Origin of the sequence: Collinsella sp. AF31-11, from assembly GCF_003475605.1 — a bacterium.
Classification (GTDB): Bacteria; Actinomycetota; Coriobacteriia; order Coriobacteriales; family Coriobacteriaceae; genus Collinsella.
The window spans coordinates 229-57,899 of the sequence record NZ_QRQS01000002.1 but is presented as its reverse complement, the minus strand read 5'-3'; the positions used below and the strand labels follow the sequence as shown (position 1 = coordinate 57,899).

42 protein-coding genes (1 of these 42 running past the window's edge) are annotated in these 57,671 nt (G+C 60.6%); 29 read left to right on the top strand and 13 right to left on the bottom strand.

The window, feature by feature from the left end:
- Positions 1 to 1,460: the 3' portion of a magnesium transporter gene (locus DWZ22_RS01360; protein ID WP_117742950.1), read on the top strand. The gene continues 385 nt to the left of window position 1, outside the view; the window shows 1,460 of its 1,845 coding nt (coding positions 386–1,845); its start codon lies beyond the left edge, outside the window; the stop codon is at positions 1,458 to 1,460.
- A 74-nt stretch (positions 1,461 to 1,534) separates the two neighbouring features.
- Positions 1,535 to 2,731 (top strand): Nramp family divalent metal transporter, encoded by a 1,197-nt coding sequence (locus tag DWZ22_RS01355; protein WP_055252163.1) that lies wholly within the window; start codon positions 1,535 to 1,537, stop codon positions 2,729 to 2,731.
- Between the two features lie 509 nt (positions 2,732 to 3,240).
- Here DWZ22_RS01355 and DWZ22_RS01350 read toward each other — a convergent pair.
- Positions 3,241 to 5,457 (bottom strand): acyltransferase family protein, encoded by a 2,217-nt coding sequence (locus tag DWZ22_RS01350; RefSeq protein ID WP_118405255.1) that lies wholly within the window; start codon positions 5,455 to 5,457, stop codon positions 3,241 to 3,243.
- 186 nt (positions 5,458 to 5,643) lie between these two features.
- Here DWZ22_RS01350 and DWZ22_RS01345 point away from each other — a divergent pair, with 186 nt between their 5' ends.
- From DWZ22_RS01345 to DWZ22_RS01315, 7 genes are all read left to right on the top strand, one after another.
- Complete coding sequence (locus tag DWZ22_RS01345) at positions 5,644 to 6,639, top strand: ribokinase (RefSeq protein ID WP_118405254.1); 996 nt, start codon at positions 5,644 to 5,646, stop codon at positions 6,637 to 6,639.
- A gap of 4 nt (positions 6,640 to 6,643) precedes the next feature.
- A complete protein-coding gene (locus DWZ22_RS01340; protein WP_118405253.1) occupies positions 6,644 to 7,618 on the top strand; it encodes a nucleoside hydrolase in 975 nt (324 codons plus the stop codon).
- A gap of 198 nt (positions 7,619 to 7,816) precedes the next feature.
- Entirely contained in the window at positions 7,817 to 8,827 is a 1,011-nt protein-coding gene (locus tag DWZ22_RS01335) for a LacI family DNA-binding transcriptional regulator (RefSeq protein ID WP_118405252.1), read from the top strand.
- A gap of 255 nt (positions 8,828 to 9,082) precedes the next feature.
- Positions 9,083 to 10,483: an L-fucose/L-arabinose isomerase family protein gene (locus tag DWZ22_RS01330; protein ID WP_118405251.1), complete on the top strand. Its 1,401-nt coding sequence runs from the start codon at positions 9,083 to 9,085 to the stop codon at positions 10,481 to 10,483.
- A gap of 2 nt (positions 10,484 to 10,485) precedes the next feature.
- Positions 10,486 to 11,322, top strand: a complete 837-nt coding sequence (locus DWZ22_RS01325; RefSeq protein ID WP_192934422.1) for a transketolase — start codon at positions 10,486 to 10,488, stop codon at positions 11,320 to 11,322.
- Entirely contained in the window at positions 11,315 to 12,256 is a 942-nt protein-coding gene (locus DWZ22_RS01320) for a transketolase family protein (protein WP_118405250.1), read from the top strand. The genes DWZ22_RS01325 and DWZ22_RS01320 overlap by 8 nt, the downstream gene beginning before the upstream one ends.
- A 65-nt stretch (positions 12,257 to 12,321) precedes the next feature.
- Positions 12,322 to 13,812 carry a glycerol kinase GlpK gene (locus tag DWZ22_RS01315; RefSeq protein WP_118405249.1) on the top strand — a complete coding sequence of 497 codons (1,491 nt, stop codon included), beginning with the start codon at positions 12,322 to 12,324 and terminating at the stop codon, positions 13,810 to 13,812.
- A gap of 264 nt (positions 13,813 to 14,076) precedes the next feature.
- Here the strand turns inward: DWZ22_RS01315 and DWZ22_RS01310 are convergent, their stop codons facing one another.
- Complete coding sequence (locus DWZ22_RS01310) at positions 14,077 to 14,868, bottom strand: MurR/RpiR family transcriptional regulator (protein ID WP_158570721.1); 792 nt, start codon at positions 14,866 to 14,868, stop codon at positions 14,077 to 14,079.
- Between the two features lie 252 nt (positions 14,869 to 15,120).
- Here DWZ22_RS01310 and DWZ22_RS01305 point away from each other — a divergent pair, with 252 nt between their 5' ends.
- The 4 genes from DWZ22_RS01305 to DWZ22_RS01290 all read left to right on the top strand — a co-directional run bounded on the left by DWZ22_RS01305 (position 15,121) and on the right by DWZ22_RS01290 (position 20,059).
- A complete protein-coding gene (locus DWZ22_RS01305; protein WP_118405248.1) occupies positions 15,121 to 16,395 on the top strand; it encodes a glycoside hydrolase family 1 protein in 1,275 nt (424 codons plus the stop codon).
- Positions 16,392 to 17,159 (top strand): ChbG/HpnK family deacetylase, encoded by a 768-nt coding sequence (locus DWZ22_RS01300; protein WP_117798869.1) that lies wholly within the window; start codon positions 16,392 to 16,394, stop codon positions 17,157 to 17,159. The genes DWZ22_RS01305 and DWZ22_RS01300 overlap by 4 nt, the downstream gene beginning before the upstream one ends.
- A 17-nt stretch (positions 17,160 to 17,176) precedes the next feature.
- Entirely contained in the window at positions 17,177 to 18,562 is a 1,386-nt protein-coding gene (locus tag DWZ22_RS01295) for a glycoside hydrolase family 1 protein (RefSeq protein WP_118405247.1), read from the top strand.
- A 66-nt stretch (positions 18,563 to 18,628) separates the two neighbouring features.
- Positions 18,629 to 20,059, top strand: a complete 1,431-nt coding sequence (locus DWZ22_RS01290) for a PTS transporter subunit EIIC (protein WP_118405246.1) — start codon at positions 18,629 to 18,631, stop codon at positions 20,057 to 20,059.
- On the opposite strand, the gene DWZ22_RS10640 is transcribed toward DWZ22_RS01290, so the two are convergent.
- Positions 20,041 to 20,403 carry an ATP-binding protein gene (locus DWZ22_RS10640; protein WP_369833787.1) on the bottom strand — a complete coding sequence of 121 codons (363 nt, stop codon included), beginning with the start codon at positions 20,401 to 20,403 and terminating at the stop codon, positions 20,041 to 20,043. The two genes, DWZ22_RS01290 and DWZ22_RS10640, sit on opposite strands and share 19 nt — an antisense overlap.
- 120 nt (positions 20,404 to 20,523) lie before the next feature.
- Here DWZ22_RS10640 and DWZ22_RS01280 point away from each other — a divergent pair, with 120 nt between their 5' ends.
- Both DWZ22_RS01280 and DWZ22_RS01275 read left to right on the top strand, forming a co-directional pair.
- Complete coding sequence (locus tag DWZ22_RS01280) at positions 20,524 to 21,012, top strand: S-ribosylhomocysteine lyase (RefSeq protein ID WP_118405244.1); 489 nt, start codon at positions 20,524 to 20,526, stop codon at positions 21,010 to 21,012.
- Positions 21,013 to 21,156: 144 nt separating this feature from the next.
- The gene (locus tag DWZ22_RS01275) at positions 21,157 to 21,801 is read left to right on the top strand and encodes a DUF4867 family protein (RefSeq protein WP_118405243.1); all 645 of its coding nucleotides are present in this window, start codon (positions 21,157 to 21,159) and stop codon (positions 21,799 to 21,801) included.
- Positions 21,802 to 21,997: 196 nt separating this feature from the next.
- On the opposite strand, the gene DWZ22_RS01270 is transcribed toward DWZ22_RS01275, so the two are convergent.
- Positions 21,998 to 23,104 (bottom strand): AAA family ATPase, encoded by a 1,107-nt coding sequence (locus tag DWZ22_RS01270; RefSeq protein WP_118405242.1) that lies wholly within the window; start codon positions 23,102 to 23,104, stop codon positions 21,998 to 22,000.
- Positions 23,105 to 23,423: 319 nt separating this feature from the next.
- Between DWZ22_RS01270 and DWZ22_RS01265 the strand changes: the two genes are divergently transcribed.
- The 5 genes from DWZ22_RS01265 to DWZ22_RS01245 all read left to right on the top strand — a co-directional run bounded on the left by DWZ22_RS01265 (position 23,424) and on the right by DWZ22_RS01245 (position 30,625).
- Complete coding sequence (locus tag DWZ22_RS01265; protein WP_118405241.1) at positions 23,424 to 24,854, top strand: 6-phospho-beta-glucosidase; 1,431 nt, start codon at positions 23,424 to 23,426, stop codon at positions 24,852 to 24,854.
- Between the two features lie 134 nt (positions 24,855 to 24,988).
- Positions 24,989 to 26,257: an ATP-binding protein gene (locus DWZ22_RS01260; protein ID WP_233546419.1), complete on the top strand. Its 1,269-nt coding sequence runs from the start codon at positions 24,989 to 24,991 to the stop codon at positions 26,255 to 26,257.
- A 368-nt stretch (positions 26,258 to 26,625) separates the two neighbouring features.
- A complete protein-coding gene (locus tag DWZ22_RS01255; protein WP_118405240.1) occupies positions 26,626 to 28,509 on the top strand; it encodes a histidine kinase N-terminal 7TM domain-containing protein in 1,884 nt (627 codons plus the stop codon).
- A 2-nt stretch (positions 28,510 to 28,511) separates the two neighbouring features.
- Positions 28,512 to 30,005 carry a sensor histidine kinase gene (locus DWZ22_RS01250; RefSeq protein ID WP_118405239.1) on the top strand — a complete coding sequence of 498 codons (1,494 nt, stop codon included), beginning with the start codon at positions 28,512 to 28,514 and terminating at the stop codon, positions 30,003 to 30,005.
- Entirely contained in the window at positions 30,002 to 30,625 is a 624-nt protein-coding gene (locus DWZ22_RS01245; protein ID WP_118405238.1) for a response regulator transcription factor, read from the top strand. Before DWZ22_RS01250 ends, DWZ22_RS01245 begins: the two co-directional genes overlap by 4 nt.
- A 193-nt stretch (positions 30,626 to 30,818) precedes the next feature.
- On the opposite strand, the gene DWZ22_RS01240 is transcribed toward DWZ22_RS01245, so the two are convergent.
- The 4 genes from DWZ22_RS01240 to DWZ22_RS01225 all read right to left on the bottom strand — a co-directional run bounded on the left by DWZ22_RS01240 (position 30,819) and on the right by DWZ22_RS01225 (position 35,110).
- Positions 30,819 to 31,658, bottom strand: a complete 840-nt coding sequence (locus tag DWZ22_RS01240) for a hypothetical protein (RefSeq protein ID WP_118405237.1) — start codon at positions 31,656 to 31,658, stop codon at positions 30,819 to 30,821.
- An 80-nt stretch (positions 31,659 to 31,738) separates the two neighbouring features.
- A complete protein-coding gene (locus DWZ22_RS01235; protein WP_118405236.1) occupies positions 31,739 to 32,977 on the bottom strand; it encodes an SPFH domain-containing protein in 1,239 nt (412 codons plus the stop codon).
- A gap of 48 nt (positions 32,978 to 33,025) precedes the next feature.
- The gene (locus DWZ22_RS01230; protein WP_118405235.1) at positions 33,026 to 34,348 is read right to left on the bottom strand and encodes a hypothetical protein; all 1,323 of its coding nucleotides are present in this window, start codon (positions 34,346 to 34,348) and stop codon (positions 33,026 to 33,028) included.
- Between the two features lie 24 nt (positions 34,349 to 34,372).
- Positions 34,373 to 35,110, bottom strand: coding sequence for a DUF4428 domain-containing protein (locus DWZ22_RS01225; RefSeq protein WP_118405234.1), 738 nt, complete (start codon positions 35,108 to 35,110; stop codon positions 34,373 to 34,375).
- 405 nt (positions 35,111 to 35,515) lie between these two features.
- On the opposite strand from DWZ22_RS01225, the gene DWZ22_RS01220 reads away from it, so the two are divergent.
- Both DWZ22_RS01220 and DWZ22_RS01215 read left to right on the top strand, forming a co-directional pair.
- Positions 35,516 to 36,844, top strand: coding sequence for an ATP-binding protein (locus DWZ22_RS01220; RefSeq protein WP_117735655.1), 1,329 nt, complete (start codon positions 35,516 to 35,518; stop codon positions 36,842 to 36,844).
- 657 nt (positions 36,845 to 37,501) lie between these two features.
- Positions 37,502 to 38,629, top strand: a complete 1,128-nt coding sequence (locus DWZ22_RS01215; protein ID WP_158573281.1) for a helix-turn-helix domain-containing protein — start codon at positions 37,502 to 37,504, stop codon at positions 38,627 to 38,629.
- Positions 38,630 to 38,728: 99 nt separating this feature from the next.
- On the opposite strand, the gene mgtA is transcribed toward DWZ22_RS01215, so the two are convergent.
- Positions 38,729 to 41,497 carry a magnesium-translocating P-type ATPase gene (gene mgtA / locus DWZ22_RS01210; RefSeq protein WP_118405232.1) on the bottom strand — a complete coding sequence of 923 codons (2,769 nt, stop codon included), beginning with the start codon at positions 41,495 to 41,497 and terminating at the stop codon, positions 38,729 to 38,731.
- A 438-nt stretch (positions 41,498 to 41,935) separates the two neighbouring features.
- On the opposite strand from mgtA, the gene pyrE reads away from it, so the two are divergent.
- On the top strand, positions 41,936 to 42,616 hold the full coding sequence (gene pyrE, locus DWZ22_RS01205) for an orotate phosphoribosyltransferase (RefSeq protein ID WP_117742933.1): 681 nt from the start codon (positions 41,936 to 41,938) through the stop codon (positions 42,614 to 42,616).
- A gap of 362 nt (positions 42,617 to 42,978) precedes the next feature.
- Here pyrE and DWZ22_RS01200 read toward each other — a convergent pair whose 3' ends face one another.
- Both DWZ22_RS01200 and DWZ22_RS01195 read right to left on the bottom strand, forming a co-directional pair.
- Positions 42,979 to 44,496: a nucleoside hydrolase-like domain-containing protein gene (locus DWZ22_RS01200; RefSeq protein WP_118405231.1), complete on the bottom strand. Its 1,518-nt coding sequence runs from the start codon at positions 44,494 to 44,496 to the stop codon at positions 42,979 to 42,981.
- Positions 44,497 to 44,760: 264 nt separating this feature from the next.
- Entirely contained in the window at positions 44,761 to 46,098 is a 1,338-nt protein-coding gene (locus tag DWZ22_RS01195; RefSeq protein ID WP_117793919.1) for a prolyl oligopeptidase family serine peptidase, read from the bottom strand.
- A gap of 483 nt (positions 46,099 to 46,581) precedes the next feature.
- On the opposite strand from DWZ22_RS01195, the gene DWZ22_RS01190 reads away from it, so the two are divergent.
- Together DWZ22_RS01190 and DWZ22_RS01185 are read left to right on the top strand one after the other, a co-directional pair.
- Entirely contained in the window at positions 46,582 to 48,006 is a 1,425-nt protein-coding gene (locus DWZ22_RS01190; protein WP_118405230.1) for a PTS transporter subunit EIIC, read from the top strand.
- Positions 48,007 to 48,231: 225 nt separating this feature from the next.
- Positions 48,232 to 49,545 (top strand): DUF4038 domain-containing protein, encoded by a 1,314-nt coding sequence (locus tag DWZ22_RS01185; RefSeq protein WP_118405229.1) that lies wholly within the window; start codon positions 48,232 to 48,234, stop codon positions 49,543 to 49,545.
- A gap of 150 nt (positions 49,546 to 49,695) precedes the next feature.
- Here DWZ22_RS01185 and DWZ22_RS01180 read toward each other — a convergent pair whose 3' ends face one another.
- Entirely contained in the window at positions 49,696 to 50,550 is an 855-nt protein-coding gene (locus DWZ22_RS01180) for a MurR/RpiR family transcriptional regulator (RefSeq protein WP_118405228.1), read from the bottom strand.
- Between the two features lie 100 nt (positions 50,551 to 50,650).
- The gene (locus DWZ22_RS01175; protein ID WP_158573279.1) at positions 50,651 to 53,266 is read right to left on the bottom strand and encodes a glycosyl hydrolase; all 2,616 of its coding nucleotides are present in this window, start codon (positions 53,264 to 53,266) and stop codon (positions 50,651 to 50,653) included.
- A gap of 124 nt (positions 53,267 to 53,390) precedes the next feature.
- On the opposite strand from DWZ22_RS01175, the gene DWZ22_RS10110 reads away from it, so the two are divergent.
- From DWZ22_RS10110 to DWZ22_RS01150, 4 genes are all read left to right on the top strand, one after another.
- Positions 53,391 to 54,392 (top strand): AraC family transcriptional regulator, encoded by a 1,002-nt coding sequence (locus tag DWZ22_RS10110; RefSeq protein WP_158573278.1) that lies wholly within the window; start codon positions 53,391 to 53,393, stop codon positions 54,390 to 54,392.
- A 255-nt stretch (positions 54,393 to 54,647) separates the two neighbouring features.
- On the top strand, positions 54,648 to 56,087 hold the full coding sequence (locus tag DWZ22_RS01160) for a glycoside hydrolase family 1 protein (RefSeq protein ID WP_118345049.1): 1,440 nt from the start codon (positions 54,648 to 54,650) through the stop codon (positions 56,085 to 56,087).
- 140 nt (positions 56,088 to 56,227) lie between these two features.
- Complete coding sequence (locus tag DWZ22_RS01155; protein WP_117735368.1) at positions 56,228 to 56,764, top strand: PTS glucose transporter subunit IIA; 537 nt, start codon at positions 56,228 to 56,230, stop codon at positions 56,762 to 56,764.
- 235 nt (positions 56,765 to 56,999) lie between these two features.
- Complete coding sequence (locus DWZ22_RS01150; protein ID WP_117634513.1) at positions 57,000 to 57,557, top strand: hypothetical protein; 558 nt, start codon at positions 57,000 to 57,002, stop codon at positions 57,555 to 57,557.
- The last annotated feature ends 114 nt before the right edge of the window (positions 57,558 to 57,671 follow it).

Genomic DNA, 57,671 nt, shown 5'->3' with positions numbered 1-57,671 from the left:
CCCGCGGTCTGCTGCGTGCAATCGGTCCCGCGCTCGAGCATATCGTCGAGGGCTTTATGAAGCACTTGGGCAAGCCGCTCAGCGAGGACATTATCGCCTGGTCTTACATGGACCTGCTCGACCGCTCGACTAAGAACATCCAGCTCTCGGTGTCGCACAAGACGCTTGGCGAGCTGCATCCTGCCGACATCGCTGACATCATCGAGCAGCTCGACCCGCGCCTGCGCGCGCAGGTGTTCGCGCAGCTCGATACGGCGCAGGCCGCCGAGGCCATCTCGGAGTTCGATGATGACGAGCTCATGACCGAGATGCTCGAGGGCCTGTCCGATACCGACGCATCGTCGATGCTGGCCATGATGGACCCGGACGACGCTGCCGACCTGATCGACGAGCTCGATTATGAGAAGGCCGAGAAGCTCCTGCGCCTGATGGGCGTCAAGGAGGAGAAGGCGATTCGTAATCTGTTGGGCTACGAGGACAACACCGCCGGCCGCATCATGACCTCGGAGTTTGTCTCGCTGCCCGCCACGGCGACGGTCGGCGATGCCATCGAGGCAATTCGCAAACTCGACGAGGATTTTGAGAGTGTCTATTACGTCTATACCGAGGATCCGAGCGGCATGCTGACGGGCGTGCTTTCGCTGCGCACGCTGATCGTGGCCGACCGCGACGCCACGCTGGGCCAGCTGGCCTATCGCGACCTGGTCTATGTGTCGCCCGACGAGGACCAGGAAGACGTGACGGACGAGATGACCAAGTACGACCTGGTTGCCATCCCTGTCTGCGACGAGAACCGTCATATCCTGGGTATCGTGACCTTCGACGACGCTATGGACGTTATCGCCGAGGAGCATCAGGAGGACCTGCAGATCGCCGGTGTCGGTTCGGGCGATAGCGCATCGGACGACTCGACGAACGTGCTTAGCTGGTTTGTGCATCGCCAGTACTGGGTCGTCGTGTGGGGCATTGCCTCGTGCATCATGGCGACGGTGCTGGGGACGGCGCTGGGCTCCGCGTATCTGGTGGTGTTCCCCATGTGCGCCATGCCGCTCGTGTTGCTGGCTGCCTCGCGCATGGTGTCGTTCGTCAAGAACTACTTCCTGGAGTACGACGGCCATGACGATGAGCCCAAGCCGTATCTGGGGTTCTTCTTCCAGAGCACGGGTATGGGCCTGATCCTTTCGCTTGTTACTTACCTGTGCGCGCAGCTGGTGCGCACCGCCGCGTTCCCCGATGCCCCTATGTTTGAGGAGCAGCTCTTTACCGGCTGCTTTAACATTGCTGCCATCATCTGCCTGGTGGGCAACATGAGCGCCGTGATTTATCTGATGGTGCTGTTCTGGCGCGATGAGCACGACCTCAACACGTCGGGTACCGCTATGAACGTCATCGCCGTCATGATCTCGTGTGTGGCGTACTGCATCGCCGCGGTGCTGCTCACCATGTCAGTCATGGGTTAGGTGGTCTCGTGGAAAACACGAAACAAAAGGCGAGCGCCAAGCAAAAGCTGACCATCGCCGCCATCTTTGGCGCTATGGGCCCCGGTCTGCTGGCGGCGCTTTCGGGTAACGACGCCGGCGGTATCGCCACGTATTCCAGTGCGGGCGCCAGCTATGGCTATAAGATGCTCTGGATGCTTCCCGTCATGACCGTGCTGCTTATCGTGACGCAGGAGACCGCGGCGCGCTGCGGCTGCGTCACGGGCAAGGGCCTGGCGTCGCTCATTCGCGAGCGCTTTGGCGTGCGCAAGAGTGTACTTGCTATGGCGGCGCTGTTGATCGCCAACACAGCTGTGACCATTTCGGAGTTTGCGGGTATCGCCAGCGGCCTTGCCCTCTTTGGCGTGCCGGCGAGCATCTCGGTGCCGTTGGTGGCGCTGCTGGTGTGGATGCTTACCATGTCGGGTAGCTTCCAGCGCATCGAGAAGATTCTGCTGCTGGTAAGCTGCGTCTTCGTGACCTATATTGTCGCCGCGTTTATGGCCGGTCCCAACTGGGGTGAGGTCGCGGTCGACTTGGTCGTCCCCAATATTCAGAACGATCCCAGCTACGTGTCGCTCGTGGTCGCAACGATCGGTACCACCATCGCGCCGTGGATGATTTTCTTGGCGCAGAATAACGTGGTCGATAAGAATGCGGGCGAGGACGATATCGTGCTGCAGCGTATTGATACCGTGAGCGGCTCGATCGCTGCTGATATCATTGCGGGCTTCATTATCATCACGACCGGTACGGTGCTGTTCCCGGCGGGTATTCAGATTAGCGATGCCGCCGATGCCGCCCGCGCGCTGGAGCCCATCGCGGGTCAGTGGTCCACGGTGCTGTTTGCCTCGGGCCTGGTCGCAGCGAGCTTTTTGGCTGCCTGCGTGCTGCCGGGCGTTACGTCGAGTGCCATCTGCGAGGCTTTTGGTTGGGAGCGCGGCGCCGATCGCAGCTGGGACGAGGCCCCGGTATATCGCGGCATCATTACGGCCATCATCGGTATCTCTGCCGTACTGGTGCTTATGCCTGGTGTCGATCTGTTCCAGATTATGATGACCTCGCAGGTCATCAACGGCGTGCTGTTGCCCGTGGTTTTGGTGTTTCAGGTGGTTATTGCCGCCGATCGTCACATTATGGGCGCCAACCGCAACGGCCGCGTGTGGAATGTGCTTACGTGGGCGACTATCGGCGTGATCACGGTGCTGACGGTTGTCATGTTTGTCCTGCAGGCGATGGGTTACAGCGCTTAGCGCCTCTTTTGGACTCCAAACAGGCCGCCGCCATGGGTTGCGGCCTGTATTTTGCCTGTTATAGGGGGTTAGTAATATTCGTGTGGACAAAAAATGCCAAATATGAGTACTGTTGCCTGGCCGATAGCATTTACAACTAGGGAAATAATAAACATATCTAAAAATCTGTTCATTAAAAGCGGAGCTCCAAGTCCTAAGCCGGCCATTCGGGTCAACTGGAAGGGTCGCGCGCTACCGCATGGGCGCCATTTTGGGTGGTTTTGCCTGCTACTAAAATTGTAACAGTACTCATATTTGCCTCTTTTTGTCCACGACCTCTTGGAGCCGGCTCGAAAAGAGTGATTTTGGGTTGTTTGCTGCGGGTGTGGGCTTGGAAACAACGCTCGGGGTGGCGAGGCGTCCAGAATTCGGTCGCAAGGAGGGCGTTCCTCGGCTGTGTCAGGAGTGTCCCTAGGTGCCGGACATAAGGAACGTCCCTAACTGCCGGAGGGGGGAGTTTGCGCTGCAGGTTACTTGTCGGTGCCCAGCTTGTGCGGCTTGAGAGCGAGCGCATTGACGAGCGCGTCGGCGGCGGACTTGACGGCTGCCGGCTGCGGATCGTTGACGTGGTCCTCGGGGTGCACGGGCAGGTCTTTCTTGACCGCATCGTGGATCAGGTTGAGGTACTCGGTCACGCCGGTAGTCGACAGGTGCGTGCCGTCGCCATCGAACAGGTCGTTGCGGTTGGCACTGTGCCCGTACCAGTCGATAACGCGTACATTCTTGTAGCGCGTGGCGGCGTTGGCGATGGCCTGGTTCGTGGACCCGACCCACGGCTGCGGGCTACGCGTGTTTACAAACACGACAATACGCTGCTCGCCGGCGTCGGCCATGATCGCATCGACCTGGGCGTCCGTTACCAAACCGTTAGTGCCCAGGGCAAAGACCACGATCTTGCCGGCAAGGTTCTGCTGGATATAGCCCTCAAATGTCGCGCGGCCCGCATCAAACTGGCGGCCCTTTTCGGCATCGATATGGCTGTGCGGGAACACGCCGTCAAAGGAATCAACGGCGCGCAGCGACACGGAGTCACCGATCATCAACAGGTCGTAGGAGCCATCGGGGAAGCCGTCGTTGTCCTTGTCGGTGTCGTCGGCCGCCTGCTGGTCGGTGGGCGCGGTGTTTTTGGCTTCCTTGTTGAGGACTTCGGCGCCCTCACCGCTCAGCGCGGAGGTCTCCGGCACAAAGATCAGGCCGCCCAGCGCGATAACAAGCACGATCCCGCAAGTGGCGCACACAGGAATATGCGCGCGCACCCAGTTGGCGGGTGTGGTGGTGCCGTCGCGGAACTCGGCGACGGTACGGCCGAAGGCGCCCTTCCTAAACGGCGTCTCGATAAAGCGATACGAACATTCGGCCACGGCGATCACCAACAACACCTGCAAGATGTACTGCCACCAGGGCGTGTCGTTGATGTTGGCGACCGGGTTCATGAGCAACAGCAGCGGATAGTGCCACAGGTAGATGCTGTACGAGCGCTTGCCAACCCACACGAGCGGCTCGGTGGACAGCGCGCGGGCAACCATTCCCTGGGGCTGCACGCAGGCCGCGATGACCATGAGCGTGAGGATGGAACATAACAGCGTGCCGCCGCGATACTGGAACGCGGTGTAGCCGTTGGTGAGCGCGACCATGGCGGCAAGGCCAACCAGACCCACGACGCCCAACACATCGATGGATGCGGGCGAGGACCAAAAGCGCACGAGGGCGCTCGGCTGTGCCGGGGCGGTCTCGGCTGCTTCGTCGGCCTTCTCGCCAGACTTGCTCTCGGCGTTCTTGCCGTGCTTGGCGGCGCCAGCCAGGCGATTGAGCCCCAAACGATGAGCGAGACGCACCGGCGCCAGGTCGCGATCGGGGATAAAGGCCATCCAGGCACCCAGCAGCAGCGAGAACACGCGGGTGTCGGTGCCGTAGTATACGCGGCTGGGGTCGGCGGCAGGGTTGTAAAGCGCCATCATGGCGAGGGCAGATACCGCGGCAAGGCCCAGAACCACGCGGCGCGTGTTGGGCTTGCTCACATGCATGGATACCATGGCAAACAGCAGTGGCGGCCAAATCAGGTAGAACTGTTCCTCGATGGCAAGCGACCAAAAGTGCGTGAGCGGCGAGGGGTCGCCCAGAGCATTGAAGTACGAGACGTTTTGGGCAATCTGCCACCAGTTGTTGAAGAACAGCAGCGACGGCAGAATGTCGGGGCGCATCTTGGTGAGCATCACGTGGTTGAAGACGGTGCACAGCGCGCAGGTCACCACCACGACGGTTACCACGGCGGGGACCAGGCGACGGATACGGCGGATCCAGAAGCTCTTGAGGTCGATGCGGCCGGTCTTGGCGACTTCGTTGAGTAGCAGGCGTGTGATCAGATAGCCCGAAAGCACAAAGAAGATCGTGACGCCGAGCAGACCGCCCTGCGCCCACGTGAGGTTGAGGTGATAGAGCACCACCGCGACGACGGCAAGCGTGCGCAGGCCGTCAAGGGCAGGGATGTAGCGGGACTTGAGGCGAGCAGGCGTCTGCTCCGCGGCGGGAGTGTTGGCGCGGCCCTCGTTGTTGGCGGAAGCGCGATGTGGGCTCGCAGTGCGTCGCGACTCGTTGGCACGGCGTTCGCCCTTCACGCGTTCGTGCGGCGCCGGCTCGTTGCCCGTGCGGCGTCGACCGCGCGAGCCCGATTGCGAGAATTGTTCCATAAAACATCATCCAATGACGAGAATAATCAGCACGTATTCATTGTAACTGCCTGCTCCTGTGAATGCTTGCTGCTGGCGCAAGCTCAAGCGCGCGTCCACATCAAAGTGAATTAAAGTTATGGAGGTGCGAGAGCACACAATTGACGGCCGACAGCGGGCGCAGAGCCCACGGACGAGGAGGTTTCCATGGCGGATCACAGCATCGTTGCGGTGTTCGGCAGCATGAACATGGACCTTTCGGTGGCGTGCGAGCGCATGCCGCGCGCGGGCGAGACAGTCGGTGGCAGCGGTTTTATCACCAACGCCGGCGGTAAGGGCGCCAACCAGGCCGTCGCCGCCGCGCGCATGGGTGCGCACACGTGCATGATTGGCGCTGTTGGGCGCGATACCTTTGGCGATGTGCTCGTGGCGGGGCTTCAGGATGCCGGCGTGGGCGTTGAGTTTGCGACACGTCTCGATGGCGTGGAGACCGGTGCCGCGACTATCATTCGCTGCGAGAGCGATAACCGCATCGTGCTGTCGCCGGGCGCCAACCATGCACTTGCGGGCGAGGACGTTGCCCGCGCGCTGAGGCGCCTGGTGGCCGACGAGCTCGACGGCGACGCCAGCGAGATTGCCCCGGCTGCCAGAAGCGTCTTTATCGCCCAGGGCGAATGTGATCTGATGGCAACCGCCGCGGCGCTCTCTTGCGCTCACGAGCTGGGATTCTATACGATCTTTAACCCGGCACCCGCCTGCGATCTGCCGGCAGGAGCGTGGCCTGCGGTCGACCTGGCCTGCCCCAACGAGACCGAGTGCCAGGTGCTGACGGGCATTCTGCCCACGGATGATGCGAGTTGCGTCGCCGCGCTCAATGCGCTGGTCGACAAGGGCGCCGGGGCTGCGGTCATCACGCTAGGCGGCGCCGGCTCAGTTGCGCTTGGCGATGACGGTGAGCTGCTGCGCATGCCGGCGCTTTCGAGCGAGGTGGTCGACACCACGGCTGCGGGCGATACGTTTATCGGCGCGCTTGCAGCGGCTCGCCTGGAGGGCCTGCCGCTCTTTGAGTGCATGGCCGCCGGCGCCCGTGCCTCGGCGGTGACGGTGTCACGTTTGGGCGCGCAGCAGTCGATTCCCACGCGTGCCGAAGTTGAGCGCATGTTTGGTTTAGACGATTTGGTACAAGACGGAGAAGCGGAGTAGAACTATGGCGATTAAGAAGCTGATCCTTGATCTGGATATGGGTGTGGACGATGCGATGGCGCTCGCCTATGCCATCGCGAGCCCCGAGGTGGAGCTCGTGGGCATCACCACATGCTTTGGCAACGTGCGCGTCGAGCAGTCGGCGCACAACTGCCTGGCGGTGCTCGACCTGTTGGGTCGTCCCGAGGTGCCGGTGTACTTGGGTGCCGACCGTCCTCTGCAGGCGACCGAGCCCTATACGCCGCCGGCGTCCACCACGCTTATCCACGGCAAGAACGGCATCGGCGGCGCGAGCGTGCCCGCCTCGCCGTACGAGCCGGTGGGGGCGACGTCGGCCGATGGCAACGCTGCGGTCGATTATCTGATCGATGCCGCGCGTACCTATGGCCCCGACCTGATCTACGTGGCGACCGGCCCGCTCACCAATCTGGCGCTTGCCCTGGAGCGTGATGCAGCGGCGATGATGTCTATCGGTCGCGTGGTCGTGATGGGCGGTGCGCTCACCGTGCCCGGCAACGTGAGCGCGGGCGCCGAGGCCAACATAGCAAGCGACCCCGAGGCCGCCGACGCCGTGCTGCGCTCGGGCCGCAAGCTCACTATGGTGGGTCTGGATGTGACGCATCGCGTGGTGCTCACGCGTCGCGATATTGCCGGCTGGACGGGCTCGGGCACCATGGCGGGCTGCGCATTTGCGAGCATGGTCGAGCACTATATTGGCTCGTACGAGATGAACGCACCCTACCTGGGCGGCTGCGCACTGCACGATCCGCTGGCGGTTGCCGTGGCGATTGACCCCACGCTTGTGGGTGCGCTCGGCTGTAACCTGCGCGTCGACCTGCTGGGCGAGTACCGCGGCCGCACCATCTGCGACGAGCACCGCCTGTCCGATCCGGACAAGAGCGCGCTTGTGGCGCTGACCGTCGACGCCCCGCGCTTCCTCGCGGAGTTTAAGGCGCGTATGGCCCGCGTCCTAGGTTAAATGTTTTTCACGCCCCAAATTGGCTACCGAGTAAATGTGCCCGTTGAGGGAATAGTCGTGCCACTTTGCTTGACAACAGGCTAAACTAGCTCATAAACATTTACTATTCTGTTTAGATTGAATTTGCGGTCGTTTAGTTGTCGAGTCACGGGGCGGTCAGGCCACGATGCTCGACCGCGACCGTTACTAGGGGGAACAATGGCTAAAGCAAGTGTTCGCGAGATCAGCCGCATCACCGGTTTTTCGCCTGCGACTGTGTCCAACGCGCTCAACCGCAAGCGCAGCGTGAGCGAGGAGACCGCCAAGGTCATCCTGGAGTGCGCGCAATCGCTCGGCTACCAGCAATCGACGCAGCTCGAGAGCATTCAGTTTGTGCTCGCGCGCAAGACGGGCGCCATCCTGGACGAGAGCACCTTTCACCCCGCGGTCATCGAGGGCGTGGAGCGCCAGGCGCGTCGCCACGGCATGAGCACGAGCTTTGTCTCGCTCGACTTTAGCGACTTGAACGCCGTGCGCCCGCAGGTCGAGGGCCTTATCGCCGACCCGGCTGCCGCCATCGTGCTGATGGGCACCGAGCTGGGTGAGGAAGATTACGCCTTGTTCGCCAACGCCGCCGCCCACCTGATCGTGCTCGACGGCTGGAGCGACCGCCAGTACTTTGATGCCGTAGTCATTGCCAACACCGATTCGGTGCTGCGTGCCGTGGATTACCTTATCGAGAAGGGTCACAAGCAAATTGGCTACCTAGCAGGCGACCTTCGCATCCGCAACTTTAAAGATCGCGAGCGCGGCTATCGCCAAGCGCTTGAGGACGCGGGCCTTGACGCCAATCCGACATGGCGCGTCACGCTGGGAACCACGCTCGAGGGCGCTTATCGCGACATGGGCGCGTGGCTCGACAGCATCTCGCGCGACGACCTGCCGACGGCTTTCTTTGCCGAGAACGACGTGCTTGCCGTGGGCGCCATGCGCGCGCTGAGCGAACACGGCGTACGCGTGCCCGAGGACGTCTCGATCATCGGCTTTGACGACCTGTCTCTGGGCGCCTTCTCAAACCCGCCGCTCACCACGGTGCACGTTCCCAAGCACGAGGTGGGCGAGATCGCGGTGCGCCGACTGGTGGGCAACATCCGCAATCCCAAGAGCTATACCTGCAAGACGGCCGTATCGACGTATTTTGTCGAGCGCCAGAGCGTGCGCGAAATCTAGGCGAAGGCAGCATCGCTCGCGGCGCGTCAAAGCGCGCGAGGGCAGTAAGTGCAACACCGTTCAAAATGGGGTCCTTTGGGACCCTTTTTGTTCTCCTTGTATGTTCAGTTTGTTTACATACCGTTTAGGCTGATTTCTCTACCGCCTGCGGGTATTTCGCGCTAAACTTCTAAACAGAATAGTAAAACATTTAGTAAACAGAACAAAACGAAACAATCGTCTGTTTACTGAACATGTGACTAGGGGAGGACGTACATGGATAAGATCAAACTCGGCTTTGTGCCCACGCGCCGAAGCATTTTTAGCGCGCCGGACGCGATCAAGTATCGCGGCCTGACGGCTGATCGCCTGCGCGAGATCGGCGTCGACATTGTGGACATCGACGACATCAACGACGAGGGCCTGCTGTTTGACGACAGCCATATCGAGCCTATCGTCAAGAAGTTCCGCGCCGAGGGCGTTGACGGCATCATGCTGTGCCACGCCAACTTTGGCACCGAGTACGTTTGCGCCCGCCTTGCCCGTGAGCTCGGCCTGCCCGTGCTGCTGTGGGGCCCGCGCGACGAGCGCCCCGAGCCCGACGGCACCCGCCTGCGCGACAGCCAGTGTGGCCTGTTCGCGACCGGCAAGGTCCTGCGCCGCTTCCAGGTTCCCTTCACCTACATGACCAACTGCCGCCTGACCGATCCCGAGTTCGAGCGCGGCGTCTGGGACTTTTTGGCCGTGTGCAACGTGGTCAAGACCTTCAAGCACACCCGCATCCTGCAGATGGCGACCCGTCCGTTCGACTTCTGGTCGACCATGTGCAACGAGGGCGAGCTGCTCGAGAAGTTCAATATTCAGCTTTCGCCCATCCCCATGACCGAACTTGTTCAGGCCGTGCGCGACGCCCAGGCCGACGAGCGGGCCATGGCCGCCATGCTTGCCCACATTCGCGACAGCTTTGAGATCTGCATCCCCGAGGACAAGGTCCCCGCGGTCGCAGGGCTTGCTATCGCCATGAAGCGCCTGGTCGATAAGTACGGCTGCAACGCCGGCGCCATCCAGTGCTGGAACGCCCTGCAGGACGAGCTGGGCATTATGCCCTGCGCCGCCAACGCCATCCTCAATGAGATGGGTATCCCCGTCGTGTGCGAGACCGATATCCACGGCGCCATTACCGCGCTGATGGTCGAGGCCGCCGACCTAGGCCGTCACCGCGGCATGTTCGCCGACTGGACCGTGCGCCATCCCGATAACGAGAACGGCGAGCTGCTGCAGCACTGCGGCCCCTGGCCCTGCAGCTGCGCGGCCGTCAAGCCCAAGCTCACCTACCCGCTGGCTTTCGATCACCCTGGTGCGCTGACGGCCGAGGCCAAGCACGGCGACCTCACCCTTGCCCGCTTTGATGGCGACAACGGCGAGTATTCGCTGCTGCTCGGCAACGCCCGCGGCATCGACGGGCCGGCCGGCATGGGCACCTACCTGTGGGTCGAGGTCGACAACCTCAAGCGCCTCGAGGCCAAGATCGTTGAGGGCCCCTACATTCACCACTGCGTCGCCATTCACGCCAACGTGGTACCGGTGCTCTACGAGGCATGCAAGTACATTGGCATCCAGCCCGACCTATATGACCCGATTGAAGAAGACGTCAAAGCCTACCTGCGAGGAGAGTAGAAATGGCAACTATCGAAGAGCTTGAGTCCCTGCGTTGGGATCTTCGCCGCGATTGCGTCGATATCATCATGGCTGGCGCCGGCGGCCACATCGGCGGCGACATGTCGGTGATCGACGCCCTCATGACCCTCTATGCCAACCACCTCAACATTTCGCCCGAGACTGTCGACGACCCCAACCGCGACCGCTTTGTGCTCTCTAAGGGCCACGCCATGGAGGCCTACTACGCGGTGCTGTGCCACGAGGGCTATCTGGACCTCGATGACGTCAAGGCCCGCTTCTCCAAGTTCGGCAGCCCCTATATCGGCCACCCCAACAACAAGCTCAAGGGCATCGAGATGAACTCCGGCTCGTTGGGTCACGGCCTGCCCGTGGCCGTGGGCATGGCGCTTGCCGGCAAGATGGACGGCCGCGACTACCGCGTCTACACCATTATGGGCGACGGCGAGCTTGCCGAGGGCTCGGTCTGGGAAGGCGCCATGAGCGGCGGCAACTACCAGCTCGATAACCTGTGCGCGCTCGTGGACCGCAACCGCCTGCAGATCAGTGGCAGCACCGAGGACGTCATGAAGCAGGATTCGCAGGAGGAGCGCTGGGCCGCCTTCGGCTGGAACGTGCTCTCCATTCCGGGCAACGACGTCCAAGCCATCGATGCCGCGCTGACGTTGGCCACCGAGACCTGCGGAAAGCCCACGGTCATCATTCTCAACACGGTGAAGGGCTATGGCTCGCCCGTTATGGAGGACAAGGCCGCCTGGCATCATCACCTGCCCAACGATGAGGAATATGCCCAGATCATCGCCGATTTCGCTGCTCATAAGGAGGCCATCAATGGCTAACAAGATCGCCAACCGCAAGGTTATCTGCGACACGCTGCTCGAGGCCGCCGAGACCGATAAGGACATCGTCGTCCTGTGCTCCGACTCCCGCGGCTCCGCATCGCTCACGCCGTTCTTCGATCAGTATCCCCAGCAGTCCGTCGAGGTCGGCATCGCCGAGCAGGACCTGGTGAGCATCGCCGCCGGCATGGCTTCGTGCGGCAAGAAGGCCTGGGCCGCCTCGCCGGCGTCCTTTGTGACCACGCGCTCGTATGAGCAGTGCAAGGTCGATGTCTCGTACTCCAACACCAACGTTAAGCTCATCGGTATCTCGGGCGGCGTCTCCTACGGCGCCTTGGGCATGAGCCATCACTCCGCGCAGGATATCGCTGCCATGAGCGCGATTCCCAACATGCGCGTATATCTGCCGAGCGATCGTTTCCAGACTGCCGAGCTCGTGCGCGCCCTGGTTGCCGACAACAAGCCGGCCTATATCCGCGTGGGCCGCAACCCGGTCGAGGACGTGTATACCGAGGACGAGTGCCCGTTCCAGATGGACCGTGCCATCTGGGTACGTCGCGGCACCGATGTGACGATTGTCGCCACCGGCGAGATGGTCCGCCATGCCGTGGACGCCGCCGACCTGCTGGCCGAGCAGGGTATCTCCGCTACCGTGCTCGACATGTACTGCGTCAAGCCGCTCGACGCCGATGCCGTAATTGAGGCCGCCGGTGCCACGCGCGCCGTCGTGACCGTCGAGGAGCACAGCCCCTTTGGCGGCTTGGGCTCCATGGTCGCGCAGGTCGTGGGCGAGCATTGCCCGCGTCCGGTTAAGTGTCTGAGCCTGCCCGACGCGCCGGTCATCACCGGCACGAGTCCCGAGGTCTTTGCGCACTACGGCCTGACGGGTGCCGGAATCGCGCAGACCGTCGCCGAGTTCCTGCCCGCAGAGTAATTGGAATGTGACAAAGGGACAGCCCCTTTGTCACATTCGATTTGACGGAAGGAATGGGAGAGTACATGAGCAAATACATCATCGGAATCGATCAGTCCACGCAGGGCACGAAGGCGCTGCTGGTGGACGAGGGCGGCCACCTGATTCATCGTGCCGATCGCTCGCATCGCCAGATTGTCAACGATACCGGCTGGGTGAGCCATGATCCGACCGAGATTGCCGCCAACGTGCTGGCCGTGGCGCGTGCCGTGGTGGAGGAGACCGGGGTCGATCCGGCCGATATCGCTGGCATTGGCATCTCCAACCAGCGCGAGACCACCGTTGCCTGGAGTCGCACGACAGGCGAGCCGCTGTGCGATGCCGTGGTGTGGCAGTGCGCCCGCGCCCGTGAGCTGTGCGACGGGTTTGCTGCGCGCGAAGGCGTGGCCGAGCTGGTGTGCGACACGACAGGTCTGGTGCTCTCGCCCTACTATCCGGCGGGCAAGATGGCTTGGATCCTCGCGAACGTTCCGGCGGCTGCCGAGGCCGCGGCGGCGGGCGAGCTGTGTCTGGGCACCATCGATGCTTGGGTGGTCTGGACGCTCACGGGCGGCGCGGAGTTCCGCTGCGACTGGTCCAATGCCAGCCGCACGCAGCTCTTCGACCTGCGCCGTGGCTGCTGGAGCGAGCCGGTGTGCGAGGCCTTTGGCATCGATCCGGCCTGCTTGCCGCAGGTGACCGATTCCGATGGCCTGTTCGGCACAACGGACCTGGGCGGCTTTTTGCCGGCCCCCGTGCCGGTGCACGGCGTGCTGGGCGACAGCCATGCGGCCCTGTTTGCGCAAGGCTGCCACAGCCGCGGCATGGCCAAGGCGACCTATGGCACCGGCAGCTCGGTCATGATGAACGTTGGCGACGAGTTTGTCGCCAGCTCGCACGGGCTTTCGAGCTCGCTTGCATGGCGTATGGATGGCGTGACCGAGTATGTGCTCGAGGGCAACGTGAGCTACGCCGGCGCCGTCAAGACCTGGCTGCGCGACGATTTGGAGCTCATCAACAACCCCGAGGAGGTCACCGACCTGTGCTACGCCGCCAATCCGGCGAGCCGCGTCTACTTTGTGCCGGCGTTTACCGGCCTGGGTGCGCCGCACTGGGCAAGTGATGCCGAGGGCTGCGTCTTTGGCATGACGCGCACCACGGGCCGCGCGGAGTTCGTAAAGGCTGCCGATGAGTCGATCGCCTATCAGATCTTCGACGTCATTGATGCGATGGTCGAGGATTCGGGCGCCGCACTGGCCGAGCTTCGTGTTGACGGCGGCCCCACGCGTGACGCGTACCTGATGCAGTTTGAGAGCGACTTGGTCGGCTCGCCCATCCGCATTGCGAGCAATGACGAGATGAGCGGTCTGGGCGCAGCTTGGGCCTGCGGCATTGCGCTGGGCATGTACGCGCGCGATGTCGTTGACGTCTATGGCGCCCGCGGCATCGTGGAGCCCACCATGTCCGTCGACGAGCGCGCCAAAAAGATCGCCGGCTGGCGCCACGCCGTCGATGCTACAATCGCGTACACGGCCTAGACGGCTGCGCGGCGCCCAAGCACCGCATCTTGCCGTTCAAGCCGTCGCTTGCGTACCAAAGTACGCGGCGCTCCTCTTTCACGGCAACCTGTGGCGCTTGGGCGTCGCTCGCCTTCTGCCGGCTATTCCCTGAATCTCATCTGGCTTTCTGGGACGGGGATTATAAAATCACGGTAGGAGTGCGGCAACCGCCTCGATCAATACCTTTCCATGGCGAAAAGCTCGCGGCTCGCGGGAGGGACGCTGCTTCAATTGTGAGCGACTCTAGCGCCCCGGCATGTCGTCGTACGGGCGATTGGGCGCGCTCGGGAAGGCATCGCTTCCATATTGGAGCAGATACTGCTGAACGACGAGGTCAATTGCCGCGAGCGCCCCGTATTTGCCCGTGTCGTTGGCATTCGACTCGCCGCACTGCATGATGAAGGCGGCCTGATTCCAATATGGGTTCGAGGCGTTTTGCGTGATTGCCAGCACGGAGCACTTGCTATCCCTGATGCTGTTGCAGACATCGACATATCGAATGGGATAGCTGCCCCCAACGCTGCAGATGATCGCCAGGTCCTCGGGCTGGAGGGATTGGGCACATGCAAGCTGGGAGGCTTGATCCAGATACAGGTCCATGACCTTTCCCATAGAAAACAGCTTGTTCTGAAGGTAGCGTCCAGTATCCCAAAGAAAATGATGGGAAAAGAACGCGACTCGGCGGCAATTATGAATTGCATAGGCGATTTTTGGAAGTTCGGCCAGGTTTTTCTCGGAAATGGTCGCGGCGATGTTTTGCTGAGCTTCCCTCGCATATTCAAGAAACGTCGCGTGCGGGTTCGCGGTGAGATTGCAAAAGAAGCGCTGGGAGTAGTCGTAGCTGATGGGATAGTCGACCCCGAGCGCGTCATGCATCTCTTTGAAGCTCTCGTAGCCTAAGAATCGGCAAAAACGCGAGACGGAAGCCTTCGAGACGTAGCACATATCGGCGATCTGCGCGATGGACATGTCCTTGAGCGCGTCGTAGTTTTCCAACATCTTGACGGCTATCTGATAGTTGTTGTCGCGCTGCATGCTGGTGTCTATATAGCTGAGGAGCTTTTCCCCAACAGAGCCCATCGGGTTGGCACAATTCAAGAGTCCACTCCCATCAGACGTTTCAAAACCATTAAATACCAGCGGGTTTCATATCGTGAAACTCATGTCTCCATTCTGTAACATCGGTGTCCAGGATGGAACGCAAAACCCTGTGCATTCGTGTTGTACTCAATGGTAACAGGAGCCGGGCGATTAAGCCCGGATGCGGATACATGAAAGGGAGATTGCATGTCACATCAGTCGACTTCGGTATTTCCCGAGACGTTTCTCTGGGGCGTCGCGACCGCTGCGCACCAGGTTGAAGGCAACAACGTGAACAGCGACACGTGGCTGTTCGAGAATGTTGAGGACACGGCGTTCATGGAGCCTTCTGGCGACGCGATGGACCACTACCATCGTTTCCGCGAGGATATCGCCCTTATCGCATCTCTTGGCCTCACCTCCTATCGTCTGAGTGTCGAGTGGTCGCGCATCGAGCCGGCGCGCGGCTTGTTCTCCAAAGCAGAGCTCGCGCACTATCGCGAAGTGCTCCAGTGCTGCCGTGACAACGGTCTCAAGACGATCGTCACACTCCATCATTTCACGTCGCCGATCTGGCTGCTCGCCCAAGGCGGCTGGGAGTCGCCCGAGACTCCCTCCCTTTTCGCGCGGTACTGCGCGCGTGTGGTCGAGGAGATGGGCGATTTGATGGACTACGCATGCACTATGAACGAGCCAAACCTGGCATGGCTCTTGGCTGATGTCGGGGCCACGTCGCGCAACGCCTCCGATCGCGCTGAGGACCCCATGTTCCGCAGCGTCGCCAAGGCGTTGGGAGTCGAGCCGGCATCCCTGGCCCAATTCCAGTTCGCAGCCACCGAGCGGGCGTTCGATGTGAAGCTCGCCGCTCACAAGGCTGCCGTTGACGCCGTGCATGCAATCCGTCCCGATCTCCCGGCAGGTTGGACGCTCGTGGGAAGTCCCTTTAAGGCGGCTCCCGGTGGCGAGGAGCGCGCCGCAGCTGCCCGCGAGGAGATTTGCGATCGCTTTTACCGTGCTTCCGCAGGCGATGATTTCGTGGGTATCCAGACGTACTCGCGCTCGTGGTACGGCGCGGATGGCCCGGTTGACCCGCCTGCCGGCGTGGAGCTCACCCAGCGCGATGAGGAGTTTTATCCCGAGGCCATCGAGGAGAGCCTGCGAGCTGCTTGGGACCAGTCGGGCACGCCTCTGTTCGTCACCGAAAACGGCATAGCTTCCGAGGACGACGAGCAGAGAGAGCGCTTTTTGGATCGAGCTGTCGCCGGTGTGGGGCGTTGCGTCCGCGACGGTATCCCGGTCTTGGGATACACCTGCTGGTCCGCGTTTGACAATTTCGAGTGGGTTTTCGGGTATGGCCCGAAGTACGGGATCATCTCCGTCGACCGCGAGACACAACGCCGCACCGTAAAGCCAAGCGCTACACACCTGGGAAGCATAGCGCGCTGTAACGGTGCCTGCGTCGAGATCGGTGATGCCCGATGAAGCGCCTGCTGATACGCGCCGACGACCTTGGCTACTCTCGGGGCGTCAACTACGGCATCGTCGATTCGGTCCGCGGCGGACTCGTCGGGTCAGTCGGGGTCATGACCAACATGGAATCCGTGGACCACGGCCTCGAATTGCTCGACGGGCTCGACGTGTGCCTTGGCCAGCACACGAACATCTGCGTCGGCAGGCCGCTTACCGACCCTGCGCTCATTCCGAGTCTCTGTGGACCGGATGGCATGTTCAAGCCGAGCGGGGCGTATCGGGACGCCATGAAGCGGGGAATCGACTTCGTGGTGCTCGATGAGGTCGTCTTGGAGATCGAGGCTCAGTATCGAAAGTTCGTATCGCTTGTGGATAGAGAACCCTCCTACTTTGAGGGTCATGCGGTGGCGAGCCCGGCGTTTTATAAGGGGTTGGAGATCGTGGCGGAGCGCCACGGACTGCCGCTGTTCCCGATGGGCGCGCCGGGGGAGGCGGTCACGTTCAAGAGCACGCGTGTCGCTGCGTACATGCCCACAGATTTTCGCGCCTATGAGATGGATCCGTTCTCGGCGGTGCGCGGCGCCGTCGAGAATGCGAACGACGACGCGTGCACCCTCATGGTGTTCCATCCGGGTTATATCGATGCCTATCTCATGGACCACTCGAGCATGATGACGGCGCGGGCGCGTGAGGCGTCGATGCTTTGCGATCCCGCAACCCGTGAATGGCTGGTGAGTCAGGACATCGCGTTGGTGACATACGACGATCTGAGCTAAGGAGAAAGGTGGCAAGTATGGCAAACAGGTTTCCCGATGGATTCCTATGGGGTGCGTCGACGAGCGCATTTCAGGTAGAGGGCGCCTGGGGGGAGGGCGGCCGAGGCAAGTCGACGACCGATCGCGGCTTCGGCATCCCCGGAATCACAGATGGCAGCGTGGCGTCCGACCACTACCATCGCTGGAAAGAGGATGTCGACCTCATGGCCGAACTCGGACTCAAGACGTACCGCATGAGCTTCTCGTGGTGTCGCATTATGCCCGGTGCGACTTGCGAGCCGAATCCCGAAGCCCTGGTGTTCTACGACGGTCTGATCGATTACCTTCTGGAAAAGGGCATCGAGCCCTTTGTGACGCTGTATCACTTCGAGTGCCCCCAAGCACTCGTCGACGAGTTCGGCGGATGGTTAGATCGCAGGATGATCGATGCCTTCGCCCGCTACGCAGAGGTCTGCTTTAGGCACTTTAAGGGCCGTGTAAAGCTGTGGGCGACTATCAACGAGCAGCTTATCGCGACGGCGTCGTCGGTGAACACCGGGGATACCGAGACCGACCCCAAGAGACATCAGGGCAATACCTATCAGATGAGTTACCACATGTCTCTCGCAGAGCACCGTGCTTTCGAGCTTTTGCACTCAATCGATCCCGAGGCGAAGATCGGGCCGGTCTGTGCCATCCAGGTGACCTATCCGCTCAGCAGCTCGCCTGCAGATGTGATGGCGGCGCTCAATGCCGAGGAGATGGAGCAGTTCTACATGCTCGACATGAGCGTGCGTGGATCGTATTCCCCGTATGCGGCGAGCTATCTCAAGCGCGAGGGGTTCTATCCCGCGGTCGAGCCCGAGGACGATGCGGTCCTGCACGGGTCGACGCCCGATTTCATCGGCATTAACTATTACTCCAGCAGCTGCGTCAAGGAGCGCACCGAGCCCATCGTATTCGGTGGCTTCCCGCCTTGGGGCGCGGGCGACTTCGTCCTCTGCGACAACCCAAGGCTCGAGAAGACCGAGTGGATGCCCAACGGCCTCGACCCCATCGGGCTGTCGATCGGCATGCGCAAGGTGCATGACCGCTACGGCCTGCCCATGATCATCACCGAGAACGGCATGGCTTTGAGCGAGGAGCCCGATGAGTCCGGCGCGATTCACGACGAGCAGCGCATCGCCTATCTCTCCGCGCATATCGCCCAGGTCGGCGAGCTTATCGAGCAGGGTTATCCCATCTTTGGGTATTGTCCGTGGAGCTTTGTCGATGTGGTCTCCAGTCATCAGGGCTTCGCCAAGCGCTATGGCCTTGTATACGTGGATCGCACCGATGACGACATCAGGACTTGCGACCGGATTCGCAAGGACAGCTTCTATTGGTATCAGAAGGTCATCGCGGGCAATCAGCTGCCCGAATAAACGCAGGTTTTCCGGTTGGCGCGAAGTCGCCGATGGGGGATAGAAAGAAACGGGAAAGGAAGTACCATGGCAGATAACAAGCGTATCGCCGAGGATATCCTCAAGGCGGTGGGCGGCCCGAAGAACGTGACTTCGGCGACCCACTGCATGACGAGGCTCCGCCTTGTGCTCAAGGACGAGTCCAGCATCGACGATGACGAAGTCAAGGCCGTTGACGGCGTGATGGGCATTGTCCACGGCGGTCAGCAGTATCAGATCATCGTGGGGACGAACGTGCCCAGGGTGTACGCGGAGTTCTGCTCACTTGCCAACGTCAACGAGCTCGAGGCGGTTGAGGACGCCGAGGCTGCCGCCGCCGACGTCGAGCTTGTCGGCAAGAAGAAGCTTACGCCCATGCAGATCCTGAAGAACGTCGTCGGTTACATGGCGGGCTGCATGACCCCGATGATCCCGGTGCTGCTCACGGGCGGTCTCGCAAATGCGATCAATGCCCTGTGCGGTCCGCAGCTCCTGGGCCTGTACCCCGCGGAGAGCGACATCTACGTGCTCTTCGACTTCATCTACGATGCCGCCCTGTACTTCATGCCTATCCTCGCGGGCGTCAACGCGGCGAAGCAACTTGGCATCAACGGTATGCTCGGCGGATTTATCGGCTGCATCCTCATGTCGTCGGATTTCGCCGCAATCATCGCCGAGGGTAAGGCGTTTACCGTCTTCGGCATCCCCTGCAACACGTCTGCCGCCTATGCCCAGACTGTCCTGCCCATCATGATGTCCGTTCCGCTGTTCGCTGTTGTTTATAAGTTTGTCGGTAAGCACATGCCCGACATGCTCTCAACCGTGTTCACGCCCATTTTGAGCCTCCTTGTCACCTCGCCGTTCATCCTGTGCCTGCTCGCCCCCTTCGGTACGATTGTGGGCAACGCCATCAGCGGCGGCCTTGCCTGGTTCGGTATGAATACCGGATTCTTCGGTGTCGGCGTGATCGCCGCCCTTTGGGAGTTCCTCGTCATGAGCGGTATGCATCTGGCCCTTATGATGCCCATGATGGCCTCGTTCTTCGAGACTGGCGAGATGACCGGTGTCATGCTCGCGGGTAGCTTCGCCACGTGGGCATGCTTCGGCGTCGCCCTCGGTGCGGCTCTTCGACTCAAAGGTAAGGCGGAGCGCGGCAACGCCTTCGGCGCCTTCGTATCCGGTATCTTGGGCGGCGTTACCGAGCCTGTGCTCTATGGCATCTGCCTGTCTCACGTGCGCTGTTTCGGCGCCTTGATGGTCGGTAGCTTTGTCGGCGGTGCGTATGCTGGTATCGCCAATCTCACCCAGTACGTCATCACCTCTGCGAACTTCCTGTCCGTCCTGAGCTATGTGGGCGGCACCAACGCCAATTTCATCCAGGGTATTATCGCGAGCCTCATTTCCCTGGTCGTCGCAGCTGTGTGCACGTATCTCTTCGGCTATAGCAAGAAGGAACTCGATCAGGCAAACGCCAAGTAGCATTGAGCCCTTGCTCCTTTAGAGGGAAACTCCATGATTGATGCAGCCTGAAATAGTCCGCGCCTCGCTCTCTCGAGTGGGGCGCGCGTCTTGCCTTCTATCACGCATGCGTGGCCGACGGCTATCGCGAGGTGGGTTTCCCTTCGGCCCGTCTGCCCATGGAACGTGAGGCCCTGCGCTGCCTCGACGAACGACAGCGTTTTCGGGTGGTTCGCGCCATAGCTGTCGGGAAAGGCTGCCTGCGTGAAGTCGTGCCCTTCGAACGACTTCACGCAGGGGAATTTCGCCTTCCTGAACAGCCTTGCGCGCTTGGATTCCTTCCGGACTGCCGTCTCATGCTCGATGAGCTCGCTCGTCCCGGGCAGCTTATTTGGGACGGGGCTTTTTTGACTGGTATGATTGGTGCGACCATTCGAACCAGCTAAAAGAGGCCCGTCCCAAATTGACTATCGAGAGGAACTGCCATGGAGCGCATCGCAAGTTTTTCCGTTGACCATCTGCTGCTTGAGCCCGGCGTATATGTGAGCCGCATCGACCGCGATCCGGCGACCGGCGCTGCCGTCACTACCTTTGACCTGCGCTTGACCACGCCCAACAAAGAGCCGGTCATGAACACGGCCGAGTGCCATACCATCGAGCACCTGGGCGCGACGTTTCTTCGTAACCATGCCGAGTGGTCGAGCCGCATTGTCTACTTTGGCCCCATGGGCTGCCGCACGGGCTTTTACCTCGTCGTATTTGGCGAAGTGACGAGCGAGGAGATCCTGCCGCTCGTGCGTGAGCTGTTCGAGTTTGTTGCTGGCTTTGGGGGCGATATCCCCGGCGCTGCTCCCGAGGAGTGCGGCAACTACCTGGACCAGAACCTCCCCATGGCCAGCTGGCTTGCGCGCCGTTATCTCGACCGCGACCTGGCCGATATCGACGAGAAGCACCTGCACTATCAGCAGGCGTAAGGGCTTTATCGCCCAAAACGCGCGCATTGGGCGCCTTCGCTTATGCGGGGGCGCCTTTTTGTTGAGTGGTCGGGACGAGCGTTCAAAATCGCTCATGTTTGTTCTAGAATGTTCGTATAGTCACATTTACGAACAGGAGTGAACATGCATATCTACTCTGTCAACGATCCCGAGTTCAAATCCTATGGCAACGTTTGGGATGACGTTCCGTCCGTGCTCACGTCGCCCGTGCTCGAGGCGCTCTCTGCCACGCCCATCCCCGAGGGCAGCAAGTACGTAGCAAGCGCGCCGGAGCTCGAGGGCGTCAAGGATGCCGATAAGCTGGGCTTTCTCATGTTTGGCGGCCGACCCTTCCAGCTGGGCTGGTGCAATGGCCACAACACGCAGCTCAACTGCCTGGAGTATCACCGCGCCAGCGAGTTTAACCTGGGCGCCCGCGACTTTATCCTGCTCGTGGCGCATCGCTGGGAGATTGAGGGCGGCAAGCTCGACACCGCGTGCGTCAAGGCGTTCCGCGTGCCGGCGGGTACGGTCGTCGAAGTCTTCAACACCACGCTCCACTACACGCCGTGCATGGTCGACGACGGCGGCTTCCAGGTAATGGTTGCGTTGCCCGCCGGCACCAATGGTCCGCGCCCCGAGGCCGCAGCCGACATGCCCGCGGTCGGCGACAGCTACTGCTACTGGAAGGCCGACAAGTGGGTCCTCTGCCACGCCGACAGCCCCAAGGCAGCCGAAGGCGGCTACGTGGGCCTCATCGGCAAAAACCTCGACATCAACGTGGACTAGAATCTTCCGTCTCGATCTGTAACATCTAGCGGGCTAAATCGTTACTACCTGTTACAGATTGAGACATACCGTAGAAGGCCGCCCGAAAATCTCGATTTGTAACACCAAACCCGATTTTGACGGTCTACCTGTTACAGATTGAGATAAAACGGGCCCAAACCACCACAAAGGTGCCTGTCCCCTTTGTGGTGGCTGTTTAGAGCTGGCTGCGTAGGTAGTCAGCCATGTATGGAACGGCGAAGCGCACGTAGCCGCGGCGAGCCTGTTCGATCACGCCGGCGTCAATAAGGCGCCGGCGATACTTTTGCGCATAGTCGGGTGTGACCGACATTCGCTCGGCAATATCGGAGATGCGCGACGCGCCGTCTTTGTCGTCGGTCATCGCAGCGAGAAACGCGACGTCTTGATCAGATAGCGCGGCAAGCGTCGTTTCACAAACATCATTTTCGAAATCGACCTTGGACGCTTCGATGGCTCCGTCGATTTGCTCTTGTGCTACGCGCTCTCCGACCTTGCAGCGAGTGGCGATGTTATAGCCAATAAGTTGCAGCATATAGGGCGAACCTTGGGTCGCGTGAGCGGCGCGGAGGCGAAGGTCGCTTGGAATATCAAGGCCGAGCTCCTCAAAAGCCCGCTGATAATAGGCGTCGACATCTCCGACTGAAAGCGGATCGAGCGTGACCTTGCGAGCGCGGTTGAGAAATGTCAGCACGCGGTCATTGAGTGTTGCGCAGACGGCTCCCGGAAGGCCCGCCATGACGAGCGCGACGTTGAGTCGTTCGCCGACCAGCTCTTGATAGGCGGTGACGAGCTGCCTAATCTCGGGTGAATTTGCCTGGAGCTCATCGATAAGGATGAGGATGCCATGGCCCTGCTCGGTCAGTTTGCGCGCAAGCTGCGTGAGTTTAAACTGAAAGCTCTTGGTCTCCTGCACGTCTCGTGTGAACTCAAGACCGGCTGAGAAGCCGAAGACGCTCAGGCTGCCGCTCGTGAGTTTAGGAAGATGGCGTTTGTTGGCATAGGGCTCGCCTGCCTCTTGGATTTTTTCAACAATGCGCTCGAGCATATCCTCGGAGGCCACGGTAGGCGTGGCGACAACGAAGCCGAGCTTGCGTGCGCGATCGGCAAGTTCCCACAGAAGAACTGTCTTGCCACTGCCTCGCTGACCAAGCACGAGCATGGCTCGGTCGCGATTGCCCGGCTCCTGCTCAAGGCCGGATATGAATGTCGAAATTACCGTTTCGCGCCCGACTAGATAAGAGGGGCGATTTCCAAATGAGGGGGAGAAGATGGGTTCAGTCATAAGTCTCCTTTCCTTTTTTTCCTATTTTTTCCTTTCTTTCCTATTCAGTCAAATGGTCTGTCACCCGAAGGCGGCTACGTGGGCCTCGTCGGCAAGAACCTCGACATCACCTGCGACTAGGGGCTTTCCCCAACCACCACAAAGGTGCCTGTCCCCTTTGTGGTGGTTGGGGCTGGCGGGTATCAAGAAGTGTCAGGCGGGGCGGCTGCCGGGCCGCCGTGTGCGAAAAGAAGTGTCGGCCTGCGCCGCTGCCGTTGAGTAGCGCGCTGCTTGCGGGGATACTGAAGCCACGACAAACAGCGTGTGAAAGGATCGATGTATGGCTTTCCGTAAAGACTTCCTGTGGGGCGGCGCGACGGCTGCCAACCAGTGCGAGGGTGCCTACGACGTGGACGGGCGCGGCCTGGCCAACGTGGACGTGGCCCCGCACGGCCCCGAGCGCTATGCGGTGGTCTCCGGCCAGCGCAAAATGCTCGACTTCGAGGACGGCTATTACTACCCCGCGCAGACCGGCATCGATTTCTACCACCACTACAAGGAGGACATTGCCCTCTTTGCCGAGATGGGCTTTAAGACCTTCCGCATGAGCCTGGCCTGGACCCGTATCTTCCCCAACGGTGACGAGGCCGAGCCCAACGAGGCCGGCCTGGCCTTCTACGAGGACGTGTTCCGCGAGTGCCAAGCGCACGGCATCGAGCCGCTCGTGACCATCACGCACTTCGATTGCCCCGTCCACCTCATCAAGGAGTACGGCGGCTGGCGCAACCGCAAGCTCATCGACTTCTACAAGAACCTCGCGACCACGATCTTCACCCGCTACAAGGGCCTGGTGAAGTACTGGCTCACCTTCAACGAGATCAACATGATCTTGCACCTGCCGTTTATGGGTGCCGGCCTGGTCTTTGAGGAGGGCGAGAACAAGGAAGCCGTCGAGTACCTGGCCGCCCACAACGAGCTCGTCGCCAGCGCTTGGGCAACCAAGATTGCCCACGAGATCGACCCCGAGGTCAAGATCGGCTGCATGCTCGCCGCGGGCACCTACTATCCCTACAGCTGCCGTCCGGGCGACGTGCGTCAGGCGCAGCTCGACAACCAGAACAACTACTTCTTTGTCGACGTCCAGAGCCGCGGCTACTACCCGGCCTATGCGCTCAAGAAGCTCGAGCGCTTGGGCATCGACGTCGGAATGACTGATGAGGATCGCGAGATCCTGGCCGCCAACACCGTCGACTTCATCAGCTTTAGCTACTACAGCACCCGCTGCTCTGCCGGTGCCGACAACCCCGATGTCGAGAAGACCCAGGGCAACGCCTTCGCCGGCGCCAAGAACCCCTATCTGCAGGAGAGCCAGTGGGGCTGGGCTATCGATCCGCTGGGCTTCCGCATCACCCTCAACGACCTGTACGACCGCTATCAGAAGCCGCTGTTTGTGGTTGAGAACGGTCTGGGCGCCAAGGATGTTGTCGAGGAGGATGGCTCCATCAACGACGACTACCGTATCGACTACCTGCGCCAGCATATCGCCGCCATGCGCGATGCCGTGACCGAGGACGGCGTGGACCTTTTGGGCTACACCACCTGGGGCCCGATCGACCTCGTCTCTGCCGGCACCGGCGAGATGTCCAAGCGCTACGGCTTTATCTACGTCGACCGCGACGACGCGGGCAACGGCACCCTCAAGCGCTCCAAGAAGAAGAGCTTTGATTGGTATAAGAAGGTTATCGCCACCAACGGCGAAGACCTGGCCTAAGGGCACTGAGGCACTCAACCTTGGGGCTCCAACCCTCCTCGCGTACCTAAGTACGCTTCGTCGGGCTTGTCGCCCCCAATCTTGAGCACCTCAGGCCCTTAGGAGGTGGACCTGACCGCCGCATTTCGAAAGGCATGCTTTATAGCTTCCTAACCAAGGCGCCCGGCGAGCAGCTTATGCCCGCCGGGCGCTTTGTTAAAAGAAGTGAAAGAAAGCAAAAGAAGTTAAAGCTTGCAAAAGAAGTTAAAACTTGCAAAATTAGTGAAAGCAGGATAGAGCTGACGGGGGAGTGTTCCATGGATGTGCCCATTAATCCGTTTACGCCGACATTTGGCATCGTCCCGCCAATTATGGCCGGCCGCACGTATCTTATTAATGATGTTGTGCGAGCGCTCGACCGCGGCCCCGGCGATCCCAACTTGGCAACAATCTATGTTGGCGCACGAGGAACAGGTAAAACGGCCCTGCTCTCATACCTTAGCTCCGAGGCGCAAAGGCATGGTTGGATTTCGGTTGGCGTGGCTGCTGCTCCTGGAATGCTGGAAGACATTTACGAGCAAACGCGTGAAGTTGCGGCTGAATATATCGATAGCGGCTTAAATCCTAGGCTCAGAGGTTTGAGTGTGGGCCAGCTATTTAGCGTGGAATGGGAGCCGGAGCAGGCACCTTCGGCAAACTGGCGCACGCGGATGACTCGCCTTATAAAAGCTTTGGACAAATATGACATCGGTTTGCTGTTCACGATCGATGAGGTGTCGGCTTCGTTCGATGAAATGATTAGTTTTGCCTCTACGTACCAGATGTTTGTGCGCGAAGGCCGACGTGTGGGAGTGCTGATGGCGGGGCTGCCGCATCAGGTGTCAATGCTGCTGCGCAACCAGTCCGTTTCATTTTTGCGTCGATCAGTTCAGCACCACTTGGGGAATATTAGCGACAAGGAAATTGCCGTTGCATTGAAGGAGACCATCGAGGGCGGTGGCAGGCGCGTGAGTGCTGACGGCCTTCAGAAGATGGTAGATGCCATCGGCGGTTTTCCGTTTCTTATGCAGCTCGTCGGTTTCCGCTCTTGGGATATACGGCCTCAGGCAGAAGAGATAACCGCCCAAGATGCTGCAAGGGGCATTGCGCTTGCGCGTTCTGACATGGAGCAGCGCGTGTTGGCGCCGACGTATTACGAACTGTCCGAAGGCGATAAAGCGTTCTTGGAGGCAATGCTTGCAGACGGGGGCGAGAGCAAGATTGCGGACGTTGCAGAGCGAATGGGCGTAAAGAGCAATTATGCGTCGCAATACCGCGCTCGCCTGATTGAGCAAGGGATTATTGGTGAGCGCGGCCGAGGAAGGGTTGGCTTTGACCTTCCGTATTTTAAGGAATACCTAGAGGAGACCCTCGCTGTCGATTAGTCATTGGGGGACGTTCTTGTTTGACTGGTCGTTTAAGAACGTCCCCAATGACTACTTGCCTAATTATCACCATTGTTTACCAGCGCGTTTAACCGAATTTACAGTTACCAATTAACCAAATATCAATTCTTTGGTTAACCATATTTACGCATTTCAATTAACGAAACAGATTAAACATGTACTGTTTGAGTTGGCACTTGGGGACGTTCCTTTTCTGTCGGCACCTGGGGACACTCCTGAGAGGTAGTCATTGGGGACGTTCTTAAACGACCAGTCGTCAGGGACACTCCTTGCGCGCCTTGCCGTCTGCGGATTTTGGGACATGCGGCCCGATTTTTGGGCCCATCTGTCGGTACACTAAAGGCACTATGGGTACCCGCGAGCGACATATCGGTCACGCGGCCGCCCGATCCGCACCCGCGGCGGATCCCAGGGGCGGCAAGCTCTTTGCCATGCCGCGATTCCTTGTTGGCATATCGCATCGTGTATACCGCCGTCGCGTCTTTGCTATCGCCGGCGCCATCACCGCGTTGTTCCTTATGCTTTTAGTGGTCTTGCCGGCGCTGTTCGCCTCGGACCCCAAGCTTTCCAACACCGTGCCCGTCTATGGTGAGGTGTCCAAAGAGGTCGCGGACGAGCTCGCCCATACGAGCTCCTTTCCGCTACTTGTCGCCGCAGTCACGTTTTCAATCTGGGGCGTTCTCGCTTACCTGCGCTGCCTGGACTATATGTTGCGCCGCCGCCTTGTTGCTATCGCTGCCATCTGCCCCCTGTGGATGATCGAGGTCATCTTTAAGTACAACTCATTCACGCCAACTTACGCCACGCTGCTTTGGTACCTGTACTACGTGCCCATGACGCTCATCCCGCTGCTCTTTCAGCTATGCGGCATGCGCCTCGTGGGCGTGGAGCAACATCGCGCGGGCCGCCGCTACCGCACGGCCTTGTGGATTGCGGCAGCCCTGCTTATCGCGTTTGTGCTAACCAACGATGCGCACCGGCAGATATTCCACTTTGACCGCGCAAGCGAAACCTGGAGCAACGACTACACGTATGGCTGGGGTTACTTTGTCTTTCTGGCGTGGACGGCTTTCAACGTCGTTGCCTTTTTTGTCCTGGTGGGACGGTCCTCGTCTTATAGAATCCAGCGCTTTTCAGGCACGGCAGCACTCGTGTTGCTGGGCGGCGCGTTCTTTGCCGCTTCGTATGCCCTGCGTGTGCCCTGGGCGTGGAAACTCAACTTTTCGCTGGTCTATTGCGTGCTGTGCGTGGTAACACTCGAGATTTGCCTCGATTGTGGCGTTATCCCGTCGTATCACGATATCGCCGGCATCTTCGATACCCTGCCGCTCGATCTCAAGGTTCTGACGCGCGACTTGCAGGTGGCATATGCCACGCCGATGTCGGGACCAATCACGCCAGATGTGCGCGAAGAGCTTCGTGCGCAGGAGTACGGGCGTGCCCACGCCTTTACCGTGGCGTCTGCCCCCGATGTGATGTATCGAGCTTTTCCGCTGCTGGGCGGGTCGGCTCTCCTTGCCCAGGAGGTCTCGGAACTCAACGAGCTCAATCGCGAGCTGGCGTATCGGCGTATGGAGCTGCAACGTCAAAACGAACTGCTCGCGGCCGACTATGACCTTAAGGCGCATTTGGCAGACCAGGAGGCCGAGGCGCTGCTGGTTCAAGATGTGGACCGGGCGCTTGCCCGCGCGCTCGATGAGATGTACAGCCTGCTGAGCTCGCTGCCTCCGCTTACCGACGAGGCATCCTCGCATGAGCGTTACCGCATGCTGCAGTGCGCCAAAATGCTCGTTGCCTATTGCAAGCGCAAAGGGTCGCTCACGTTGGCGCAACACGAGGAGAGCGGCTTTGACCGCGACCGTATTCAGCTGATTGCCAACGAGCTCGCAAGCGATCTGCGCACCATCGATGTCGACTGCGCCTCGATTGTCGCCATACGCCGCCCACTGCACGCCAGTACGGTAAGCGCCCTGTACGACTGCGTGTATGACTTTGCGTTTTTTGCCTACACCACCGACCATCCGGCGCTTATGTATCACTTGGGCGACCATGACCGGTGCAGTGTCGAGCTGCGCGCCACGCTTTTTTCCAACGATGATGAAGATCTTTCGCAGACGCCCGCTGCACAAGAGCTCGAAAGCGCTCTGCAAGGGCGCAACGTGGCATACCGCCTTGAGGGCGAGCCCGGCCAGCTGCGCATGATCGTCTTGATGCCGCGGACGGGTGAGTGACCATGCAGATTCCGCTTATCCTTCCTCAGATTGTTGCGCTCGACGTTGTCTTTGCCCTGGCTGCGTGTCTGCAGACGATCCACGTCCCGCTCATCGCGTCGCGCCGCTCGTCCTATAACCGTAAGGTGATTTGCGCCTACGAGGCGAGCCTTGTGCTTCACCTGATGATTTCGGCGCTCATCTTATTCGCGTCGTCTGGCTCGTATCTGGTGGCGCCGCTTGATGTTTGCGCCAGGGCAATGGGCGGAGTGCTGTGGCTCAATGCCGCGATCTTTGCCTATGGCGTGGTCCTTATGGTGCACTATCGTCGCCCTGTCATGCTGGCCGAGCTGCTGCTTGTTGTCGCCGTTACACCGCCGGTGGTTTTTGCCATGGGCTCGGCGTGGGCCGTTGTCCTTATCGCAGAGGGAGCGTTCTTCCTGTTCCGCTCCATCGCAGCGCTTTTGATGGACGTCCGTAACCGCCAGGAGGACATCACCGCGTTCTCGACGATTGAAACCATCAACGTGATTCCCGTGGGCATTCTGTATTTAGACCCGAGGGGCCATCCGCTGCTCATGAACCGCTGCATGCGCAAAAACCTGGTGGAGCTTCATATGCCCACCGACCTAGGCGATATGAGCGGTACATGGAACGACCTGCGCAAACTCAGTATGCAAATGCCCGAAAGCAGCCAGAGCCGCGTGCGCATCAATTTAGACCGCTTTGGTGAGGCGCGCGTTGTGGTCGAGGTTTCTCCCGCCGAGATTCGCCTGTTTGTGTGCGATGACGTTATGGTCTCGGGCCGTTCGTTCGAGCGCATAATCGGTCTGGATGTGACAGAGTATGCGCATGCGCATGACCGCCTGGCGCAGGCCAACCACCTGCTTGAGCTTGCGGGCAAAGAGCTCCAGGCTCAGATCGAAGAAGTCAAAAAAGTTGCCGACAACGCGGCTTATCTGCGCATGCGTGCCCGCGTTCACGATGTGATCGGCCAGCGCCTGTCTATCCTCCATCGCTATCTGGAGGAGGGGCGTTTGGACGACGAGTCGCTCGAGCAGATTGACCCGTTGCTGCGCTCAATCGCCGCCGATCTGCGCCGTGGCGGTGCCGGCGAGCCTTCGGAGCAGCTGGGCGATATCGTCCACGCCTTCGGCCTGGTGAGCGTGCAGATCGATGTCGAGGGTGCACTGCCCCAGGATGCACGTGTCGCCGCAGCATTCTTGCAGATTATCCGCGAAGCCTCGACCAATGCTACCAAGCATGCGCAGGCACATCAGGTCCACGTGCGCCTGTGGCAGGAGGGGACGGATGCTGGTGCCGTCGCGCACATGACTATTTCTAACGACGGGTCCCCAGCCCCCGTATCGTATCGCGAAGGAACGGGTATCCCAGGTATGAGGCGTGTCGCGCAAGATCTGGGCGGCAGCTTGGAAGTCCGCCCCGCCCCGCCCTTTACGCTTGCGGTATCCATTCCGCTGCACTCCAACGCCGCGGTCCAAAGGAGAAGCTCATGATCCGCGTGCTCATCGTCGAAGACCAGGCCATCTTGCGCGAGGGTCTCGCACGCTCCGTTGGCGACCAGTCCGATATGACCGTTGTCGCCGCGATAGCCGATGCTTCCGAAGCCCTCGATGTCGTGCTCAAGGAGCGCCCGGACATGATACTGATGGACGTGTGCACCGAGCACGATTCCAATGGCATCGTGGCGGCAGCGCGTATTAAAGAGGAACTGCCCGAGTGCCGTATCATCATTATGACGGGTATGCCCGAGATCACCTTTGTCGATCAGGCGCGCGAGGCGGGCGTCGATAGCTTTGTGTACAAGAATGTCGGTATCGACGAGCTGTTTGGCGTGATGCGCTCCACGCTGGCGGGCTACTGCACGTTTCCCAAACCGCCCGAGAGCATTTTCTCGGGCACGGCGGCCCTCGATGATGTTGAGCTGTCGATTTTGCGCCTTGCCTGCGAGGGCAAGAGTCGTCGCGAGATCGCGGCCGAGCTGTTTATGAGCGAGGGCACCGTCAAGCGCCGCATCTCGGAGATTCTGAGCAAGACCGGCTACGACAATATCATGCGCCTGGCCGTGCATGCGGTGACCGAGGGCAGCATCGTCCCCAATATGGAGCGTCCGTAATCGATGCTCTCGACCGCGCTTCGACGCTAAAAAGCAGGCCGCCCGCCGCATCGCACCTGGAATCGGCGGGCGGCCTGTTTGCGTGGGCAGAGCGTTGCGACGCAAAGCGACGGGGCCGCAGAATCATTTCCTGCGGCCCCGTCTGGTACGCGCGCGGGTTTGTCCGCCAATCCGCGGCTGTTGATGTCTGTCGCTACGCGATGGTTGCGCTGTAGGAAGCGACATCCTCGTAGGAATCGGTCAGGTAGGCGTCGATGCCGATGGTCGTGTTGACTAGGCTGTCGAAGCTGTCAAGCGTGCCCTTCGAGAAGGTGAACTCTTCGGTGGCGTTGGTGCCGGGCATCAGGTGGGCCGAGAACCAGGCTTCCTTCATGGTGCCGTTGACGTTTGTCTTGCCGGTGGGGGCGTAGAAGGTCAGGTCCTTGTCGCTCTTGTTGACGATGTTGACGACAAAGCCGATGTCGCCCCAGTCGTCCTGGAACTTCTCGGTGATGGTGATGGTGCACAGGTCGTCATCGGCGACAGTGACGGCGGGGGAGATTTCGACGCTCTGGACATCGCCGTCTTCGACGGCCTCCTCGACTTCCTCTTCCTTCTCGGCGGCCTCGCGATCCTTCTTCACGGTACCGGACAGGTCCTTATCGGACTTGCTAAAGATGAGCTTGTCCTCGCCGTCCTCAAGGACAAGCTTGCCGTCCTCGAGCTTCACGTCGGTCGTCTCCTTGTCGACGGTGATACTCGCGGTGGTAGCGTCCTTGGCCTCCCACTTTAGGTCGGAAACTTCGGAGAACAAATCGAGGCTGCCCGTGCCGTCTTCGTCCAGGACCAAGATGCAGCTGATGCCCCATTCCTCGAACATATCCATATACTCATCGGTCAGCTCTTCGCCCTCCGTGGTTCCACCCGAGAGCTTCCAGCTGCCGACAAAGTTGGCCTTGGGGTCTTTGCCGCCGCCGCAGCCCGTGAGGGCAAAGGCGAGCGCCAAGACGCATGTCAGAAATGCGAGTGCGGACTTTTTGAACGTTGTCTTCATGGTGTCCTCCTTCTTGTGTGAAAACCCATAGAAGCAAATGCGGGGGTGGCGGATCCCCCGCCAATTACCAGATAAAGGGGTTAGGGCCTAGGCGTTCCGCAGTTGCTGCAGAACTTGCCGCCGTTTTCGCTACCGCAGTTGGGGCAGAACCACTTGGCCGGCGCCGGGGCGGGTGCGGGACTGCCGCACTCGGAGCAGAACTTGCCGGTGTTGGTGGCGCCGCAGCTGCAGGTCCACGTGCCGGCCGCAGGTGCGGCGGGAGCCGGTGCGGGAGCGGGTGCCGGAGCCGGCTGCGGGGCGGCCTGCTGCTGCGCCTGGCCGGCGGCGAACAGCTGGCTGGCGTTCATGCCGCCCATGCCACCTGCCATGCCCATGCCCATAAAGCCTGCCATCGCGCCGTTGGGGTTGGCCGCCGCGGCACGCATCGCGTCGCTCTGGGCGCTGGCGATGTTGGCGGCCGCCATGGTGGGGTCGCGCATGACCGCTGCCTTCTGCAGATCCTTGATCATCTGCTCGTCTTCTTGCGAGGCGGCGATGGAGTTAACGCCAAAGCTCACGATCTCGACGCCGCGCAGGTCACGCCAGTCGGCAGAGAGAACCTCGTTGAGCGCGCGGGCGAGCTCGGTGGTGTGGCCGGGGATGGCGCTGTAGCGGATGCCCATCTCCGAGATCTTGGCAAAGGCGGGCTGCAAGGCGGTGAGCAGCTCGGACTTAAGCTGGCTGTCGATCTTGTCGCGCGTGTAACTATCGGTCACGTTGCCGCATACGTTGGTGTAGAACAGCAGCGGGTTGGTGATGCGGTACGAATACTCGCCGTTGCAGCGCACGGAGATATCGACGTCCAGGCCAATGTTGTTATCGACCACGCGGAAGGGTACGGGCGAGGCGGTGCCGTACTTGTTGCCGATGATCTCCTTGGTGTTGATGAAGTAGACGCGCTGGTCCTTGCCCGCGTCGCCGCCAAAGGTAAAGCGGCTGCCGATATTGGCGAAGGTCTCCTTGATGGAATCGCCCAGGTTGCCGCTAAAGACGCTCGGCTCGCTGCCGGTATCGAAGACGAACTCACCGGGCTCCAGCGCGACTTCGATGATCTTGCCGTTTTGCACCACGAGCATGCCCTGGCCGTCGTTGACGGCGATGACCGAGCCGTTGGAGATGACGTTGTCCTCGCCGCGCGTGTTGGAGCTGCGGCCACCGGTACGTTTGCTGCCCTTGCAGGCCAAGACGTCAGCAGGCATCGATTCGCAGTAGATAAATTCCTTCCACTGGTCGGCCATGACGCCGCCGGCAGCTCCCAATCCAGCTTTCAAGAGTCCCATGGTGATCTTCCTTTCTCGTCAAAGGCCGGGTGGTATTGGTTAGATTGCTTAGTCGTCCTTGTCGTCTTTCATGACAACGGTGGTCTCGGTGTGGCTGAAGGTGTCGTGCTTCTCGGTAAGGTCGAGCTCGCCGCAGTACTCGTCGGCGTGGGTGGCCTCGTTGGCCGTCTTGAGCTGGCCTACCAGTAGCACGTCTCCGATAATCACGATGATCAGCGGCGCGATGATGTTGATGAGGATGCCTTCGATGTCAAAGGTGAGGTAATTCGGATCGAAGGCGTTCTCACCCATAAAGAGAATCTGGGAGAGGATAAATCCGATCACAAAGAACAGCACCGAGGCAACAGCGAGCTTGGGCTTGGAGCAGGGAAGCTCGCCGACCATGCGGCCGGTCTGGCCGTTCATGGCAAACAGGTAGCGCTTGCCGTTCCATGAGGTGGAAAGCATCCAGACGGGGAACAGAGCGTAGTCACTGTCTTCCCAGGTGTAATCGAGCTGCTTGCTTTCAACCGTGGCGTCGTCATATTCGTCGACGACAGTCTCACGCAGGGCCGAGACCGTGCTTTCTTCCATACGGCGCTCGGCGCGCGCCTTACAGGCCTCGCAATCCTCGTCGTAGCGGTTGGCGATGTAACCGGGCATGTAGGCGACCGAGAACGGACGCAGAGCCTCGTAATCAAACGGCTCGATGGCATCCATATGGCCGTCGGGCATCTTGGTCGATCCATCAACGGGCACGCGCTCAAACGAGATATTGCCCTTGCGGTATGCGTCGTAGTGGTCGATGGTCGTCACCGTGCGGTCGGATTCCTCGCGCACGGTCTCATTGGTCGCATCAAAGCGCACTTCGCCGTCCACGCGGGCGCCGTAGAGCCAAAACGGCACGTAGACGCCTTGAACCTCGTCGATGTGGTTGCCGGTGACAAAGCTCTTGGGTAGCAAGATCTTGCCCTTGTAATGCTCCTTGAGCGCCGCCAGCGCGTCGTCGCGCTCGAGCTTAAACGGAATCACCAGGTCGGGGGAGAAGTCTCCCGAGAGCTGGCCGGGTGCCACGACGGAGTTGCCGCAGTAGGGACAGGTGGTAACGGCGACCGTGCCGTCCGAGACCAGCTCGGCGCCGCACGACGAGCAGATATAGCCGGCGTTTTGGGCAAGCTCCTGTACCGCGTCGTCGACAGCGGGCTTGGACGCCGTGGCCGCAGCGTCGGCTTTGGCATCCGCCTTGCCCTGGCGCTCGCGATAGAGAGCCTCGACCTCTTCGACTTCAAAGCGCGAATCGCAGTAGTCGCAGACGAGCTTTTGCTCGGCGCTGGCAAAGTGAAGGGGGCCGCCACACGCAGGGCACTGATAGTTGACGCTCTCGAAGGCCATGATCGGTCCTTTCTGCGCCGGGGACTATGCGCCGATGGCGCCGCCGCAGTATTCGCAGCGCCCACTGGCATCGGGAATCGTGGTTGCACCACAGAAGGGACAGGTGACTGCAGTCTTGGGAGCCTTGGCGGCCGCGACGCTATCGCGCGTCTCCTGGCGCAGCTGCACCAGCGCGTCGCGGACTTCGGTTGCCTGGCGCTTGGCCTCGCGGTACTCAACGGATCCGCGCTGCTCGATGGTGGAGTCGTTCACGCGCAGGCCGATCTCGGTAAAGTACGGCGTGTTGACGTGGATGGTCAGGTTAAAGTCGTAATCCAGGTCGTAGCGCGGCGGGTCGTAGCTCTTGCGCTCGCCGTCCTCGGTTTCGCGATAGACCTCGGTGCGATGCTCGTCGATGTCCATGTCGCAGCCGAGTACCTGCGAGAACTCGATGATGTCGGGATTGGCGTCGCGCCAGCGGCTCTGCGAGGTAATGATCAGCAGCCCCGCGTCCTCGTCGAGCATGATGTTGGTGCGTCCGGCAGAAAGCGTGCGCGTGGGGTTGAACGACGCCAGGCGTTCGGCATTGGCCTCGCGGTAGGCGAGCTGCTCGCGGATGTCGTCTGCGGTGCTGGAGCGCCAGCCGCTAAAGAAGGGGGAGAGCTTGCCGGCGCACTCTTTGCACAGGTAGCCTTCGTTGATCTTGGTCTTTCCCAAAAGACCCAGCTCGGTACCGCAAATCGCGCATTCTTTCTTCTCGAACATCTTGTCAAAGAAGCCCATGGCTGCCTCCCATCAACTGGTAGCGTGTGTCACTTTTGATGATGGGTGAGTGCGCGGCCTTTCACGATACCCAAGCGGCTCAAGAAGTCTCCACAACTGGGACACATGGCCCATTTTGGGCAGTCATCGGGGACGTTCTTAAACGACTAGTCGCCGGGGACACTCTTTGCCAAAGGGTGGCACTTGGGGACGTTCCTTTCTGCCGGCACCTGGGGACACTCCTTGTGGGGGGCTCTTCTCGAGAGACAGGTTGGTTATGGCCCCACCCGCTGTCGGAAATTCGATCAACGCTTTCTAAAAATGTTCAATAGAGGTCAATTCCAATTGAGATTATGTTGAAATATATAAATACTCAATTGGAATTTTGCAGTTATCCCAGTTAAAATAGGAAAAGGGAGGCAAGTTATGCTCAAGCGTAAAATAATCGAGAAAATTGAAAGCTGGAAACAGACTAAAACCGGGCAGGGACTGCTTATTACCGGTGCTCGACAAGTTGGCAAAACAAGCGCTGTCGAGCAGTTCGCCCGTGACAACTATAGAAGCTTCCTGAAAATCGACTTCGTGGAGAGACCCGACGCGGTCGAGCTCATAGGGGAGGCAAGGAGCCTCGATGACCTCATTGTGAGAATCACCGCACTGGCTTCATCGCCCATCGCTTCGGATACAAAGACGCTTCTGTTTTTTGATGAGGTGCAGCGTTGCGGAGACGCCATCACCTGGATGCGTTATCTTGCGCAAGACGATCGTTTCGATGTCATTTACTCCGGCTCCATGCTCGGGATTGAGGCGTTCCATTTTCGGTCGTTGCCGGTAGGTACTATCGATATCCTCGAGATGTTTCCCATGGATTTCGAGGAATTCTCCTGGGCTCTGGGAGTCGACGAATCATTATGGGATGTCGTTCGTGCCTGTTATCGCAAACGGGAACAAGTGCCTCCGTTTATTCATGAACGGTTGATCGAGACGTATTATCGGTATGTCCTTGTGGGTGGCATGCCTGAGGCCGTTCAGCTGTTCGTCTCAACTCATGATACACAGGCGATGCGCGCTCGTCAGCAGGGCATTCTCGAAGCATATCGCGCAGATATCGCACGGTACGCCGAAGCCCCCGCGCATGCTCAACGGATCAGGACGATCTACGATGCCATGCCCGCGCAGCTCAATAAAGAGAACAAGCGCTTTCTCGTTACCGGGATAGACAAGCGGAAACGATTTTTGGATTTGCAGCCTGATTTTGACTGGCTTGTTAATGCGGGCGTTGCGATCCCGGTTAAGAGGGTGAGCGAGCCCATGTTCCCCTTGGGTCTCTCGCGGGAAGACAGTTTTTTCAAGTTCTACCTGAGCGATGTGGGGCTGCTGTTCTCTACTTTTTCTCCCGCTGATGTCGAGGCCATTGTTGCGCAGCGGGAATCGATCAACTTTGGGCAGGCTTTTGAGAATGCGGTCGCCCAGGAACTGCGCGCATGCGGCTACTCTTCGTTGTTCTACTTTAACGCGGCCAAGGTTGGAGAAGTCGATTTTATTATCGAGGATAAGCGGAGCCCCGTCGTTTTGCCTATCGAGGTCAAATCGGGTAGGTACAGCACAAAGCACGTTGCCCTCGATCGCCTGATGAGCGTTGAAAACTATGGATTGGCTCGGGCGGTCGTGCTTCACCGGGACAACGTGGTGGATGGAAAGGCGATATTGTATTTGCCCCTATATATGGCGGGCCTGCTAAAAGAAATGCCATAGATGAAGGGTTGAGAGCTCTAGGGTAGTCATTGGGGACGTTCTTAAACGACTGGTCGCCGGGGACACTCTTTGCCGAGCAAGCAGTCCACGTCGTGCTCCTTCTGGGACAGACGGCTCAAAAACGCTGCACGCCGTGGACTACTGGGGTCAAATTCGCGGCATTTCGAGCTTGGCTTCGTTATCGGGACTGATTCTTTATTAAAATTGAAATCCAAACAGTTGAGCGGCGGGGGGGGGGATTCATGAGAGGCATGGGAGACACAGCCGCATACTTACGTCGGGGCATTCGGGAGATTATATGCCTAGCGCTGTTCTATTTTACGTATTTGGCTGGCGAGTATCTTTTTGACGTGCGCGTTGCCGAGTTTGTGCCGCCGAGCGAGGTCGTTGTCTACGAGAGCTTCATCGTCGGCGCGAGCGCAATCGGCTTTCTTGTGCGTCCCCTTCTGCACTACCGCCGTCCCCGTGCGATCGATACGACAAGCGACATCGCGGGCGTGTTGCTGGCATCGGCGTTGCTGCTGTTGATGATGGCGGCTCAATTTGAGATGCTCATTGCCGGCGGGTTGCTGACGTTCTGCACACTGGGCTACTGCGGATCGACCGCCCATGCCAACTTTGCGCGACGCTTTGCACGGACGCCGTATTTGGCGCGTGTTGGCACTTTCGTATGCTTTGGGCGTTTTGCTGCAGGTGCTCAACCATATGGTGATGCCTGCGGGGATTCCGCAGCAGTTTGTTCTTGTTGCCTGTGCGGTTGCGCAGGTGGTACTGCTCCACAACGTCCGTCGCGCCAAGCTACACGGTGAGCCTGAGGTTGGGCGCGAGTCCGATATCGCCGAGCTTTCGGTGGATGCGTCGGAATTTGGCGCCAAGTGGCAAGACGATTCTGAATCAACGGCGGCTTTTCGGCGCGCCGTGGTGCGTCTGACGGTCGCAACCGCCTGCCTTACCGGTGTGTTTGCCGCCCTCAATGCAGGGCTCACGACCTCGCATGCCGCCGGGGCCATCGATTTGGGCGATTGGCCGCGCCTGTTGATGGCGGCGAGCGCTCTAGCTGCCGGCGCCTTGTTTGACCTGCACGGTCGTTCGTATATGAACATCACCATGACTTGCACTGCCATGTTGTCCACGCTTTCGTTCTTTGTCTTGCTCGTCGACGGCAATGGCGGCAATGTGCTTGCGGCCATGGCGATTTTCTATCTGGGTTCGGGCTTCTTCGTGGTGTTTTTTACGACGAAATTTGCTGCCATTTCGGTTTATGCGCACTGGTCGTATCTGTGGCCGTGCATGGGTCGTGTCATCAGCAACATTTGCGCGATGCTCGTGACGGCGCCGGCGGTGGCGATTATCTCGAGCCAGAACGTGCTGCTGGCGGTGGGTGCGGTGCTCGTACTGTTTGTGGGCATTGCGATTTCGCTGCTGGGACAGTTTGGGCATCGGGCAGATGACGCTGCGGTGCCCGGCGAGCTGGCGTTTGCTGCCGATGATCTTGGCGCGGATCGCGCGTCTGCTCAGAGCGAGCCCGCTTCCGCGGAGGTGCCGGAGCTCACGCTCGACGAACGTCTCCATGCCTTTGTCGCCGCCTTTGAGCTTACAGAGCGCGAGCGCGATACTTTGGAGGCCTTGGTCGCATCGCACGAGAGCGTTCAGGATATCGCTGCAACGCTCTTCCTTTCGCGCTCTACGCTCTACCGTCATATCGCCTCAATCAACAAAAAGACCGGTGCCGCCTCGCGCGTGGCCCTCATTAACTTCTTCTGGTCCTGGACGCCTCAAGACTAGCTAATTTGGGACGGGGCTTTTTTAGCTGTTTTGGGCCGCTGCGGCCAGCAGGGGTGGGTCGCGACGGCCCAGACATTCTTGACGATGGTGCCGGCAACGCTACAGCAGCTCGCCGTGGCGGGCGATGTAGCGGCGCTTGGCCAGCTGGGTGAGCGCGATGTAGGAGCCGACGATGCCGATGAGCAGCGCGAAGAAGCTCGTTGGCAGCGGCATGAGCCCCAGTGCATCGGCGATGGGGCTTGCCGGCAGCCAAGTGACGAGCGCCAGGCCCAGCACGGTGAGAACGCACAGCGCGGGCGCGGCGTGGTCGCGCGGGCTCGGCAGGCGCGGGGAGCGCAGCATGTGGATCACGAGCGTCTGCGACCACATGGACTCGACAAACCAGCCACTCTGGAAGAGCGCCGCAAAGGTCGCCATACCCGCGACGTCGCCCGCGGCGGCAAGCTCGGACCAGCTTGCGCCCACGGCGGCGGGGCACACCACAAAGAAGAGCGCGGCGAAGGTCACGATGTCAAACAGCGAGCTCACGGGGCCCAGCTCGAGCATGAAGCCCTTGATGGACGCAGCGTCCCAAGCGCGCGGGCGGGCAGTCCAGGCGTTGTCGACGGTGTCCCACGGCAGTGCGATGCACACGATCTCGTAGACCAGCGACAGCAGCACCAGCTGCAGAGCGCTCATGGGCAAAAACGGCAAGAACAGGCTCGCAGCGGTTACGGACAGCACGTTGCCAAAGTTGGAGCTCACCGTGGTCTTGAGGTACTTGAGCAGGTTGCCGTAGGTGCGGCGGCCTTCGATGATGCCGCGCTCGAGCACGCCCAGGTCCTTTTGGAGCAAGATGATATCGGCGGATTCCTTGGCGATATCGACGGCGGAGTCGACCGAGATGCCGCAGTCGCTCGCACGCATCGCGGCGGCGTCGTTGATGCCGTCGCCCATAAAGCCCACGGTGTGGCCGAGCAACTCGCGCATGACGCGCACCAGGCGCGCCTTCTGCAGCGGCGAGAGCTTGGCGAAGAGATGGGTGCTCTCGGCGCGCTCGGCAAGCTCGGCGTCGTCGAGCGCATCGATCTCGGAGCCCAGCAAGACGTTGCTCGCGTCGATGCCGATCTGCTCGCAGACGGTGGCGGCGACACGGTCATTGTCGCCGGTCAGGACCTTAACGGCGACGCCCTTGGCCTCGAGGGTGGCGACGGCGCCCGCGGCACTTGCTTTGGGCGGATCGAGGAAGGCCAAAAAGCCCATCAGCACCATGTCGCACTCGTCGGCGATGCCAAACTCGCCCACGCAGCGCGGATCGGTCTTCTGCGCCACAGCAATTACGCGCAGGCCCTCGGCGTTAAGCCCAGCGACCTGCTTGCGAATCTGGGCGAGCTTCTCGTCGGTGAGCGGCTGAGCGATGCCATCGACCTCGACAAAGGAGCAGATCTCGAGCATCTCCTCGGCAGCTCCCTTGGTAACCATCTGGGTTTTGCCTTGGGCGTCGGCTACAACTACGCTCAGGCGACGGCGCGAGAAATCGAAGGGCACCTCGTCGACCTTGGCATAGCGGTCACGCAGGCTCTGGCCCAGCATGGAATCGGGCGCGACGGTCGAGGGCGTCACGTCGGCGCGGTCGATGACGGCCAGGTCGATAAGGTTCTTGAGGCCAGTCTGGAAGAAGCTGTTCAAAAACGCATGGCGCAGCACGCGTGCGTCCTCGTTGCCGTTGGTGTTGAGGTAGCGCTCGAGCACGATGCGGTCTTCGGTGAGGGTGCCGGTCTTGTCGCAGCACAGGACGTCCATCGCGCCGAGGTTTTGGATCGCCGGCAGTTCCTTGACGATAACCTGACGACGGGCGAGGTCCTTGGCGCCCTGCGACAGGCTCGTGGTCACGATGACGGGAAGCATCTGCGGCGTGATGCCCACGGCCACGCTCGTGGCGAACAGCAGCGCGTCGATGACGTTGCCCTTGGTGGCGGCGTTGATGGCAAAGACGGCCGGCGCCATAACGAGCATGAGGCGTACGAGCAGCATGGAGACGCTCGAGACGCCGCGGTCAAACGCGCTCTTCTCGACGCGCCCGTTGAGCATCTTGGCGATGCCGCCCAGGTAAGTGTCCGAGCCGGTGGCAACGACAAGCGCCATGGCGGTGCCGTTTTGCACGGAGGTGCCGGTAAAGACGATGTTCTTGCAGGCAGAGAGTGGCAGCGCAGAGCCGTCGGCGCCCTCGACGACGGTGATGGCAGCGGTCTTCTCGACGGCCTCGCTCTCGCCGGTGAGCGCGGACTCGATCACAAATAGGTCGCGCGCGGTGATGACGCGGGCATCGGCCGGCACCATATCTCCGGCAGAGAGGCGGATCACATCACCGGGGACGAGCTCGTCGAAGGGGATCTCGACGCGCTCACCGTCGCGCAGGGCACAGCAGGTGTTGGAGACCAGGTCCTTGAGGGCCTCGGCCGCATTGCCGCTGCGGGCTTCTTGGATAAACTTCATACCGCCCGATACCAGCAACATGATGCCGATGACGATGACCGTGGAGGGGTCACGCTGCAGCTCGGGCACGGCGAGCACGTCGATGTAGAGCGAGACCAGTGCGAGGGCGGCGAGGATGCCAGCGAAGGGATCGACGAACGCGTCGGCGATGCGGCGGGCGAGCGTCTTGGTCGGCGCTTCGATGGTGTTGGGGCCGACGGCGCTCAGGCGCTCGGCGGCGTGCTCGGCGGTGAGGCCGTTTGCCGTGGCGTCAAGCAGTACGAGAGTGTCCTCAGCACAATGGGTGGCGGCGAATATGGTGTTCTTGGACAGGCCGGCGTGGGCGGCAGGGCGCGCCGTGCGGCGGCGCTTGGAGATAGCTTCGAGTACCGTAGCGGTTTTGAGCATCAGCATAGGGTCCTCCTTGTTGAAGGGAGTTAGCGTACGTGTCGAATTTGCTTTAAAAAACCTAGATGTCGCTCACGTCATACTCGCGAACCACCACAAAGGGGACAGGCACCTTTGTGGCGGTTTTGACGATCGGTTCGTGGCGCTTATGCGAATACGGAATCCTCGCGGCGTGCCGAGGGCGACATGCAGGTTTTTCGACTATGACTGCCTTCCATGGCACACCTCCTTATGGACGGGCGCAGCGCGCTTTGGGTATCTCGTACCCGTTTTAATCCGCCCGTATTCTTGATGAGGGGGTTTGACATGTCAACCCCCATTGTTCGGAAAACCGTTGCCCCTGACAAAGCCTTTACAGAATGCCGTGGCCTCAAAGCGCGCCCGCATCGACGCTTCGCCTGCGCTAAACTGGAAGGCACGTACGCGATTACGAGAGGAGCCCGCATGGAGGCTTACAAGCAAGAGTTCATCAAGTTCATGGTCGAGTCCGACGTTCTTAAGTTTGGCAGCTTTACGCTCAAGAGTGGCCGTCAGTCCCCGTTCTTTATGAACGCCGGCGCTTACGTGACGGGCTATCAGCTCAAGAAGCTGGGCGAGTATTACGCCCAGGCCATCCACGATAATTTTGGCGACGACTTTGATGTGCTGTTTGGACCGGCCTACAAGGGTATTCCGCTGGCCGTCGTGACCGCCATTGCCTACCACGAGCTGTACGGCAAGGAGGTCAAGTACTGCTGCGACCGCAAGGAGGCCAAGGACCACGGCGCCGATAAGGGCAACCTGCTGGGCTATGAGCCCCAGGACGGCGACCGCGTGGTCATGGTCGAGGACGTCACCACCAGCGGTAAGTCCATCGACGAGACCTATCCCAAGGTCAAGGCTGCTGCCGATGTCGAGATCAAGGGCCTGATCGTGTCCCTCAACCGCATGGAGGTCGGCAAGGGTGGCGTGACCACCGCGCAGAAGGAGATCGAGGCCAAGTACGGTTTCCCCGTCGCGAGCATCGTCTCCATGGCCGAGGTCGTCGAGACTCTCTACAACCACGAGATCGACGGCAAGGTCGTCATCGACGATGAGCTCAAGGACGCCATCGACGCCTACTACGAGCAGTACGGAGTTCGTTAGTTACGCGGTTCTACGAACCGCGTAACGGCTCGACGCTGCAAACCCGCCAGAGCGGCAATCTGCCTTTCAACTTCGGCGGCATGACCAGAAGGTCAATGCCGCCTCGTTTCAAGGCACCTTGCTCGCTCTGGCGGGTTTTCGCTGTCGTTGCCAAAACATCGGCGTTGCCGCTGCTGTGGGGGTACTCATTGGGGACGTACTTAAATGAGTGTCCGCAAAATGAGAGTGGATAATCGCCCGTTTTTGGTCTGTTTGCGGGCTCAAAGTGGGAGATTATCCACTCTCGTCATTTTGGCACTTGGGGACGTTCCTTTTGTGCCGGCACCTGGGGACACTCCTTGTCGAATGTGGGCCGCCGGTTGCTACGCGACGGTGATGGCGACCTGGGCGTAGCGGGTGCAGGGGCGCTCGGCGTGCGTCTGCATGGTGAGGGTGAGCACGAAGCGGTCGCCGGGTCGTGCGTCGGCGGGTACGACGAAAACGGCGTCCACCGTGCATTCCTGCCACAGCGACAGATTTTGGGAACCTGCATAGCTCGACGGGTCCACGGCGACATCCCAATGTGCGTCGAAGCCCCGGCCGTCGGGGTCGACGATGGTCGCCGCCAGGGCGACGCGCTCGCCGGTTGCGGCGCTGCGGTCGGCCGTGACCTCGACAACGTGTGCCGGATGCGAGCAGGCCGCCGGATCGTGGGCGCACCATTGCGCGCGGGCGGCAAAGTCCTCCTGATAGGCACGCAGATAGGGATTGGGATTGTCGTCTGCGGGTGTGCTGATGTCGGCAAGGCCGGCGGGCGCGTTCGCGTCTGCATCGGGATGTCCATCAAGAAACATGCGGCCGAGCAGCGTGTCGAAGTCGCGGTCGTCGATGCCGCGCAGGCCAAACGGCAGCAGCGGAATATAGGTCATACTGTCGCCTTCGGCCATAAAGTCGCCGCGCTCAAACTGCATCGCGGGCATGCCTTCCAGGCCCCAATCCAGACGGGCATGCTTGCCAAACTGAAAGCGCTCGGGCTCGTTTTCGTAAACCTTGCCATCGCCATAGAGCATATAGCGCGCCATGAGGGGGCCGTTGCCCTGCGTGAGATTTTGCTCAGGCCAAGGAGCCTTAAACAGCGGCAGTGTATCGGGCTGAGCGATCTTGGCGTCGACATAGCCGCCATACATATAGGGAACACGCCAAAAGATGAGGTCGGGAAAGAGCTCGCGTCCATGGCCGAGCCATGAGTTGTCCTGCCCCACGCCATCGGCCACGCCCAGCACGCGCACCTTCTGATAGACCCGCTGCTGCACGGCGGGCCACTCGGGCGTGCTCTGCCACTGCTCGACGATGGACATGAGCGCACGAACGATGGTGTTCATACCACCCCAGGAAAGGAGCCACAGCGTGCGCGGGTCGTCGTCCATAATGGCGCGGGCGATGACGCGCGAACCAGGCGTCTCCTCGCGAACGTCGCCCTCAAAGGCAACGTTGCCCACATAGGTACGCTCGATCATTTCCGCTGGCGTGGGGAAGGACGGCTCGTCGGCGGCCTGCGCGTTGGCGTTCAGCGTGGGCCAAGCGTCCGAATACTCATTGCTCCAAAGGCTTTCGATCCAGCCCTCGGGGAAGGGACGGTACTCCATGAGCGAGCCGGCCTCGGGATCGGGCTCATGCGGAACGACATCCCAGGTATAAGAGCGCACACCTTTGGTGCGCCAATGCGCATTCACCTCGCCCAGCGTATGGACGCCGTCGCCAAGAAAGTGATACTGCGAAGCCGTGTACACCACAGCCTGCACATCGAGCACATTGAGATACAGAGCCAAATGAACCAAAGAGTTCATATCATCGACTTCCATATCGGTAGTAACAATCACCCGAGTCAAATCATGAGACATAAGAACAGCTCCAACCAAGAATCTTTCAGCCAGTTACGCGCAAGGCAAGACGGGACCCACGCCCCCATCGCCACCGACCCGGCGGCCCACCGGAAGCGCCCGGCCAGCGTTTCGAACAACGTAAACTTAGGGGGTCCTGACCTTTAGTTTTGTAAACATTCCGCAGCGCGGGCCCGTTTATCCGATGCTCCGGAGGAGCAGGATGAACGGGCCCATGCGCGAGGACGTTTACAAAACTAAAGGTCAGGACCCCCGATGGGATGGCTATCTCGAAACCCTGGCCGACCACTCCCAGCAGCCCACCGGCTCGCCGTCGATGAGTACGTTGCCCCCGTCGAAGTCTTGATAACACAGGTCGTTGAACTGGTGGATCCACACGCCGTGATTGAACGTCTTCTTGGGCGAGCCGTCGGCCTCGCGGTACACGCCGGTCAGGTCCTCGACATGGCTAAAGTAGGTGAGGTGCACGTTGGCGTCGGCATCACGCAGGCGCGCCGTGAGCGGCAGCACAGTCTGCTGCGGGAACACGAGCTCGTCGCCCTTGGAGTGCGTAAACCACAGCGGCGTCTTGGAGAGTGCGGCCACGTCCTCGTCCGTGGCGTTGTACCACGGCGCGCAGCAGGGAAGGCCCGCGGCGAAGAAATCGGGGTAGTCGGCGCACAGGCGCAGGGTCATAAAGCCGCCGTTGGAAAGGCCGGCGACCACGATGCGATCGGTGTCGATGCGGTCGGCATGCTCGGCGACAAACTCGTCGATGAGCGCCTTGAGCACGGGGGAGTAGATGCTCTGGTTGGAGCGACCGAGCTGCTCGACGCCGTTGTCCATCCAAAACGTGGGCGACTGCGGCACAAGAACCCAGGCAAAGCCGCCAAAGTAGCGCTGGATCTGCTTTTGCGAGAGCGCTGTCACGCGGTTGCCGGTGTAGGCACGCGTTGCGCCCTCGCCCTGTGTGGCGCCCTTGCCCTCGCCGGCGCCGTGCAGGTACACGATCAGCGGCGCCTTCTCGACGGCGGGCGTGTCCTTGGGCGCAAACGGGTTGAAAAGCGCGGAGTCAGCGGGCTCAAAGCTCGGCTCAAAATAGCCGTACTCGAGCGCGAAGCCGTCGACGGGCGTCTGCTGCACGGCGTTATGCCAGCCCTTGAGCGCGGGGCAGATGTCGCCGCGGCTGCGATCGAAGACGAGGCCCGCGGTGGGGTCATCGCCGTCTTCGCCCGGGAGGGCCACAAGCTGCGTCACGCGCAGGTGGTTCTCTATATAGCGCGAACCCAGCACGCCACCCTCGATCTCTTTGGTGAGACGCACCTCGGGCGTCTCGAGCGCTACGTGTGTGCCCTTGGGTAGGGGCTGACCGTTCTCATCGCAGGGGTAGGCGGCGAGGACCGGCACGTAGCCCACGGAGGGCGCTGCGTGATCGGTGCCGTGCTCCTTGCGCATCAGGACCTCGCCCGTGCGCTCATGGCGGGCACAGTAGATATTGAACGTGTGCTCGTTCACGTCGTTGGCGCGCACGGTACAGGGCAGGTCGAGTACGACCTTGCTGATCCAGGGGCCAAAATCGCCCAGCGTGGTGACGGTTGCATAGGTACACGATTTGAGTTCCATGAGCTACTCCTTTGTGCCGCAAGTACTAAACAAAAGCGGCAATACAGACTAAACATGTTTAGTTTAATGCAGAATTGTAGAATGAGCAGATGAACTCGGTAAACGGTAAAACTGAACACGCAATGAACTACTAAACAGACGTTTACTATTAACTAGCAGGACTTTTGTTGAGGATCTAGCTCGTTACAAAGGTGTTTATCAAAATAAAAGCCCACATAAATAGCCATATATCAATATCTGGTCAAATAGACGATCTTCTACCGTCTAAATACGCTTATCCCCGATTTCCTACCGTTCACCGGACTCCAGACGGCAAAATCGCCACAAATCAGGCACTCCGTGTAAACTAAAGCCCGTAAACGTTCAGTAAACAAATTGTTTACCGCAACGTTAAAGCCCGGGCCGCCGTAAGGGGTTATAGCGGTAAGGGTCCATGCAGGTCGCGGCGTTAGGTACGCCGCATAATTATTGAGGAGGGGTCCCATGGCAGACAACAAGCAGATTGCCACCGATGTCCTCGAGCTCGTGGGCGGTGCGGAGAATGTTACCGTCGCCACCAACTGCATGACGCGCTTGCGTCTGACGCTCAAGGACAACAGCAAGGCCGACGTGGAGAAGATCAAGAAGGTCAAGGGTGTTCTGGGTTGCCAGTTCGCCGGCAGCCAGCTCCAGGTCATCATTGGCCAGAACGTGCCCAAGGTGCTCACCGAGTTCGTCGCCATCTCCGGCGTCAAGCAGGGTGCCGCCGTTGACGAGAATCTCGATGCTCCCAAGGAGAAGTTCGAGCTCAAGAACCTGCCCAACATCATCCTCGACTATCTGTCGGGCTCCATGACCCAGCTGATCCCGCTGCTCATGGCCGGCGGTCTGTTCCGCACCATCGCGGCTGTCCTTGGCCCCACCATGCTGGGCGTTATTTCGGACACCGACCCGACTTATACGTTCCTCTACACCACACTGTATGAGGCCACGTTTACGTTTATCCCGATCTACCTGGGTTATGCTGCGGCTAAGAAGCTCGGCGCCAGCCCCGTTCTCGGCATGCTTCTCGGCGGTGCCCTTATGGCCCCGTCCGTGGTGAGCGTCGCCACCCAGGAGGGCGGCGGAATCATCTCGGTCTACGGCATCCAGATCGCCGCTGCCAACTATCAGCAGTCCGTCCTGCCGATCATCCTTTCGGTGCCGGTCCTCTACTTCATCGAGAAGCTCTTTAAGAAGGTCATGCCCGACGTGCTCTCCACGGTCTTCACGCCGTTCTGCACCATGATCGTCACGATTCCCATCGCTTTTATCGTCCTCGCTCCGATCGGCAACGAGCTCGGCAGCCTCATCGCCAACATTCTTTTCGGGCTTGCTGACCTTGGCGGCATCGGTATCCTGATCGTGATGGCCATCCTCGGCGCCTTCTGGCAGCTCTTCGTGGTCTGCGGTATGCACATGCCCGTTATCCTGCTCGCTCAGGTGCAGATCATCGCTGCTGGCTACGATCCCTTCGTCTTTGTTTCCACTAACTGCGCTATGGCCGCTGTCTGGGGCTGCGCCTTCGGTGCCTTCCTCAAGATGAAGAACGCTGACGAGAAGAGTCTTGCCCTGGGCTACATCATCTCCGCCATCGCCGGCGGCGTCACCGAGCCCGCGCTCTTCGGTATCCTCATGCGCTTCCGCCGCACCATGCTCGGCATGTTCATCGGCGGTGCCATCGGCGCTGTGTTCTCGGGCCTCATGGGCGTCACCTATTACCTCGCAGGCGGTGCCTCCAACTTCCTGGTCTTCACCAACTACCTGCAGGGTGGCCAGATGAACACCGTCTGGGCTATCGTCGGTATGGCAATCTCCTTTGCTATTGCCGCTGCCGTCGTCTTTGTCACCGGCTTCTCCAAGGAGGAGCTCGCCGAGATGGAGGCCTAGTCGCCCCGGCCTTGGTCTAAATAAGACCCCCTACACGACAGGCCCCGCTTGGCATAAGCCCGGCGGGGCCTTCCTGTAGACTTTTTAGGAGAGACGTAAGGGCCCTGTGCTACGCGTGCGTTCAATTTGAGCTGAGCAACTGCAGCCGCAGACCCTACTGTGATAATGCGGCAGGCGACTTCTTTACCTCCCTCCTAGCAAGTCTCCCCAAGAGAAAGGTGCCATATGAGCTTGGGAAAACTGACCGTCAATACCCGTGAGGACGGGTTCCTCTGCGACGGCAAACCATTCTTTTGGTTTGCCGATACGTGCTGGAGTGCCTTTACGAGCATCACCGAGAACGATTGGGACTACTACCTCACCCGCCGTGCCGAGCAGGGTATGAACGTACTGCAGATCAATACCCTTCCGCAGTGGGACCGCTGCCTGCCCGACCTGGGCATTTGGCCCTATGCGAGCGAGGACGGCGTGCACTTTGATTGGAGTGCACCCAACCAGGAGTACTGGGACCGCGCCCGCCGCATGTGCCAGGCAGCCGTGGAGCACGGCATTCGCCCGGCGCTCGTGCTCATGTGGTGCAACTACGTGCCCGGTACCTGGGGCTCCGTGATCGCCGAGCGCCTGGGTGCCGAGGTCATGCCGCGCGAGGAGGTTCGCGCCCACGTTGCCCGCGTCGTCGAGAACCTGGGCGAGTTCGACCCCGTCTACGTGGTGACAGGCGACACCGACTTTAAGACCGACGAGGCTATCGCCTATTACGGGGATGCACTCGACGAGGTCACCAAGCTGGCTCCCGAGTCCTTGCACACCATGCATATCAACCGTGGCAACCGCGCCCTGCCCGAGCAGTTTGCCGATCGCTTGGACTTCTACATGTTCCAGCCCGGCCACAACTATAGCGGTCAGGAGGAAGCTTGGAAGCTGCCCGAGGATTTTCGCGCGCGGTATCCCAAAAAGCCGATGGTCAATTCCGAGCCCTGCTACGAGCAAATGGGCGCGAGCCGCAACGTGTACTGGCGTTTTACCGCGCAGGATTGTCGCGCGAGTGTTTGGTCGAGCATTCTGGCCGGTGCCAGTGCCGGCATTACCTACGGTGCGCACGGCGTGTGGAACTGGCAGACCTCTCAGAGCCGTGGCAGCGTCCTTGGCGAGGGCTTTGACATGCCGTTCCGCTGGCAAGAGTGCCTGCAGTTTGCGGGCGTGTGGGACTTTGGCCTGATCGAGCACGTGCTGCGCGGCCTGGGCGCCACGAGCGCGGATGGGTCGGCAGCCGTTGAACCCGCGCAGGAGCTGCTCGACGATGCGCGCGAGGCCATCCGTGTGGCGCGCGTGGGCGAACGCGTGGTGGTCTATCTGCCGAGGACCACGGCCGTCAAGCTCAAACTCGAGGGCGGCGCCACCTCCTGGAATGCTGTGGCGTTTGACCTGGAGAACAAGCGCGTGGCCAACCTGCCCGTCAAGGATGCCGATGGCGAGGTTCGCGTGGCCCAGCACCCCTTTGAGCACGACGCGCTCCTGGTGGTCTCGCCCGCTCAGTAGCGCGCGGTTCCAACGCGACCAGCGGCAAAAGGGCCCGAGTAACGACTACAGAATGAGGGTGGATAATCTCCCGTTTTTGGCCTGTGCGCAGGCTCAAAGTGGGAGATTATCCACCCTCGTCATTTAAGTGTCCAAAAATCCTCTCTCGTTTTATTTGAGCCCGGGCAGCTTGGTAAAGGGGAAGGACTGCTCGAGGAACTCGGAGCAGCGAGCGTAATCTTTGGCAAAGTAGCTGCTGTAGAGCGAATCGAGCACGTATTGCACGGCGATGTGGCTGGCAAACTGCGTGATGCGGTGGCTCAGGCTCTCGATATCGCTCACGGTGAGATAGGCGGCAAAGCCGGGGTGAATGCGGGCACAGTATGGCGTGCCGATGACGATGACCGAGACATGTCGACTGCAGAGGATCGGCAAGATCTCCTTGAGGTTGGGGGCAAGGCCGCTGTAGGAGATGACGATTGCCGTATGGTCGGGGCCCGAGGCGAGCGCCGTGCGCACTTGGGCCTCGATATTGTCGTAGCACGTCGAGCTCTTACCGGCGGAAAGCAGGCGATCGCGGAACATTCCCGCCGGATACAGGTTATGCGAGCCCGTGTAGATGTCCACGGTGTCGGCGCGTAAGACGAGCTTGGCGGCGTAGTCGAGCTGTGCCGGGTCGAGGATCTCGCGCGTCTCGGAAAGCGTGGTCTCGTACAGTCGCGCCATGCGCTCGGAGATCTCCTGGGCGCTGGAGGTCGCATCAAAGGGAAAGTTGATATCCACCTCGGGGGCGGAGTCCGCGCGCGAGGCTGCGCGCATCAGCTCGACCTTGAGTTCTTTGAAGCCCTCGAGGCCGAGCTTTTTGCAAAAGCGGTGGATGCTCGCAACGGAGACATTGGCCTGGCGCGCAAATTCCTTAATGGAGAGCCCGCGGACGTCCTCGCCCATGGCGAGAACCATTTGCCCGAGCTGCTGCTCGGTGGGGGTGAGCTCCTTGCCCTGGGTGATTTTGCGCTTGATGTCCATATGACTCCTATGCGTTCGTATCGCGATGTATCAATCATAGCGGTAAACAAAACGCCCGGCTTGGCTGGGGAGAGCAAGCCGGGCGTCCCGTAGGGGGCCGTTACCCGAGCAAGCGGACGGGGCCGAGCAGGCCACTGGGCTCGGAGGGTTCGGTGAGGGCGAAGATGTCGGGGATGGCGTGGTCGAGGGTGTTGATCACATCGATCGTGAGCGTGTGCTCGCCGGCGGCAAGGGTGCCGAGCTCAAAGCGGTAGGGCGGACAGATACGGCAGCCCAGATCCGCGCCGTCAAGCGTGACAGTGCCGGTCTCAAAGACCTCGCCCAGGTCGAGCGCGGCGCCGGCGAGGTTCTCAGCAACGGCAAAGCTTGCCTGATAGCGGAAGATGCCCGCTTTGCCGGGGAATTCGGCGCAGGAAAGATCGTGCAGGTCGTCAAGCTCGACGGACTCGCCAAAGGCCAGGTGCGCGACATCGGCGTCGGGCGCGGCAAAGGAGACGTTCCAGGGGCCGTCAACGCGCGTGACCTTACGCTCGGCATCGGAGCCTCCGCGCTCGTCGGCAGCGGGCCCCTCGGTCCCGAGCACCACAATGCAGCTCTCGTAGGGCGCGAGCTCAAGCGTGCCGTCAAAGGCGACGGGTGCGCTGCCGTTGAGCAAATCGAGGCGCACGCCGTGCACGGGCGCGCCGTCAGCGAGCTCAACATGCGTGTGAATGCCCTGCTTGGGATGCTCGTTTACCAGCATGAGGTAGCTCTCGTCGGCGCGGTCGTAGCGAAGCGCGCGCAGCCACGGCTGCGGATCGGTGCACGCCACGGTCTGCATGCCGGCTGCGGCGAGCACGCTCGCAAGCTCGGAAGTGGCAACAACGCGCACGCCTGCAAGCTCGTTGGCCTCCACAGGGGCAAAGCCCGCGCGGCTGGCAGCTTCGCCGTCATAGCGCTTGCTCGGCAGCTTATCCAGGGCATATACGCCAACGCCTGCGGCCGCAGCGCGCGCGGCAAAGTTGAGTACGGCCCCGCCGGCATATTCGGCGTTGGGCATCACCAGACAGCGGTACGCCTGGCCGTTCACGCTAAAGCCGCTGCCGTCTGCGGCGAACTCCACGACGTAGCGCCCGGCGTCATCAAACGCCTCGGCCGGCACGATATCGAAATCGACCTGCGCACGCACAAGCTCGGCGGCGGCATGCTGCATAAACGAGGCCTCGCCCGCCCACTCGGCGTCGGCGTGGTACAGAAGCGCCACCGGTGTGACGGCTCGTCCACCCGAAAGCAGGCTCGAGGTGCGGTTCATGTAGCTCATGAGCTTGCCAAGGTGCGCAAACTGGGGGTTCTGACCGTGCGCGTAGAAGTGCGGCGGGCAGTCGAAGTCGGGGAAGGCTGCCATGCTAAAGGCGTGCGGCACAAACCAGTTGACGCCGCGCACCATAAAGTGGTCGGCGATCCATTTCATCTCGCGCAGGCCCTCGTGCCAGCCAAAAGCGCCAAACACCTCGGCCATGCAGCGGCCCTGCTTTTTGGGGTCGAGATGCGCTGCCGAGGAGCCCAGCTTGGGCAGCGCGTAGTTGTAGAACTCCAGGTCCCACACGCCGCGGCCGTAGGAGTGGAGTCCCTGGTCCATGCCGGGGATGAGCTGGTTGATCACGATGTCCACGCCCGCCATGTCCTGGCCGCCCACGGCGCGGAAGTAGTGGCCGGCGCCCACACCCAGGCGCGCGTGGCAATCCTTGTCTTCGATCACGTGGCCGATATACTGCACGCCGTGCGCGCGGCACCAGTCGCCGAGCTGGTCGCAGAAGCACTCCTTGTAGAGCGTGCTCGCAATGTCCATGTACACGTGGCGCACGTGCGCGCCGGCGTCCTTGCGATCCCACAGATGCGGGAGCTCGTCCAGGTAGCGCTCGCCCAGCGCCGCGCGCAGGCGGCGCTCGAGCTCAGCCGACCAGGGCAGGGGCGCGGTGGCCTTACCGATGAGCGTGTCGGAGATACCATCGGCGCCGGTGACGCCCTTCTCGTTGGCAAAGCCGGGTTCATCGGAGAAAAAGCCCAGGATGGTCTCGCCAAACTCATCGCCCAGATGCGCAAAGTGCGGCTCGTACACGGCATTGATGAGCTGCGCCACCGAGGCACGGTCGACCATGTTGATGTAGTCCTCGTTGTAGGAGGTCTTGCCGCTCGTGAACATCACGCACGCCTGCGTGATGCCGGCCGGCGCGTCAAAGACCAGGCGGCAGGGCATGCCGTGCTCGTCCTCAATCACGTGGCGCTCGACCTCGACGGTGCGCCCTGCCTGCATAAACGTAACGCCATAGAAGCGCTCCGTCTTGTCGAACATGTTGGTGAGCACGATGCTCGCCTGCGGCGTGGGGCCCACCACGTCGATGGTGCGGTGGGTGAGAACGACCTTGCGGAGCTCGGGCGCCGCCTTCTTGACGGCGCCGTTGGCGTATCCGGTGGGAAAGTGTGCGTCGTCCAAGATCCAGATCTTGAGGCCCAGCTGCTTACACGTGTCGATCACAAAGCGCAGGTCGCGCCACCAGCCCTCACCGCAAAAATCGGGATGCGGGCGACTCTCGAGGCAGACCTCGTGGATATCGGCGCCGGCAATCTTTTCCAAATACTCGGCAATGGTCTGTTGGCTCTCGCCCTTCATCCACAAAAACGGGAGCACGTGGTTGTCGTAGGTACCGTTGAGCACCTGCTGGTAGTACGCGGTCATGGATCCTCCTTGCAAGCCGATGGTGGGCAGCGTATGTTGCATGACTCCATTCTGGCGTACAGGCGGCGGCGTGCTAATATCCGAATCACGGCAGAATATGACCGAATCAACGATTGGTGGGGCCATGGAGATCTTGGAGCTCGAGCGCCGGCTGAGCGAGCTGAGCGCCAGCGAGAGGCGATATAGGGACGAGGCTCCCTTTGACTGGTCGATCATGACCGAGCGTGTTGAGGTCGACGGACGGTCGGTGCGAAAGATCGGGCAGATTGGGACGGAATATACTCAGGCCGGAATGCCAGCTGGCCTGATGATCAGGAGAAACTCGCGCTTTAACGCGGTACCCGAGCACGTGCATGACTACGTTGAGATCAGCTATGTGTACCGGGGGCGCTGTCCGCAGGCGGTTGCGGGGGAGAAGCTCGTGCTCGAGCGCAACGAGGTGCTGCTGCTCGATGCCGCCTGCCCGCATGCGGTGGCAGCGCTCGGCGAGGATGACATCATGCTAAGTATGACCGTTTCACGTACCTTTTTGCAGCGCAGCCTCGAGGCGAGCCTCTCGCGCGAGAGCGCGGTATCGCGGTTTTTGTTCAACGCGCTCAACAGCGAGACCGACCATCGCGGGCACGTGCGCTTTCGCTGCGGGGAGAGCCGGCGCGTGCGACGCTACATGCAGGAGATGCTCTGCGAACACTACGAGCCGAGCCTCAACAGCGCCGAGATCGTTCTGCGCCTGTTTCAGCTCCTGTTGGCCGAGCTCATGGATTGCTACGAGCGCGAGCTCGTGCACGGCGCGGCGGCGGGGCGCGATGAGTCGGGGCGCGCGGCCTCGCTCGTGGCAGGGATGCTCGGCTATATCGAGCGTTCGTTTGCCGCCTGCTCGCTCGAGGAGATGGCGGCACGCTTTCATGTGAGCCCTAACTACGCGTCGGCGCTGCTCAAGCAGCATGTGGGAAAGACCTATCGGCAGCTGGTCCAGGAGCGCAGACTCGTGCGTGCCGTGGAGCTCTTGCGCGCGGGTGCCACGGCCGAGGCGGCGGCGCGCGCCGTTGGCTACGAGAACATGAGCTTTTTCTATCGCAAGTTCCGCGCCGCCTACGGCTGCACGCCGGCAAAATACCGTGGATGAGTAAGACGGAACGGGCTTTTAGCTATCGATATGCCACACCTAAATACTGTGTCTCATGTTTCGTTTCATCCACCCAGGTTGGAGGGTGGCCGTCAGGTCGATTTTTGCCCCGTCTAGGCCTCGGTATCAAAAAGTGTCAGCCGGCGGACGTGTTGGGGCGAAAAGAAGTGTCCAATGCAGCGCCTCCGCGCCTTGGGCGCCCGGGCGCGCGCGATACTCAGCTCAGCACATAAAACCCGTTGCGAGGAGGCACATATGGGATTTCCCGAGGGATTCTTTTGGGGCGGCGCTACGGCCGCAAACCAGTTTGAGGGCGCATGGAACGTTGACGGCCGCGGTCCCAGCGTAGACGACCACTTCCTGGGCGGCAGCTACAAGGAGCCGCGTCAGATTACGCTCGACATCGACCCCAACCGCTTCTACCCCAATCACGACGGTATCGACTTCTACCATCACTACGAGGAAGACATCGCGCTGTTCGCCGAGATGGGCTTCAACATGTTCCGCATGTCCATTTCCTGGAGCCGCATCTTCCCCAACGGTGACGATGCCGAGCCCAACGAGGCCGGCCTCGCCTTCTACGACCGCGTCTTCGACTGCCTGCGCGCACACAACATCGAGCCGCTTGTTACGCTCAGCCACTACGAGATGCCCTATGCCTTGGTCGAGAAGTACAACGGTTGGGAGAGCCGCGAGCTTATCGGCTTCTTTGAGCGCTATGCCCAGACCGTGCTCGAGCGCTATCACGACAAGGTGACCTACTGGCTCACCTTCAACGAGATCAACTGTGGCACCCTGGACCTGGGCAACCTCTTTGAGACCAGCATGATTCGCGGCTACGAGGGCCCGGCCTCCGGCGCCCACACCACCCCGCAGCAGCGCTTCCAGGCCCTCCACCACCAGTTTGTGGCGAGCGGTCGCGCCATCCGCTATGCGCACGAGCACTTCCCCAAACTCAAGATGGGCAACATGGACTGCTTTATCCTGTCCTATGCCGCCACGTGCGACCCGGCCGACGTCTTTGCCACCCAGCAGGAGATGAACACCATGAACTGGTACTGCTCCGACGTGCAGGTGCGCGGCAAATACCCGTTCTACGCCAAGCGCTTCTGGGCCGAGAACGGCATCGAGCTTAACATCGCCGACGGCGACCTGCAGGACATCGCCGACGGCAAGGTCGACTTCTACACCTTTAGCTACTACATGTCGGGCACCGTGGGCACCCACAAGGACCACGAGATGACCGAGGGCAACATGACCCTTGGCGGCAAGAACCCCTACCTCGAGAGCACCGACTGGGGCTGGCAGATTGACCCGACGGGCCTGCGTATCGCCCTCAACGAGATCTACGCCCGCTACGAGATTCCGCTGATGGTGGTCGAGAACGGCATGGGCGCCTACGACGAGGTGGAGGAGGACGGCTCCATCCACGATCCGTACCGTATCGCCTACCTCCAGAGCCATGTCAAGGCCATGGGCGAGGCCATCGAGGACGGCGTCGACCTGATCGCCTATACCTGGTGGGGTCCCATCGACCTGGTCTCTGCCGGCACAGGCGAGATGCGCAAGCGCTACGGCTTTATCCACGTCGATAAGTACGATGACGGCACCGGCACTTACGAGCGCCGCCGCAAGGACAGCTTCTTCGCCTACCAGAAGATCATCAAGTCCAACGGTACCGAGGGCCTGGCTTAATCGACAAGATGAGTGCCACCGTGGAAAAGCCTCGGGATGGGTTCGCGATTCGAGTCCCCACCTTAGCATTTGAACCATTTGGCACTATAATCACCATAGGCATGCGCATAACGTTGCGCTTAATCAAGAGGAGAAAACCTATGGGTCTGTTTGACATGTTCAAGAAGAAGGCTGAGCCCGCGGCTGCCGCTGCTCCGGCCTCCATCTCTGCTTCTGCCGGCGCCGACGTGCTGTGCTCGCCCGTCAAGGGCAAGGTCATCAAGATGGCCGACGTGCCCGATCCCGTCTTTGGTGGCGAGGTTCTGGGCAAGGGCTGCGCCGTGTGGCCCGAGGACGACCTGGTCTATGCCCCCTGCGACGGCAAGGTGACCGTCACCATGGGTCACGCCGTGGGTCTGCAGTCCGATAATGGCATCGAGGTCCTGGTGCACGTTGGCGTCGATACCGTCAACATGAACGGCGACGGCTTCGAGGGCTTCGTCAAGGCCGACGATGTCGTTAAGGCTGGCCAGCCCATGCTCAAGATCGACCGCGCCAAGATCGCCGCTGCCGGCTACAAGGACTGCGTCGTCGTGGCTGTGTCCAACACCGCCGAGTTCGCCGACGTCGAGCTCGCCGTCGAGGCTGACTCCGCTGTCGCCGCCGGTGATGCCATCGTCAAGGTCGTCCGCAAGTAAGCTGCGGCATCCAAAGGGTGTGCAAGGGTGGTCGGGTTATCCGGCCGCCCTTTTTTATTACAATGCGGCGGAACGTTTTATTGCGCGTTGGGCGGACCGGTAAACCGTTCGGACGTTAAATCGAGCCGACTGCGCTTTTGCTTTGCCGGGGGTGTTCGTTAGCGGCTAGTATGGCCTTATTGTTACGACGTGCACCGTGTTGGGAAGCGCGGTGCCGCTTGTTGGGAGGAATGTCATGAAGAAGAAGCTGCTGCTTGCGCCCCTGATGGCTGTTCTGGTCGCGTGCGTGGTTGTGCTTTCCGGCTGCGGAGGTCCTTCGGTTGAGGAGCTCATTACCGAGGATCTTACGACGCAGTTTGACGAGGTCAAGAACGGTGGCGACGACTTCCTCGCCGGCCTGGAAGAGGCCTCGGGCGACGAGTTCGAGCAGCTGGGCATCGATCCCAAGGAGTATGCCAAGAGCTATCTCGAGGGCTTTGACTACAAGATCGGCGACGTGACGGTCGACGAGGACAAGGGTACCGCAACTGCCGAGGTCACCATTACCTGCAAGTCCATGAACCAGATCGTTGAGGATTTTGCCACCCAGTACCAGGAGAAGGTCGCCGCGCTCGATTCGATGCCTTCCGATGACGAGCTGTACAAGATGGCCGGTCAGGTTATGGTCGATGTGACCAAGGCTGCTAAGACCAAGGACACCAAGGTCACCTTCAAGTACTCCTGCAATGACGACGGCGAGTGGTCTGCCGACGATTCTGCAACCAACGAGATGATGAATGCCATGATGAGCTAGGGGGGTTACGCGGTAGTTTGTTACGGCGTTTTACCAAACGCCGTAACTGCTCGACGCTGCAAGCCCGCCAGAGCGGCAATCTGCCTTTCAACTTCGGCGGCATGACCAGAAGGT

Bases quoted from the DNA above. Each gene is read 5' to 3' on its own strand.
- DWZ22_RS01355 (WP_055252163.1), top strand. From the start codon at position 1,535: ATGGGCCCCGGTCTGCTGGCGGCGCTTTCGGGTAACGACGCCGGCGGT.
- DWZ22_RS01350 (WP_118405255.1), bottom strand. From the start codon at position 5,457: ATGGAACAATTCTCGCAATCGGGCTCGCGCGGTCGACGCCGCACGGGC.
- DWZ22_RS01345 (WP_118405254.1), top strand. From the start codon at position 5,644: ATGGCGGATCACAGCATCGTTGCGGTGTTCGGCAGCATGAACATGGAC.
- DWZ22_RS01340 (WP_118405253.1), top strand. From the start codon at position 6,644: ATGGCGATTAAGAAGCTGATCCTTGATCTGGATATGGGTGTGGACGAT.
- DWZ22_RS01335 (WP_118405252.1), top strand. From the start codon at position 7,817: ATGGCTAAAGCAAGTGTTCGCGAGATCAGCCGCATCACCGGTTTTTCG.
- DWZ22_RS01330 (WP_118405251.1), top strand. From the start codon at position 9,083: ATGGATAAGATCAAACTCGGCTTTGTGCCCACGCGCCGAAGCATTTTT.
- DWZ22_RS01325 (WP_192934422.1), top strand. From the start codon at position 10,486: ATGGCAACTATCGAAGAGCTTGAGTCCCTGCGTTGGGATCTTCGCCGC.
- DWZ22_RS01320 (WP_118405250.1), top strand. From the start codon at position 11,315: ATGGCTAACAAGATCGCCAACCGCAAGGTTATCTGCGACACGCTGCTC.
- DWZ22_RS01315 (WP_118405249.1), top strand. From the start codon at position 12,322: ATGAGCAAATACATCATCGGAATCGATCAGTCCACGCAGGGCACGAAG.
- DWZ22_RS01310 (WP_158570721.1), bottom strand. From the start codon at position 14,868: ATGCAGCGCGACAACAACTATCAGATAGCCGTCAAGATGTTGGAAAAC.
- DWZ22_RS01305 (WP_118405248.1), top strand. From the start codon at position 15,121: ATGTCACATCAGTCGACTTCGGTATTTCCCGAGACGTTTCTCTGGGGC.
- DWZ22_RS01300 (WP_117798869.1), top strand. From the start codon at position 16,392: ATGAAGCGCCTGCTGATACGCGCCGACGACCTTGGCTACTCTCGGGGC.
- DWZ22_RS01295 (WP_118405247.1), top strand. From the start codon at position 17,177: ATGGCAAACAGGTTTCCCGATGGATTCCTATGGGGTGCGTCGACGAGC.
- DWZ22_RS01290 (WP_118405246.1), top strand. From the start codon at position 18,629: ATGGCAGATAACAAGCGTATCGCCGAGGATATCCTCAAGGCGGTGGGC.
- DWZ22_RS01280 (WP_118405244.1), top strand. From the start codon at position 20,524: ATGGAGCGCATCGCAAGTTTTTCCGTTGACCATCTGCTGCTTGAGCCC.
- DWZ22_RS01275 (WP_118405243.1), top strand. From the start codon at position 21,157: ATGCATATCTACTCTGTCAACGATCCCGAGTTCAAATCCTATGGCAAC.
- DWZ22_RS01270 (WP_118405242.1), bottom strand. From the start codon at position 23,104: ATGACTGAACCCATCTTCTCCCCCTCATTTGGAAATCGCCCCTCTTAT.
- DWZ22_RS01265 (WP_118405241.1), top strand. From the start codon at position 23,424: ATGGCTTTCCGTAAAGACTTCCTGTGGGGCGGCGCGACGGCTGCCAAC.
- DWZ22_RS01260 (WP_233546419.1), top strand. From the start codon at position 24,989: ATGCTTTATAGCTTCCTAACCAAGGCGCCCGGCGAGCAGCTTATGCCC.
- DWZ22_RS01255 (WP_118405240.1), top strand. From the start codon at position 26,626: ATGGGTACCCGCGAGCGACATATCGGTCACGCGGCCGCCCGATCCGCA.
- DWZ22_RS01250 (WP_118405239.1), top strand. From the start codon at position 28,512: ATGCAGATTCCGCTTATCCTTCCTCAGATTGTTGCGCTCGACGTTGTC.
- DWZ22_RS01245 (WP_118405238.1), top strand. From the start codon at position 30,002: ATGATCCGCGTGCTCATCGTCGAAGACCAGGCCATCTTGCGCGAGGGT.
- DWZ22_RS01240 (WP_118405237.1), bottom strand. From the start codon at position 31,658: ATGAAGACAACGTTCAAAAAGTCCGCACTCGCATTTCTGACATGCGTC.
- DWZ22_RS01235 (WP_118405236.1), bottom strand. From the start codon at position 32,977: ATGGGACTCTTGAAAGCTGGATTGGGAGCTGCCGGCGGCGTCATGGCC.
- DWZ22_RS01230 (WP_118405235.1), bottom strand. From the start codon at position 34,348: ATGGCCTTCGAGAGCGTCAACTATCAGTGCCCTGCGTGTGGCGGCCCC.
- DWZ22_RS01225 (WP_118405234.1), bottom strand. From the start codon at position 35,110: ATGGGCTTCTTTGACAAGATGTTCGAGAAGAAAGAATGCGCGATTTGC.
- DWZ22_RS01220 (WP_117735655.1), top strand. From the start codon at position 35,516: ATGCTCAAGCGTAAAATAATCGAGAAAATTGAAAGCTGGAAACAGACT.
- mgtA (WP_118405232.1), bottom strand. From the start codon at position 41,497: ATGCTGATGCTCAAAACCGCTACGGTACTCGAAGCTATCTCCAAGCGC.
- pyrE (WP_117742933.1), top strand. From the start codon at position 41,936: ATGGAGGCTTACAAGCAAGAGTTCATCAAGTTCATGGTCGAGTCCGAC.
- DWZ22_RS01200 (WP_118405231.1), bottom strand. From the start codon at position 44,496: ATGTCTCATGATTTGACTCGGGTGATTGTTACTACCGATATGGAAGTC.
- DWZ22_RS01195 (WP_117793919.1), bottom strand. From the start codon at position 46,098: ATGGAACTCAAATCGTGTACCTATGCAACCGTCACCACGCTGGGCGAT.
- DWZ22_RS01190 (WP_118405230.1), top strand. From the start codon at position 46,582: ATGGCAGACAACAAGCAGATTGCCACCGATGTCCTCGAGCTCGTGGGC.
- DWZ22_RS01185 (WP_118405229.1), top strand. From the start codon at position 48,232: ATGAGCTTGGGAAAACTGACCGTCAATACCCGTGAGGACGGGTTCCTC.
- DWZ22_RS01180 (WP_118405228.1), bottom strand. From the start codon at position 50,550: ATGGACATCAAGCGCAAAATCACCCAGGGCAAGGAGCTCACCCCCACC.
- DWZ22_RS01175 (WP_158573279.1), bottom strand. From the start codon at position 53,266: ATGACCGCGTACTACCAGCAGGTGCTCAACGGTACCTACGACAACCAC.
- DWZ22_RS10110 (WP_158573278.1), top strand. From the start codon at position 53,391: ATGGAGATCTTGGAGCTCGAGCGCCGGCTGAGCGAGCTGAGCGCCAGC.
- DWZ22_RS01160 (WP_118345049.1), top strand. From the start codon at position 54,648: ATGGGATTTCCCGAGGGATTCTTTTGGGGCGGCGCTACGGCCGCAAAC.
- DWZ22_RS01155 (WP_117735368.1), top strand. From the start codon at position 56,228: ATGGGTCTGTTTGACATGTTCAAGAAGAAGGCTGAGCCCGCGGCTGCC.
- DWZ22_RS01150 (WP_117634513.1), top strand. From the start codon at position 57,000: ATGAAGAAGAAGCTGCTGCTTGCGCCCCTGATGGCTGTTCTGGTCGCG.